The organism is Streptomyces sp. NPDC054842, assembly GCF_053611025.1.
Genome location: NZ_JBSGZN010000051.1, coordinates 1 through 56,149, shown reverse-complemented (window position 1 = coordinate 56,149; position 56,149 = coordinate 1). Strand labels below are relative to the sequence as shown.

Sequence of the window (56,149 nt, the reverse complement as noted above, 5' to 3'; positions counted from 1 at the left end):
GTCCCGCCGGGAGAAACCCGGCGGGACGGCGACGTTCCCGAAACCCTCCTAGGTGCGTCACCGCCTTGACAGGTGACGCTCGTTTTGGGCACTATGAAGTCACCGATCGAGCAGGTGACGCTAGAAGCGGCTGCCGAGAGGTTCACCGACGTACGGGCTTCCGCCCGCGTCCCCGTCTTTCGTAGAGGATTTGTCATGCCGAACTACACCGCCCACGTGAAGGTCACCGGCGAAGGCCGTAACGGCGGGCGCGCCCGGTCCGACGACGGTCTGCTGGAGACCGACCTGGCACTGCCCAAGGAACTGGGCGGGGCCGGTACGGCGACCAACCCCGAGCAGCTGTTCGCGGCCGGCTGGGCGGCCTGCTTCCTGGGCGCGGTCCGGGTCGCGGCGGCCGAGCGCAAGATCCGTCTGGCCAGCACCGAGATCGACACCGACATGACGCTGAACCACGGCGACGACGGCTTCTCCCTGGCCGCCGTCCTCAACCTCCAGGTCGGCGGCGTGAGCCAGGAGCAGGCCACCGAACTCGCCGAGGCCGCCCACCAGATCTGCCCGTACTCCAAGGCGATTCGCGGCAACATACCGGTGACCATCAACGCCGTCGCCGTCTGACCCCGCCGGACCGGCGCGACCGGCCCCTCCCCCGCCCCGCAGGCCCCGTACACGCACCCCGCGTGTACGGGGCCCCTGCGCGTGTCCGACGCCCGGGGACGCCGGAACTCACCGGTCCACGGCGGCTCTTGCCCCGAGCGGACACAGGGCGGACCGCTTGGTCCTCCGGCCCTGTCGACAGCGGAAGGCCGCCCCACCGGGTGCGGTGGGGCGGCCTTTGCCGCTCAGACTTCTTTGCCGCTTTGCCGGCTCTGTCGCCGTGCGTGGTCCCTCAACGGTCTCAGTTCTCGCATTCCGCGGGCCGGTCTCCGCCCTCGCTCGCAGGCCCGGCCTTGCCCCCGTACTCAAGTCGGTCCTTGCCGCGGGACTGGAGGCGGTCCTTGTCCTGGGACCGGGTCCGGCGCTTGTCCTGGGCCGGATCGTCCGAGAGCCACCGGGGGTGCAGACGAGCGGCCCAGGCGCGGTCGACGTATCCGGTCCGCATCCCCTCCAGAGCCCCGGGATCCGCCCTGGCCTTCCGCCTGTGGGCGAGGACCACGAAGGTGATCGCCCAGGCGACGACGTCGTGGACGAAGATCGCGCTGGTGCGGGAGATGAACGGCAGGAAGCCCATGAACCACATCAGCAGCCCGGTGAGCAGCATGACCAGGACGGCACCGGCGATCCAGCCCGCGTAGAGCTTCTGCCCCGCGTTGAACTTGCCGGCCGGCCGTGAGTCGGGCGACTTCAGCCGGTGGCGGACGGCGCGCAGCCACTGCCTGTCGTACTCGGCGAAGCGGTTGAGCCGGCGCAGGTCCGCCCGCATCTCGGCCGAGAAGAGGCCCAGCAGCACCGGGACGGGGATCAGGAGCCCCGACCACTTGTGCACGGTGGACACCAGGTAGCGTCTGCCGACGAGTTGGGCGACGGGCCCGATGTAGAGGCAGGCGGCCGTCACCAGGCAGAGGAGCACCAGCCAGCCGGTCGAACGGTGCACCAGGCGCTCGGCGCGGGTGAAGCGCCGGACCCTCCCCGAGCGGTCAGGCCGCGGCCCGGTCCCTGTCGGCCCCGTCGAGCCAACCGTCGACGTCATAGCCGCGTTCCTCCCAATAACCGGGTTCCACCGTGCTGGTGACCGTGATGCCGGACAGCCACTTGGCCGACTTGTAGAAGTACATCGGCGCGACGAAGAGGCGGACCGGCCCGCCATGGGCGTGCGTGATGGGCTTGTCCTGCATGTCGAGAGCGACCAACACGTCGGCTCTGCGCGCCTGTTCGAGGGTGAGGCTCTCGGTGTAGGCCCCGTCGAAGCACGTGAAGTGGACGGCCGTGCCCTTGGACCGCACTCCCGCGGCGTCCAGGAGGTCCGACAACTTCACGCCGCTGAACGGCGTGTCGTCCACGCGCCACCCGTCGGTGCACACCACGTCGGCGACGACCCGGGTCTGCGGCATCGCGCGCAGCTCGGCGAGCGTGTAGGACGTCGGCCGGTCCACCAGGCCGTCGATGGTCAGTTCGTAGTTCGTCGCGTCCTTGTGCGGGACCGACGTGACGACGCTGAAGTACCGAAAACCACCCGGGTTGGGCAGCAGGCCGGTGATGCCGGTCGGGTCGACCTGGGAGGAGGACGCGAGGAACCGCTCCCAGCCGTTCTGCAGGTAGGGGGCACCGACGAGGCCGGCGGCCCCCGCGGCGAACATGCCCAGCATGGCCCGGCGCGCCATCGGCGCCCCGTCGGCCGGACGTTTCGACTTCCCAGTCATGACCACCAGTCCTTCGCCTCGCGGCGACAGCGGCGCATACGTGGCCACCGTGCGGCCGTGGGTGTGCGCGGGTTCGTACGACGGGGGTGCCGGGTGGTGCCCGATCCGGCTGCCCGGTCAGCCCGCGGCGACCGGACCTGCGCCGCTCGCGGCCGACTTCGACAGCCGACTCGTCGACAGCGAGCCGTCACCCCCTGAAGCGGTGTACGCATGCTGCCACGCCAATTCGTCACCAGTCAATGTGGTGACGAAGTGTCCGCCGTCACCCGAGCTGGACAATTCGAGACCGTGTCCGCGGGCGATTGCCGGCATCACATCACGGTGAATCGGCGCATGGACGGCCGGTCGGCGAGTCGCCCATAACGCCGCCATGACTCACCGTTTCGACAGGTGAGCGACGAACAAGCAAGCCGTCTTGGGGCGGACTGCACCCGGGCGAGCGAGGAGGAATGACACCTCCAGGGGACTGCGAGCTCGGAGCATTCCGCTACGCGCCGCAGCCCCCCGTGTACACATACGGGCCGGGATGGCCCTCGGCCAGATCAGGAGAAGACGACGTCGTCGATGTCGATGGTGACGAGCTCGATGTCCCGGATCGGGGCACCGTCCTCACCGATCGGGTGGACGCGCCGCTTGGTCGGGACCATGATCCCGCCGAACTCCTTGTACTCCGAGGTGTAGTGCGCGGCCGGCCCGGCGTTGAGGACCTCGGCCGTGTAGTCGTGCCGGCGCAGCAGCCCGGCCTCGTCGAAGTAGAAGACCTGCTCCTTGGAGTGCGTGGCGATGCTGTCGGGGAAGGTCACCTTCAGCCGCCGCAGCGTGGCACCGTCCTCGGTCACGGGCGCCAGTTCCTCTGTCGTGAACTCGGGCGAGGCGAACGTGAACGGGCTGGTCAGGTAGGTCCACATCGCGTAGCCGGCGAAGTAGGCGAGGTGCAGGTCGTCCCAGGGGGTCTCCAGGGTGTGACCGTCGAAGGACGCACGCGGGTCGAGCCGCGCGGCCCGCACCTCACCGCGGTCGTTCTCCACGGCCACGCGCCGGGCGGTGAAGGACGTGCGCAGGTCGGGCGCGGTGAAAGGGCTGTGGCTGGCGTACTGCTCGTGGGGATCGAGGCCGACCCGCACGGTGGCCGAGTCGAGAATGCCGCTCTTCCCCTTCAGCTCCCACAGGCCGCCGCCGGTACGGATGGCGGCCGTGACCGTGCGGTACCGCTCGTACCGGTCCAGGCCGCCGTGGGCGTCGATGACAGTGGTGGTGAGGTCGGTCATGGGGTCCTCATTCGCGATGGAGTGTCCGTTCCGGACGAATGACCCGACCATAACGACCGGTCGTCTTAAAAGCAACGGACGCACACCTGTCGAGGGGGTGACTCGGCCCACGCCGGGCGAGCGAGATGGAGCCAACCCGCTTACACAGCCCATATCGGTGGCCGCGACGGCTTGAGCGGGCAGCGAGACGACCACGGCCGCCCCCTGGCCGCGCGGGCGCAAGTGGTACCCTAAGACGATCGACCATCTTGCTAGGAGACGTCATCGTGGCTCGGGCCAGTTTGCGGGAAAACATCATCGAGGCAGCCGTCGACCGCTTCCATTCGCACGGGTACGCGGCCACCGGCGTGAAGGACATCACCGACGCGGCCGGTGCTCCCAAGGGGTCCTTCTACAACCATTTCGAGAGCAAGGAAGCCCTGGCCGTCGTGGCGCTGGAGCGCTACGGCGCGAGTCGCCGGCTGGACATGCTGGCCGACGGCTCGGTGGCCCCGCTCGCCCGGGTGCGCCGGCACTTCGAGTTCCTCCGCGACGAGAACCTCGACGCCGGTTTCGCCCGCGGCTGCATGGTCGGTGACATGGCGGTCGAGGTGGCCGACCACAGCGAGGCCGTGCGGGCCAGCGTGCTGGAGAGCTTCAGCTACTGGCGCGAGGCGCTGGCGGGGGCCATCCTCGACGCCCAGGAGGCGGGCGAGGTGTCCAAGGCGCAGGACGCCGCCACTCTGGCCGCCTTCGTGCTCAACGCATGGGAAGGCACCCTGATCGCCACCAGGACCGACCGCTCGGCGAAGCCGTTCGAGTCCTTCTTCACGATCGTCTTCGGCGCCGTCCTGCGCTGACGGACGGACCGCGCGTCCCGAACGGAAGCGGCATCCCCCGAGGGACGGATGCCGCTTCCGTTCGGGACGTTTCGCTTTCCGCTCCCCCGCCGAGCCGCCCGGGACGCATGCACGCCGGACGTTCCCCGCCGCGCCGCGGGGCTACGGCCCGGGGCGGGACGACGTCGCACATCCCCGGCGGACCCATGCCTCGCCCGTCGGGAACACTGCGGCGCAGGCCACCCGGTCCGCGTGTGAAGTGGCCGCGTCGGCAGCTCACTTGGCGTCTGCGGAGCGCCCTTCTTCGGCCGCGCACGTGTCCGGGGCGACCCGGGCACCGCGCTCGTGGACGTGGGGGGCCGGCGAGCGGTCGATGTTCAGGCTGAGCAGTTCGGGGCGGCTGTAGTGGCCACTCGCGTCCATCAGGCGCTTGCGGCGGTCGATGAGGGCGAGGTCGAGGTCGGCAATGACCTCGCCCTCGCCGGAGGTCAAGGGCTCACCGACGAGCTTGCCCTCGGGGTCGACGATGGCGGTGAAGAATCCGCCCGAGACCGCCTGGACGGGACCGCCGGTGTCCTTGGCGATCTGCGCCTGCTGGTCGGCGTCGAGCCACGCGGTGGCGTTGACGACGAAGGCGGCCGATTCCAGGGCGTGCTGGCGGATGTTGACCTCGATCTGCTCGGCGAAGAGTTCACCGCCGAAGGCGCCGGGGTACATCGCCGCGTGGATCTGCTCGCCGTCGGCGATGAGGGCGTGGCGGGCCAGCGGCTGGTAGTGCTCCCAGCAGGCGAGCTGGCCGATGCGGCCCACGGAGCTGTCGACCGCGCGCAGCCCCGATCCGTCTCCCTGACCCCAGACCATGCGCTCGTGGTAGGTCGGCGTGATCTTGCGGCGGCGCTGGATGAGGGTGCCGTCGGCGTCGAAGAGGAGCTGGGTGTTGTAAATGGTGCCGCCGTCGCGCTCGTTGACGCCGATGGCGACGACCATGCCGGCCTCGCGGGCCGCGTCGCCGATCGCGTCGGTGTCGGCGGAGGGCACGGTCACCGACTCCTCCAGCAGGCGCAGGTGCTCCGTGGCCTGCGCGTACGGGGGCTGCACGAAGGAGAAGTAGGGGTAGTAGGGGACGACGGTCTCCGGAAAGACCGCGAACTCAACCCCTTGGCGCCCCAGTTCGCGGATCTTGCCGACCACCTTCTCGATCGTCCCGGCGCGGCTGTAGAGCACCGGACTGATCTGTACCGCGGCTGCCTTCACAACAGTCATGGCAAAGCTCCTCATCAATTGTGCGGTCCTGGATGACGTCGGGTTGCGTCTGCCGCTCGAGCGGGGACACGACCGACCTGCGGCTCGATCGGCCGCGGGGTGAGGGGTGCGCTCTCTGTCGGGCCGCTCAATTACTGTCGGCCGACCGCCGTCACCGACAGGGCCTCATCGGCCCGCACCACCAATAGGAGCATATGCTCCTATCTTCCGGATGGCAAGGACTCACCCCCCACCTCCTCGCACGTACGGTGGATGCGGACCTGTGCGCTCACCGCGCCGGGCCCCGCACGCTTCGGGGTACGGCGCCGGTCCGCCGCGGAACCGACCCCGGCCGGATCCATAACCGACCCCCGGGTCGCCGCCCGCTCTAGAGCCAGCCTCGGCGGGCGGCCTGCCAGGCCAGTTGCATACGGGTCACGGCGCCCGCCAGGGCCATCATGTGCTGGATGCGGCGCTGGACGGTACGCCGGCTCAGTCCCATCTGGCTGGCGATCGCCTTGTCGGTGATGCCCGCGACCAGGAAGGCGAGGAGTCTGCGGTCGGTCTCACGCAGGACGTCGGCGCTCTCGGCGTGATCGGTGCCGGTCGCGCCGTCGATGGCGCCGGACGCGCTGATGTCCAGGGGGACGGCGTCCTCCCAGTACCGCTCGAAGAGGGCGATCAGCGCCTCCAGGAGACTGCTGCCCCTCAGCAGTGCGGCCGTCGGCTCACCGGGGCTGCCGAAAGGCCCCCCGGGCACCAGCGGGCAGATGGCCATCTCCCGGTCGGCTATGGCAAGCCGCAGCGGGAGATGGGGTACGGAGCGGGCCAGCTCGCCGGCCTGCACGCCCGCGACAACGTTATCGACGGCGCCGGGATCATCGAAGAAGGCCCGCTCGTAGACGACCCGGTAGCGGACGCCGCGCGCCAGCGCCTCGTACTCCGCGTGGTTGCTCCCCGACGACATGGCCACGTACTGGGCCTTGCAGAACCACAGCAGCTCATGGCGGGCGTTGCCCTGCAGGTGGCGCAGGTGCTGGCGCATCGCCTCGGCGCCGGTGATGACTTCGATGAGGTGCCCGGGGTCCTGGTGCCGGCGGCTGCTGCGGTAACTGCCCAGGAGCTCGGTGACGGCGGTCCGGGCCTCGTCCAGCGCCTCGGCCCGGCGCTGCAGCCGCGGGAGCAGCGTGACGTCGGGAGGGGACGCCACGAAACGAAAGGGGGCGCTGTCACTGGTGCTGGCGAGCCCTTTGCCCACGAGCGCGGCGAGAACGGACTCGGCTTCGGCGAGGGCGAAGCGGGAGTGTGACGCGATCTCCTCGACCGAGGCGGTCGACGTGGCGACCAGGAGCCGGTAGACGGTCTCCTCGGCGGGTGTGAGGCCAGCCGCTTCGAGCATGGCCGAGTCCTCCTGGGATCGGGGGCGCGCAGAGGTGGCCGCGCACCGTGGAGGTGGAGGTGGTGGAGAGCTGGACGCGGGAGCGGACGCCGAACGAGGAGAGACCCGGCTGTGGTCAGGTCCCGATGTTGTTCAGGGCGGCCGCGAGCTTCTTCAGGTCGAGCCCGGTCAGGTGGTCGAGGAAGTGGCGGCGCACAGAGGCCAGGTTGCTCGGCCACGCCTCTTCGAGCCGGGCGAAGCCCTCGTCGGTGAGGATGGCGTTGTAGCCGCGGGCGTCCTCCGCGGAGCGGACGCGCTGGATGAGCCCCTGGGCCTCCAGCCGGCTCGCCAGGCGGGTGATCCCGCTGAGCGACATGTCGATCGCACCGGCGAGGTCGCTCATGCGCAGCTGCCTGTTCGGAGCCTCGGAGAGATTCATCATCGCCAGGTACTCGACGAGGGAGATCCGCTGCTCGCGGATCATGTCGGCGTCGATGGCACGCGGCAGCGTGTAGATGACGCGGCTGAGGGACCGTACGACGGCCTCTTCGTCCGGCGTGAGGGGCTTCAACGGCTCTGACTGCGGTGCGACGCGTGACATGGACCCACTTTACTTGCTCGACGAAGGAAATTGGTGACCGGTCATCCGGCGTACCGCCGACGGGCTCCCGCCGGCACCTCTGCACCCGTCACAGGACGGACGGGGGTTCCCGGCCGGAGCGTGTGGAGGTGTGGCGCTCAGCCCGCGAGACTAGAGGGGCGGGGAAAGAAGCTCGTGTACACGCCACCACCGGTCTCGGGACGGGCATCGGGCCGCACGGCCACTCCGCGGCACGCTACAATAAATTGCTTCGCGTAGCAATATGCCATGATGAGTGCGCCCGCTGCCCTGCCGGCCAGGTGCCGGTCGAACCCGCGCGGCGCGACGCTGCGCAGCTGAGACCGTCCGTCCGGCGCGGGGCCCTGAGCCGCCCCGGCCAGAGACGCGGCGCGCTGCCCACGTAGGAGGAGGACCGCCCGTGACACGGAACTCGGCACGCACGGAAGAGGTGCGCCCGCTCGACCCGGACGAAGAGGCCGTCGTGCGGTCCCTGCCCCACCTCATCTACGCCCTGCCCAACGCCATCGACGGCGAGATGGCCCGTGAGCAGCGGCTGTCTGCCACCGAGTACCTGACGCTGATGCACCTGTCCGAGGCACCCGATCGGCGGCTGAGGATGGGTGAACTCGCGGAGGGGTGCGCCATGTCGTGCAGTGGCATGACCCGCATCGTGCGCCGGCTGATGAGCCAGGACCTCATCGGCCGGGTGCAGTGCGACCTGGACGCGCGCAGCTGGAAGGCTGAGCTGACCGACGCCGGTCTGGCGCGGCTGGAGGAGGCGTGGCCGACGAACCTGGCCGCCGTGCGCCGCCACTTCCTCGACCACCTCAAGGACTTTGACCTGAAGGAACTCGCCGCCGCCTTGCAGAAGGTGGCCACATAAGGGCTTGACGCCTGGCCAAGCCCGTCCGCACGGCCGCCCGTTCAGTCAGTTGCCAGACCTGAAGCGGCGGGTTCGCTCGCCCTGATGCGTGACCGCCCCAACGGGGCGACAGCGCGGCCGCAGCGGCAGGGCGACCCGAACCGGCAGTCGCGCCCTCACGGGCGCACGGTCGCCGTCGCCTTCCGCCCGCTCAGCCGCTTGCGGGCACGGTAGGCCGCGGCCTTCATCCGGTTGCCGCACGGGTCCATGGCGCACCACTCCCGCAGCGCTCCCCGCGACCGGTCGACGTAGACCTGCGAGCACTCCGGGTTGCCGCACTCCTTGAGCAGCGACGCCTCCGGTCCGCCGAGCACCGAGACCGCGTTCTGCGCCACGGCGGCGAACGCCTGCTGGAGTGACGCCTCGACCTGACGGCCGGACCGCGTGAGCTGCGGAACCGGCATGGGCCGACGGGCGTAGTCGTTCACGAGCGCCAGGGCGTCCGGGGCGTAGGCGTCGCGGGCCATCCTGTCGAGGATCAGCCGGTGGACCGCCTCCCTGAGCTGCAGCGCCTCACGAAGGTCGGAGAACTCGCAGGGGATCTCGTACTCGGTGATGCCGCTCTCGCGGAACCAGACACCGAGGCTTTCGGCCGAGTTCAGGTCTTCACGAGGTACGGAGCGGTGCCTGTAGCGCAGTGTTCCCGCGAAATCGAGCGCCGGGGCACCTCCAGGGAATGCGTGCATCATGTCACCATGCTGGGCGGTGACGCTTCGAGATGCAAGAAGTGCACTTCAGGGAGCCGTCGAGCCAAGATGCTCGTCGATTCACTGTCCCGTGCACGCCTGGACGGTGACGCACGAATCGCCGAGGCCCCGTGACCTCACGAGGGAACACATGCGTACGCACCCCATGAGCAGGTGACAGTCAACGCAATCCGCGCCGCCGACGGGCCCGGTCGGCACCGGCGTTCCGGATATCGCCGACGCCGGTGTCGCCATGTCGACAGCGGCGTCCCCGGCCCAGCGGCGTCGAACCTCTCCCCGCTGCTGCGCGCGTGCGGGGCCCGCCGGGCGGTACCGGCCCGGCGGGCGGCCGCTCCCTCAGCCGGCCTGCCGCACGAGCGCGGCGGCGTCGGGCGCCCCGGGGCCCCCCCCCCCCGCGGCCCCGGCGGGCCCGGCCCCCACCCGCCCCCCCCCCAGAGGCCGCGCCGGCCCCGGCGGGGGGGGGGGGCCGGCCGCCTGGCGGGCGAATGCCGGGGCATCCCGCTTGGCGCCCCGAGCCAGCCCGGGGGCGCCTGGCGGGCGAGTGGTGGCATCCCGGGGGGTTGCCGGGGCGGGCTCCTGGGCGGCGTTGGCGGGACGCCCGGCGGCGAGGGCGGGCCGAGCCTGGCTGGGGGCGCCGGGCGCCCCGTCGACAAATGCCGGGGCGCCCCTCAAGCAGGGGCCGGGGCGCCCGCCGTACGACGGGCGCCCCGGTGGGTCACATCAGCGGGGTGAGGAAGCGGCGGAGTGTCTCCTCGTAGCCGGCCGGGTCGGCGTTCCACATGGCGCCGTGCGGGGCGTGCCGGACGGTGTGCAGGGTGACGAGGTCGGGGCGGAGCGCCGCGAGGCGGCGCGAGGGGCCCCACGGCGCGATCACGTCGTCGGGGCCGTGCACCAGCAGGGTCGGGACCGTGAGCCGGGCCGGGTCCACGACCTCACGGATGCGGTCGCCGTGCGGGCTGGTGCGTCCCTGGGCGGCGCGCACCGCGAGGGGCAGCAGCGCGGCGGGCGTGCGGCGGGCCGAGGCCAGGGCGCGCAGCGTCGTCTCCCAGCTGAGCACCGGCGAGTCCAGGACGAGCCCGGAGATGCGGTCGCGCAGCGCGGAGTGCGCGGCGGCGTGCAGCGCCATGGTGGCGCCGGTCGACCAGCCGTGGAGGACGACCTTCTCGGCCCCGTAGCGCACCGCGTAGCGGATGGCGGCGTCCAGGTCTCGCCACTCGGTCTCGCCGAGGTGGTTCAGCCCGTCCTGCGAGCGGGGTGCGCCGAGGTCGCCCCGGTAGGCGAGGTCGAGCACCGGCAGGTGCTGGCGCTGGAGGAACGGCATGACGTTCATCGGGTGCTCGCGGGTGGTGCCCAGGCCGTGCACGGTGATCACCCAGGTCTCGCGGGCGCCGGGCAGGAACCACGCCGGGAGGGCGCCGAGCTCGCCGGGCACGTCCACGTCGGCGTGCTCCAGGCCGAGGGCGCCGGCCGGGTCGCCCACGTACACGTTCGGGGTCAGCCAGACCTTGTCGCCGGGTTCCATGGTGCCGTGGGTGACGCGTTCCAGGCGGCGTACGACCGTGTCCGCGGGGTGCGGGGCACCGTCCAGGACCGGGCCGACGACCGCGTGGGAGCCGTCGCCGCCGAGTCCGTAGGTACCCGGGCGCAGCGAGGCCAGGGCCCGGGTGAGGGCGATCTGGCCGGCGGCCGTGGAGTGCACGGTGAGGCGGGGTTCGGTGGGGAGGGGACGGCCCGGTGGCGCCTTCAGCGCGGCATCGCTGGCGTACCGGCCGGCGGCTACGGAGGCCGCGCCTGCGGCGAGGGCAACGGTGACGGCGGCGGCCGTCGCTTTGACAGTGCGCACCGGTCCAGTCTCCCGGGGGAGCCCTCTGTCGGCCAGCGGGCGGGTCCTCGCGTTTTCCCGGGCGCGGGCCGCGGGCCGGACTGGTGCGGGTGATCGCCCGGGCGCGCGGCCTCCGCTCCCGGCGTCCGCTCCTCGTTGCCGTGCCGTCGCCGTGAGGCCACCGCAAGGCCACCATGCGGCCGCCCCAGGCCGCCGGGGGCCACTTCAGGGCCGCTCTGGGCGCCCTCCCGCTCCGGGCCCCCGGGCTGCCCCAGGCCCGCCGTGAGGTCGCCGTGGGCCACCGCGAGGCCGCCCGGCACCGCCGTGAGTGGCCACGGGGCCACCGCGAAGCCGTCGCGGAGGCCGCCTTGGGCCGTCGCGAGGTGGCCATGGAGTCACCGCGAGGCCGTCGCGAGGACACGCTGGGCTCCTGTGAGGCCCCCGGGAGACCCCTACGAAACTCGTGGAGGTCTCCCGGGACCGCCGCGAGGCAGCCACGGGGGTCACCGCGAGGCCGTCGCGAGGTCACGCCGGGCTCCCGTAAGGCCCCGGGAGACCCCACGAGACCAACATGAGGCCGCCGTCAGGGGCCTTCCCGTCCCGTCGGGGCGGGCGTCAGCCCTGACGCGGGTCCCGGTCCTCCTCGCGCGGGCGGCCGTAGCGGGCCAGTCGCCGGGTCGCCTCCTCCAACTGGGCGGAGGTCAGCAGGGACGGGGTCAGGCCGGGGACGGAGGACGCGGTGAGCCAGACGCGGCACATCCACTCCAGCTGGGCCGTGCGGTCGTAGGCCTGGTCGAGGGTGGCGCCATGGGCGACGGTGCCGTGGTTCCGCAGGAGGCAGGCCGAGCGGCCGGAGAGGGCCCGGAGCATGTTCTCCGCCAGTTCCTCGGTGCCGTACGTCGCGTACGGGGCGACGCGGACCGGTCCGCCGAGCGCGCCGGACATGTAGTGGATCAGCGGCAGCTCGCTGACGAGCGTCGAGACGGCCGTGGCGTGGACGGCGTGGGTGTGCACGACGGCGCGCGCGTCGGTGGCGCGGTAGACGGCGAGATGCATCGGCAGTTCGCTCGTCGGCGGCAGCGCACCGCGCACCCGGCGGCCGTCGAGGGTGACGGCGACGAGGTCCGCGGGTGTCAGCCGGTCGTACGGCACGCCCGAGGGCGTGACCAGGACGGTGTCCCCGACGCGCACCGAGACGTTGCCCGACGTCCCGACGACCAGCCCGTCGGCCACGGTGCGGCGGGCCGTCGCCACCAGTTCGCTCCACGCCTCCGCGAGCCGCTCTCCGGGGTCCTCCGCGACGTGCTCCCCGGGGTCCTCCGCAGACCGCCTCCCCGCCTGTGTTCCGAGCCGCTCCCCCGGGCCCTCACCCGGCCGCTCCCCCGGGTCCTCGTCGGGCCGCTTCCCCCGGCCCTCGCCCGGCCGCTCCCCCAGGCCCTGCCCGGTCCCGTCTCCTCCGCCGCCCGGAGTCCCGTCCCGGCCCGGCCGGTCGTCCCCGGGGTCCCGCCGCTGTTCAGCCATGACGCGATCCTGCCAGGACCGGGCGTCCGCCTGCGGCTGCCGACGGCAGGGGTGTCCGTGCCGAACGCGTGCACCCGGACGGACGGTTGACCGGCGCCATCACCTGTCGTGACGGGGTGGACACGGATGGTCAGAGGGGCGTCGATTTTCCAGTAGCCTCTGGGGGTTTTGTCGTGGCGTGTCGCAGTCCCGTGGGGGAAAACATGGCCCGTGTGCACCACCCGTCCCGTCGCCGGGTCCGCGCCGTCGCGGCCGCCGTGGCCGTGCTCGTGGCCGGTGGGGCCGCGCTGGCCGGGGCGCCGGTGGCGGCGGCGGGCAAGCCGCGGGGGCACGACGTCTCCTCGCACCAGAAGAACGTCGACTGGCCGGCCGCGAAGGCCCGGGGTGCCCGGTTCGTCTACGTGAAGGCGACCGAGTCGACCGGCTACCGGAACCCGTACTTCGGCCGCCAGTACGACGGCTCGCGCGCGGCGGGCCTCCTGCGCGGCGCGTACCACTTCGCCCTCCCGGACAGGTCCTCGGGCGGCGCGCAGGCAGCGTTCTTCGTGCGCAACGGAGGTGACTGGCGGCCGGACGGCTGGACGCTGCCGCCCGCGCTCGACATCGAGTACAACCCGTACGGGAGGAAGTGCTACGGCCTGGGCAGGGCCGCGATGGTGAAGTGGATCCGGGCGTTCAGCGACGGCGTCGAGCGGGCGACGGGCCGCCGGCCGGTGATCTACACGACCACGCACTGGTGGAACGACTGCACCGGGGCCAGCCCCGCCTTCGCCGCGGACCACGCGCTGTGGATCGCTCGCTACGACTCGGCTGACGCGGGGCCGCTGCCGGCGGGGTGGACGTACTGGACGTTCTGGCAGTACGACAACGGCGGACGCCTGCCGGGTGACCAGAATCTCTTCAACGGTTCCCCGAGCGGTCTGCGGACGTTCGCGAGGGGCTAGCGGAGCCCGGAATTCCGCCTCTGTCGGGGCCCGGCGCACGCCACTCGCACACAAGCGGAATGACCGCATGCCGATCGGGTCACCGCTCCGCCCGCCCCAGTTCATCTTCCGTTCACCCAGGTTGCCTACGTTCCACTTGCCACTGACGTCCAACAGAAGCCTGGGTAAATGGAACACATCACGCTTCTCCTCGGGATCGTGATCGTTACCGCTCTCGTGTTCGATTTCACGAACGGTTTCCACGACACTGCCAACGCGATGGCGACGACCATCTCGACCGGCGCTCTGAAGCCCAAGACGGCGGTGGCGATGTCCGCCGCGCTGAACCTCGTCGGCGCCTTCCTCTCCGTGGAGGTCGCCAAGACGATCTCCGGCGGCATCATCAACGAAGAAGGCATCCGCACGGAGGTCATATTCGCGGCGCTCGTCGGCGCCATCCTGTGGAATCTGCTGACCTGGCTCCTGGGTCTGCCCTCCAGCTCCTCCCACGCACTCTTCGGCGGCCTCATCGGCGCCGCGGTCATGTCGGCCGGCTGGTCGTCGGTGAACGGCTCGACCGTCGTCACCAAGGTGCTCATCCCCGCGGTCGCCGCGCCCGTCGTGGCCGGACTCGCCGCGATGCTCGCCACCCGCCTGACGTACAGGATCGGCCAGCGCGCCGACGAGAAGGCGACCGCCAAGGGCTACCGCGCCGGCCAGATCGCCTCCGCCGGCCTGGTCTCGCTCGCCCACGGCACGAACGACGCGCAGAAGACGATGGGCATCATCACCCTCGCCCTGGTCACCGGCGGCGTGCTCGCGCCGGGCTCCAACCCTCCCACCTGGGTCATCGTCTCGGCCGGTATGGCCATCGCCCTCGGCACCTACCTCGGCGGCTGGCGCATCATCCGCACCATGGGCAAGGGCCTCACCGACCTCGCGCCGCCGCAGGGCTTCGCCGCCCAGACCAGCGCCGCCACGGTCATCCTGGCCTCCTCGCACCTGGGCTTCTCGCTCTCCACCACCCAGTCCTGCTCCGGCGCGGTCATGGGCTCCGGCCTCGGCCGCAAGGGCGGCGTCGTCCGCTGGTCGACCGCGACCCGCATGTTCATCGCCTGGGGCCTGACCCTGCCCGCCGCCGGCCTCGTCGGCGCCGGCGCCGAGTTCCTCACCCAGCAGGGCACCTGGGGCATCATCGCGACGGGCACGCTGCTCGTGGCCGGTGCCGCGGTCATCTGGACCCTCTCGCGCCGCCAGCCGGTCACCATGGACAACGTCAACGGGACCGACACCGAGCCCGCGGGTGTCGTCACCACCGCGATCGCCGCGGTCACCCCGCCGCCGGCCGGCCCGGTGAGCCTGACGGCCACCATCCCGGCCCCGGACTCCGGCCCCACCACCGAGCCCACCCGCCCGGCCACGGTCTAAGGAACGAACAGCATGAACATCGACTGGGCAGCCCTCGGCTCCGTCTTCGGAGTCAGCCTCGTGGTCACCGTGGCCCTCGTCGGCCTCTTCACCCTCGGCATCGTCGGCCTCTCCAAGCGGGAGTCCGGCGGCGCGCAGGGCGGGTCCGCGGCCCTCGCGGTCACCACCGCGTACGCCTGCTTCGCCGCCTGCGCGGCGGCGGTGGCGTACGGGATCTACCTCATCGTCGCCTGACGGCGGACACAACCGGCGCAAGTCGGGTAAGACCGGCATCACTTCACGTGGGGTGCGGGACGGATCACCGTCCCGCACCCCACGTGCGTGTGGGCCTTCGCACACTCTCCCTCCGCAGGTCAACAGCAAGTTGACGGCTGTTCTGAGCCCGTGGTGGACTGCCGGAGCCAAGAGGCGTCAGGAGAGGAAGCCGGTGTGAATCCGGCGCGGTCCCGCCACTGTCACCGGGGAAGGAAGTCCCCCGGGAGCCAGGAACTCTCCCCGCCGGTCTCTTCGAACCAGGGCGTGGACACCCTGAGTGAGGACATATCGCCATGCGCGGCTGCCCGTTGCGGGTCCTGTTGAGTACGAGGGTTCTACTTCACCCCACGGCGGGCTGACGCCGTGCGTGCCGATCGCGTCTTCGCGTACGGCGCCACCGCCGGCCTCCTCGGCGACCTGCTCCTCGGCGATCCCCGCCGCGGGCACCCGGTCGCCGCTTTCGGGCGGGCCGCGGGCACCGTGGAACGGGTGCTGTGGCGTGACCACCGCGGGTGGGGCGCACTGCACACCGCCGTCTGCGTGGGCGGCGCCGCCGGGCTCGCCGCGCTGGCGGCCCGCGCCGTCCGCTCCTCCCCCGCCGCCTCCGTCGCGCTGACCGCCGCCGCCACCTGGGCCGTCGTCGGCGGCACCTCGCTCGGCCGCGAGGCCCGGGCCGTCGGCGGCGCGCTGGCCGCCGGGGACGTCGACGCCGCCCGTGAGCGGCTGCCCCACCTCTGCGGGCGGGACCCGCAGGCCCTGGACGCCGACGGGATCGCCCGGGCCGTGGTCGAGTCCGTCGCCGAGAACACCTCCGACGCCGTGGTGGGAGCCCTCGTCTGGGGCGCCGTCGCCGGAGTGCCCGGACTCCTCGCCTTCCGGGCCGTCAACACCCTGGACGCCATGGTCGGGCACAAGTCGGCCCGCCACCGCCGCTACGGCTGGGCCTCCGCGCGCCTCGACGACGTCGCCGGCTGGCCCGGGGCGCGGCTCACCGCCGTGCTCGCGGCCGTCGCGGGCGGCGACCCGCGCGGCGCGGTCCGCGCCTGGCGCGCCGACGCCGTCCGCCACCCGAGCCCCAACGCCGGTCCCGTGGAGGCCTCGTTCGCGGGGGCGCTGGGCGTGCGGCTCGGCGGGACCCTCTCCTACGGCGGCAGGGTCGAGCACCGGCCCGTGCTGAACGGGGGCGGCCGGGCCGTCGGGGTGCGCGACATCGAACGGGCCGTACGCCTCTCGCGCCGGGTGAGCTGGCTGGCGCTGGGCGTCTGCGCCGCGGGACGACTGCTGTCGAAGGGAGCGAGCCGATGAGCGGCGGGCTGCTGGTCGCGGGAACCACCTCCGACGCGGGCAAGAGCGTCGTGACCGCCGGGATCTGCCGGTGGCTGGTGCGCCAGGGCGTGAAGGTGGCGCCCTTCAAGGCGCAGAACATGTCCCTCAACTCCTTCGTCACGCGCGAGGGCGCGGAGATCGGGCGGGCGCAGGCCATGCAGGCGCAGGCCGCCCGCGTCGAGCCGACCGCGCTGATGAACCCCGTGCTGCTCAAGCCGGGCAGCGACCGCAGCAGCCAGGTCGTGCTGATGGGCAGGCCGGTCGGCGAGATGAGCGCGCGCGGCTACCACGGGGGCCGCCAGGAGGCGTTGCTCGGCACCGTGCTGGAGTGCCTGGCCGAGTTGCGGGGCACGTATGACGCGGTGATCTGTGAGGGGGCCGGCAGTCCTGCCGAGATCAATCTGCGGCGCACCGACATCGTGAACATGGGCATCGCCCGCAACGCGCGGCTGCCCGTCCTGGTGGTCGGGGACATCGACCGCGGCGGCGTCTTCGCGTCCTTCTTCGGCACGGTGGCGCTGCTCAGCCGCGAGGACCAGGAACTCGTCGCCGGGTTCCTGGTCAACAAGTTCCGCGGGGACGTCTCGCTGCTGGAGCCGGGCCTGGAGATGCTGCACGGGCTCACCGGCCGGCCCTCGTACGGCGTCCTGCCGTTCCGGCACGGCCTCGGCATCGACGAGGAGGACGGACTGAGGGTGTCCCTGCGCGGGACCGTCCGGGAGTCCGTCGTGGCGCCGCCGGCCGGCGAGGACGTGCTGCGGGTCGCCGTCTGCGCGGTCCCCCTGATGTCCAACTTCACGGACGTCGACGCCCTGGCCGCCGAACCGGGCGTCGTCGTGCGGTTCGTGGACCGGGCGGAGGAGCTGGCCGACGCGGACCTCGTCGTCGTACCGGGCACCCGGGGGACGGTGAACGCCCTGCGGTGGCTCCGGGAGCGCGGTCTCGCGGACGCGATCGCGAGGAGGGCCGCCGAAAGGCGGCCCGTCCTCGGCATCTGCGGCGGCTTCCAGGCCCTGGGCGAGCGGATCGAGGACGACGTCGAGTCGCGGGCGGGCCGGGTCGACGGGCTCGGACTGCTGCCCGTGCGGGTGCGGTTCGCGCGGGAGAAGACGCTCACGCGGCCCGTCGGCGAGGCGCTCGGCGAGCGCGTCGAGGGCTACGAGATCCACCACGGGGTCGCCGAGGTCACCGGCGGCGAACCCTTCCTGGACGGCTGCCGGGTCGGCGCCGTCTGGGGCACGCACTGGCACGGCTCGCTGGAGTCGGACGGGTTCCGGCGGGCGTTCCTGCGGGAGGTGGCGGCCGCCGCGGGCCGCCGGTTCGTGCCGGCCGCCGGCACGTCGTTCGCCACCCTGCGCGAGGAGCAGCTGGACCTGCTCGGCGATCTGATCGAGGAACACGCGGACACGGACGCGCTGTGGCGGCTCATCGAGTCGGGCGCTCCGACAGGACTGCCTTTCATCCCACCGGGAGCACCCGCATGAGCACAGTGTTGTTGTTGTCGACCGCCGACACGGATCTGCTGGCGGCCCGGGCCTCCGGCGCCGGGTACCGGATCGGCAACCCGAACCGGGTCGACGTCGCCGAGGAGCTGCCCGCTCTGGTGACGGGCGCGGACGTCGCCGTCGTACGGCTGCTGGGCGGCAAGCGGGCCTGGGAGGACGGGCTCGCCGCGCTGCGGGCCTCCGGGATCCCGACCGTGCTGCTCGGCGGGGAGTCCGTGCCGGACGCCGAGCTGATGGCGGAGTCGTCCGTGCCGGCCGGTGTCGTCGCGGAGGCGCTGCGCTACCTCGTCGAGGGCGGCCCGGAGAACCTGACGGAGCTGGCGCGCTTCCTGTCGGACACCGTGCTGCTCACGGGTGAGGGCTTCGAGGAGCCGAAGAAGACCGCCGAGTTCGGGGTGCACGGCGGGCGGGACCCGGCCGAGGGCCGCCCGACCGTCGGCGTGCTCTTCTACCGGGCCCACGAGCTGTCCGGCAACACCGCCTTCGTCGACACCCTGTGCGACGCGATCGAGGCACGCGGCGCCAACGCCCTTCCGGTGTTCTGCGGTTCGCTGCGCGGTGCCGACGCCGGGCTGTACGAGATCCTCGGGCAGGCCGACGCGCTGGTCGCCACCGTGCTCGCGGCGGGTGGCACGCACGCCTCCGAGGCCTCGGCCGGGGGCGACGAGGAGGCCTGGGACATCGGGGCGCTCGCCGACCTCGACATCCCCGTCCTGCAAGGGCTGTGCCTCACCTCCTCGCGCGCCGCGTGGGACGCCTCCGACGCCGCCCTGTCCCCGATGGACGCGGCGATGCAGGTCGCGATCCCGGAGTTCGACGGACGGCTCATCACCGTGCCGTTCTCCTTCAAGGAGCAGGGCCCGGACGACGTGCCGGTGTACGTCGCCGACCCCGAGCGGGCGGCGCGTGTGGCCGGGATCGCCGTGCGCCACGCGCGGTTGAAGCACAAGCCGAACGCGGAGAAGAGGCTCGCACTGGTCTTCACCGCCTATCCGACCAAGCACTCCCGGGTCGGCAACGCGGTCGGCCTGGACACCCCCGCCTCCGCCGTCCGCGTCCTGGACGCGCTGCGGGACGCCGGGTACGCGCTGACCGACTACCCGGACAACGGCGACGAGTTGATCCACCGGCTCATCGAGGCCGGCGGCCACGACGTCGAGTGGCTCACCGAGGAGCAGCTCGCGTCGGCGCCCGCGCGCGTGCCGCTCGCCGACTACCGGGCGTGGTTCGACACCCTCGATCCCGCGCTGCGCGAGGGGATGCTGGAGGCGTGGGGCGAGCCGCCCGGCTCCCTGTACGTCGACGGTGACGACATCGTGCTGGCGTGCCTGGAGTTCGGGAACGTCGTCGTGATGATCCAGCCGCCGCGCGGCTTCGGCGAGAACCCGATCGCGATCTACCACGACCCCGACATGCCGCCGTCGCACCACTACCTGGCGGCCTACCGGTGGCTGGAGAACTCCTTCGGCGCGGACGCCGTGGTGCACATGGGCAAGCACGGCACCATGGAGTGGCTGCCCGGCAAGGGCCTCGGGCTCAGCGGCGGCTGCGCGCCCGACGCCGTGCTCGGCGAACTCCCCCTGATCTACCCGTTCATCGTCAACGACCCCGGTGAGGGCACGCAGGCCAAGCGGCGCGGGCACGCCACGGTGGTCGACCACCTGGTGCCGCCGATGGCCCGCGCGGACACCTACGGCGACCTCGCCAAGCTGGAGCAGCTCCTCGACGAGTACGCGCTGGTGTCCGACCTCGACCCGGCGAAGGCGCCCGCGGTGCGCGCGCAGATCTGGACGCTGGTCAAGGCGGCCGAGCTGCACCACGACCTGCACGTCGACGAGCAGCCGGACGACGAGACGTTCGACGAGTTCGTCATGCACATCGACGGCTACCTGTGCGAGATCAAGGACGTGCAGATCCGCGACGGACTGCACATCCTGGGCGGCGGGCCGGAGGCCGAGCCGCGCGTCAACCTCGTGCTGGCCGTGCTGCGCGCCTCCCAGGTGTGGGGCGGACGGGCCAACGCCCTGCCGGGGCTGCGGGCCTCGCTGGCGGCCCATTTCGGCCTGTCCGAGAAGGAGTTGCTGGCCGAGCCGGGCGCTCCGGTGAAGGTGCCGGCGGAACTCACCGACCTGGTCGGGGGCCCGGCGCGGACCGGCGCCGACGCGGTGGACCTGCTGGAGCAGCTGTGCCGCCGGATCGCGCTGGGCATGGAGGAGCGCGGCTGGGAGACCGCCGCGAGCGCCCCCCTGGTGCGGGAGGTCCTGAACGCCGAACTCCCGGACGCGGTCGCGGTGGTGGAGTTCGCCTGCCGTGAGGTCGTCCCGCGGCTCGCGCGGACGACGGACGAGATCGGGCACATCCTCAAGGCGCTGCGCGGCGGTTACGTCCCGGCGGGCCCGTCGGGTTCGCCGACCCGCGGTCTGGTCAACGTCCTGCCGACCGGCCGCAACTTCTACTCCGTCGACCCCAAGGCGATCCCGTCCCGGCTCTCGTGGGAGGTCGGTCAGGCGCTCGCCGACTCGCTCGTGGCCCGCTACCTCCAGGACACCGGCGCGTACCCGACGTCCGTCGGGCTGACCGTGTGGGGCACGTCCGCGATGCGCACCCAGGGCGACGACATCGCGGAGATCCTCGCGCTGCTCGGCTGCCGGCCGGTCTGGGACGACGCGTCGCGCCGGGTGACCGGCTTCGAGATCGTGCCCCTCGCCGAGCTGGGCCGGCCGCGCATCGACGTCACCGTGCGGATCTCCGGCTTCTTCCGGGACGCGTTCCCGCACGTGGTGGGGCTGCTCGACGACGCGGTGCGCGCGGTGGCCGAGCTGGACGAGCCCGCGGACGCCAACTACGTGCGCAGGCACGTCGACGAGGACACCGCCGAGCACGGTGACCGGCGGCGCGCCACGGCCCGTATCTTCGGCTCGAAGCCGGGGGCGTACGGCGCCGGGCTGCTGCCGCTGATCGACGCCCGCAACTGGCGCTCGGACGCCGACCTCGCCGAGGTGTACGCGGTGTGGGGCGGCTACGCCTACGGGCGCGGGCTGGACGGGCGGGCGGCGCGCGGCGACATGGAGACCGCGTTCAAGCGGATCGCCGTGGCCGCGAAGAACGTCGACACCCGCGAGCACGACCTCGTCGACGCCGACGACTACTTCCAGTACCACGGCGGCATGGTGGCCATGGTGCGCCATCTGACCGGCGCCAGCCCGGAGGCGTACGTCGGCGACTCCGCCACCCCGGACCAGGTGAAGACCCGCACCCTCGGCGAGGAGACGCACCGCGTGTTCCGCGCCCGGGTGGTCAACCCGCGCTGGATGGCGGCGATGCGGCGGCACGGGTACAAGGGCGCGTTCGAGATGGCGGCGACCGTCGACTACCTCTTCGGGTACGACGCGACGGCCGGTGTGGTCGACGACTGGATGTACGAGAAGCTCAGCGCGGAGTACGTCTTCGACGCGGAGAACCGGGACTTCATGAAGAAGTCCAACCCGTGGGCCCTGCGCGGGATCACGGAGCGGCTGCTGGAGGCGGCCGAGCGCGGCCTGTGGGCCGAACCGGACGCGGAGACGCTGGAGCGGCTTCGCGCCACCTACCTGGAGCTCGAAGGCGATCTGGAGGGCGACGACCAGTGAGTACCCCGTTCCCGTTCACGGCCGTCGTCGGCCAGGACGACCTGCGGCTCGCGCTGCTGCTGAACGCCGTCTCGCCCGCGGTGGGCGGCGTGCTGGTGCGCGGCGAGAAGGGCACCGCCAAGTCGACCGCGGTACGCGCCCTCTCGGCCCTGATGCCGGAGGTGGACGTCGTGGCGGGCTGCCGCTTCTCGTGCGCGCCCGGCTCCCCCGACCCGGGCTGCCCGGACGGGCCGCACGAGAAGGGTCCCGGGGTGTCCCGGCCGGCCCGCATGGTGGAGCTGCCCGTCGGCGCCTCCGAGGACCGCCTCGTGGGCGCGCTGGACATCGAACGCGCCCTGTCCGAGGGCGTGAAGGCCTTCGAACCGGGCCTGCTGGCGGACGCGCACCGCGGCATCCTGTACGTCGACGAGGTCAACCTCCTGCACGACCACCTGGTCGACCTGCTTCTGGACGCGGCGGCGATGGGTGCCTCGTACGTGGAGCGCGAGGGCGTCTCGGTGCGGCACGCCGCCCGGTTCCTGCTCGTCGGCACCATGAACCCCGAAGAGGGCGAGCTGCGGCCGCAGTTGCTCGACCGGTTCGGGCTGACGGTCGAGGTCGCGGCCTCGCGTGAGCCGGACCAGCGGGTGGAGGTCGTGCGCAGGCGGCTCGCCTACGACGACGACCCGGAGGGCTTCGCCGCGCGCTGGGCCGGCGAGGAGTCGGCGGTGCGGGCCCGGATCGTGGCCGCCCGTGACCTGCTGCCCTCGGTGCGGCTCGGCGACGGGGCGCTGCGGCAGATCGCGGCGACCTGCGCCGCCTTCGAGGTCGACGGGATGCGCGCCGACATCGTGATGGCGCGGACGGCGACCGCGCTGGCCGCGTGGGCGGGCCGGACGGAGGTGCTGGCGGAGGACGTGCGGCAGGCGGCGCTGCTGGCGCTGCCGCACCGGCGCCGGCGCAACCCGTTCGACGCCCCAGGTCTCGACGAGGACAAGCTCGACGAGACGCTGGAGGAGTTCGGCGGCGACGGCACGGACGGCGACGACGACCCGGACCCGGACGGTCCCGGCGGCGGGCGGCCGCCCCAGGACGGGCCTCAGGACGGACCGCAGGACGGGCCGCAGGACGGGCCGCACGAGGCGCAGGACGGGCCCGCGGCGTCGCCGGACGGGGCCGACGGGCCGGAGCCGGGCGGTGACGAGGCCGCGCGTCCTGAGGCGGGCGAGAGCGGGCGGCCCGGGTCGTCCGGCGCCGGGGAGCAGCAGCCCGTACGGGCCGCGGAGCCGTTCCGCACGAAGGTGCTGAGCGTGCCGGGGCTGGGCGAGGGCGCCGCCGGGCGGCGCTCGCGGGCGCGCACCGAGCACGGCCGCACCACCGGCTCGCGGCGGCCCCGCGGCACCCTCACCAAGCTGCACCTGGCGGCCACCGTGCAGGCGGCGGCCCCGCACCAGAAGGCGCGCGGCCGCTCGGGGCGCGGTCTCGTCGTACGGCGGGACGATCTGCGCCAGGCCACCCGCGAGGGGCGCGAGGGCAACCTCGTCCTGTTCGTGGTGGACGCCTCCGGGTCGATGGCGGCCCGGCAGCGGATGAGCGCGGTGAAGGGCGCGGTGCTGTCGCTGCTGCTCGACGCCTACCAGCGGCGCGACAAGGTGGGGCTGGTGACGTTCCGCGGTTCGGCCGCGGACGTGGCGCTGCCGCCCACCTCGTCGGTGGACGCGGCGGCGGCCCGGCTGGAGTCGCTGCCGACGGGCGGCCGGACGCCGCTGGCGGCCGGTCTGCTGAAGGCGCACGACGTGCTGCGGGTGGAGCGGCTGCGGGACGCGGCGCGCCGTCCGCTGGTCGTGGTGGTGACGGACGGCCGGGCGACCGGCGGTCCCGAACCGGTGGCGCTCGCGGGGCGGGCGGCCCGGCTGTTCGCGGCCGGCTCGGTCGCCTCCGTGGTCGTGGACTGCGAGACGGGGCCGGTGCGGCTCGGGCTCGCGGGGCAGCTCGCGCGTGAACTGGAGGGCAACGCGGTCACGTTGGACGAGCTGCGGGCCGACTCGATCGCCGGGCTCGTCCGGGACGTGCAGGGAAGCAACAGGAGGGCCGCGTAATGCCGCAGGGACAGCCGAGCACCGTGCCGGACGACGGGCTGACGACACGTCAGCGGCGCAACCGGCCGCTGGTCGTGGTAAACACCGGGATCGGCAAGGGCAAGTCCACGGCCGCCTTCGGGCTGGCGCTGCGCGCCTGGAACCAGGGCTGGCCGATCGGGGTGTTCCAGTTCGTCAAGTCGGCGAAGTGGAAGGTCGGCGAGGAGAACGCGCTGCGGGTGCTGGGCGCCAGCGGCGAGGGCGGCACCGTCGACTGGCACAAGATGGGCGAGGGCTGGTCCTGGGTCCAGCGCGACGCGCAGCTGGACAACGAGGAGAAGGCCCGCGAGGGCTGGGAGCAGGTCAAGCGGGACCTGGCCGCCGAGACCTACCGGCTGTACGTCCTCGACGAGTTCGCCTACCCGATGCACTGGGGCTGGATCGACACCGACGAGGTCGTGTCCGTGCTGCGGGACCGGCCGGGCACGCAGCACGTGGTGATCACCGGGCGCAACGCCCCCGAGAAGCTGGTGGAGTTCGCCGACCTCGTGACCGACATGTCCAAGGTCAAGCATCCGATGGACGCGGGCCAGAAGGGCCAGAGGGGCATCGAGTGGTGACGAGCGTCCCCCGGCTGGTCGTCGCCGCGCCCGCGTCGGGCAGCGGCAAGACCACCGTGGCCACGGGGCTGATGGCGGCCTTCGCCGGGCGGGGGCTCGCCGTGTCCCCGCACAAGGTGGGACCGGACTACATCGACCCCGGGTACCACGCGCTCGCCACCGGGCGCGTGGGACGCAACCTCGACGCCTACCTGTGCGGCCCCGAGCTGGTCGCGCCGCTGTTCGCGCACGGCGCCCGCGGCTGCGACCTCGCCGTCGTGGAGGGCGTGATGGGGCTGTACGACGGTGCGGCGGGCCAGGGCGAGCTGGCGTCCACCGCGCACGTCGCGAAGCTGCTGCGGGCGCCCGTCGTCCTGGTCGTCGACGCGTCGTCGCAGTCGCGGTCGGTGGCCGCGCTGGTGCACGGGTTCGCCTCCTGGGACCCCGAGGTGCGGGTGGCCGGGGTGATCCTCAACAAGGTGGGCTCCGACCGGCACGAGACGCTTCTCCGCGAGGCCCTCGACGCGTCCGGGGTGCCGGTGCTGGGGGTGCTGCGACGGGCGCCGCAGGTGGACACGCCGTCCCGGCACCTGGGACTCGTGCCCGTCGCCGAGCGGCGGGACGGAGCGGTGGAGGCGGTCGCCGCGATGGCCGCGCAGGTGCGCCTGGGCTGCGACCTGGACGCGCTGTTCGCGCTGGCGCGCAGTGCGCCCGCGCTGCCGGGGGCGGCCTGGGACGCGGCCGAGGCCGTGGGTTCCTCGTCCCCCGTTTTTCCCGTCCCGACCGCGGACGCCGCCGGGCCCGTACCCCCGCCCTCGCCCGGCCCGTCTCGTCCTGCGACGCCGGACGGACCCGGGGCGAGAAGAACCGTCGCCGTCGCCGGCGGTCCCGCCTTCACCTTCTCCTACGCCGAGCACGCCGAGCTGCTGGCCGCCGCCGGTGCCGACGTCGTGACGTTCGACCCGCTGCGGGACGAGCGACTCCCGGAAGGGACCGGCGGGTTGGTGATCGGCGGCGGGTTCCCCGAGGTCTACGCGCCGGAGCTGTCGGCCAACGAGCCGCTGCGCAAAGCCGTCTCGGAGCTGGCGCTCGCCGGGGCCCCGGTCGCCGCCGAGTGCGCCGGACTGCTGTACCTGTGCCGTGAGCTGGACGGGCAGCCCATGTGCGGGGTGCTGGACGCCACCGCCCGGATGAGCGAGCGGCTCACCCTGGGCTACCGGGACGCCGTCGCGGTGTCCGACAGCGCGCTCGCCGCCGCGGGGACGCGGATGCGCGGGCACGAGTTCCACCGCACGGTCGTCGAGCCCGGCTGCGGGGCGGCGCCCGCCTGGGGCGTGCACGCCCCGGGACGCCGGACCGAAGGTTTCGTACAACAAGGTGTGCACGCGAGTTATCTGCACACCCACTGGGCGTCCGCGCCCGGTGTCGCCCGCCGGTTCGTGGAGAGGTGCCTGACGTCATGAGCAGCAAGCTGATCGGGGTCGGGGTCGGACCCGGCGACCCGGAACTGGTGACCGTCAAGGGCGTCAACGCGCTGCGGACGGCGGAGGTCGTCGTGGTGCCCGTGCTCGACACGGGCGAGCGGGGGCGCGCCGAGGCGACCGTCCTGCACTACGTGCCCGAGGAGAAGGTCGTCCGGGTCGTGTTCGCGCTCAACGAGCGGACGGACCGGGAGCGCCGCGAGGCCGCCTGGGACGCGGCGGGCGAACGGGTGGCGGGGCTGCTCGAACGGCACGGCACCGTCGCCTTCGCCACCATCGGCGACCCGAACGTGTACTCGACGTTCACCTACCTCGCCCACACCATCGCCGAAGCCCTGCCGGGCACGTTGATCGAGACGGTGCCCGGCATCACCGCCATGCAGGATCTCGCCGCCCGCTCGGGCGCCGTCCTCACCGAGGGGACGGAGCCGCTGACCCTGGTCCCGGTGACCGCGGGCGCCGCCGTCCTCAAGGACGCGCTGCACGGGCCGGGCACGGTCGTGGCGTACAAGTTCGGACGGCAGGCGCACGAGGTCGCGGCGGCGCTGCGCGAGACCGGGCGCCTGGACGACGCCGTGTGGGGGTCGGCCCTCGGGCTGCCCGAGGAGTCCATCCGGCCGGCCGCCGACCTCGACGGCGGGGCGCTGCCCTACCTCTCCACGCTGATCGCGCCCGCGCCGCGCGACGGCGGCCGGGGCGGGAAACTGTGAACCGGGACCGGCGTCCGCGGGGCCGCCGGGCGCCCTCAGTCCGCGATGCCCACCACCAGCCAGATGAAGGCCGCGCCCGCGACCGTGCACAGCAGCGTCGAGCGGGCCGGGTGCTCGTGGTGCGCCTCGGGCAGGATCTCGGCGGCCGCCAGGTAGAGCAGTACGCCGCCGAAGAGGCCGAGGTAGCAGCCGAGGGCCTGTTCCGGGATGGTCAGGAAGAGCGTCGAGGCGGCTCCGGCCACCGGTGCCACCGCGTCCGCGAAGAGCATGAGGAGCGCCTTGCGGCGGGCGTTCCCGTACAGGCTCGTGATCGTGTACGTGTTGAAGCCGTCCGCGAAGTCGTGGGCGATGACGGCCAGTGCCACGGCGAGCCCCATCCCGCCGCCCACCTGGAAGGCGGCGCCGATCGCGACGCCGTCCATGGCGCTGTGCACGACCATCGCGGCCGCCGCGGTCAGGCCCACCTCGGGCGCCCGCGGGTCGCGTTCCTCGCCGCCGTGCGCGGCCCGGCGGGTGGCGAGCAGCCGTTCCCCCAGATGGGCCAGCAGGAACCCGGCGACGAACAGCAGCAGCGCGGCCGGTACGCCGAACACCTCGCCGCCCGCCGCCTCCAGTGCCTCGGGCAGCAGGTCGAGGCCGACCACGCCCAGCATCAGGCCGCCGGCCAGGCCCAGCACCAGATGACGACGGTCGGTCACCCGCTGTGCCGTCCAGCCGCCGGCCAGCGTCATCAGGAACGCGCCGAGCGCGACGAAGACCGCCATAGGCCCTTGCTATCCGATCAACCCCCGTTCACGCACGTCCGGCGGCACTCCGCCGCCTGACGCGCGCCCCGCACGACCCGCAGTACCCGTATCCGTAGGAGAGGACCGATTCCCATGGCCGATGCCCCCACCGGCAAGGTGACCTTCGTCGGTGCCGGCCCCGGCGCCGCCGACCTGTTGACGTTCCGTGCCGCGCGCGCCATCGCGGACGCGGACATCGTGATCTGGGCGGCCAGCCTGGTGCAGGCGGAGGTCCTCGACCACGCGCGCGAGGGCGCCGAGATCCTGGACTCGGCGACGATGTCCCTGGAGGACGTCGTCGCCGTGTACGAGCGGGCCGCCCGGGAGGGCCTGAAGGTGGCCCGGATCCACTCCGGCGACCCCGCGCTGTGGGGCGGCACGCAGGAGCAGGTCGACCGGTGCGCCGGACTGGGCGTCGAGACGGAGATCGTGCCCGGCGTCTCCTCCTTCTCCGCGGTCGCCGCCCTCGCCCAGCGGGAGCTGACGATCCCCGAGGTCGCGCAGTCCGTGATCCTCACCCGGCTCGGCGGCGGCAAGACGCCGATGCCGCCCGGCGAGGAGGTGCGGGAGTTCGCGCGGCACGGTACGACGATGGCGCTGTTCCTGTCGGCCGCGCGCAGCGGGCAGCTCGTCCGGGAACTGCTGGAGGGCGGCTACCCGACGTCCACGCCGGTCGTGGTCGCGTACCAGGCGACCTGGCCGGAGGAGCTGATCGTGAAGTGCACGATCGGCACGCTGGAGGAGACCGTCAAGGAGCACAAGCTCTGGAAGCACACGCTCTTCCTGGTGGGACCGGCGCTCGGCGCGAGCGGCACCCGCTCGCACCTGTACCACCCCGGGCACTTCCACGGCTTCCGCAAGGCGGACCCGGAGGCCCGCCGGGCGCTGCGCGCGCGAGGTGCCACGACGTGATCACCGTCGTCGGTACGGGTACCGGGGCGCCCCTGGCCGTCGCGGCCGAGGCGGCGATCGCCGGGGCCGGGCTCGTCGTGGGCGGCGCCCGGCACCTGGCCGCCGTGCGGGTGCCCGGCGCGGCGGAGCGGATCGTGCTCGGGCCGCTCGCGCCGGCGCTGGACGCCGTCGAACGGCACCTGGACAAGCACGGGGACGCGCAGCCGGTCGTCGTGCTCGCCTCCGGGGACCCGGGGTTCTTCGGGATCGTGCGGGCGCTGGCCGAGCGGTTCGGGCCGGAGAACCTGGACGTCTCGCCCGGTGTCTCCTCCGTCGCGACCGCTTTCGCGCGGCTCGGTCTGACCTGGGACGACGCGGTCGTGGTGAGCGCCCACGGGCGTGACCTGCGGACCGCGGTGAACGTGTGCCGCGCGCACCCCAAGGTGGCGGTGCTGACCGGGCCCGGCGCCGGTCCGGCCGAGCTGGGGGCCGCGCTGGCCTACCGCTCGGGCGACCGTGTCCTCGTCGTGGCGGGCAGCCTCGGCGACCCCGGGGCCGAGCGGGTGGAACGGGTGACGCCCGCCGATGCCGCGACCCGCGACTGGGGCACCGCGGTCAGCGTCGTGCTGTGCCTGGACGAGTCGCGTGCCGTGGCCCCCGTCCGCACGGTGGCGGGGCCGCCGGCCGGGCCGGCCCGGTGGGCGCTGGCCGAGACCGACTTCGCGCACCGCGACTCCATGATCACCAAGTTCGAGGTGCGGGCCCTGGCGCTGGCCCGGCTCGGCCCGCGGCGGGGCGACCTGGTCTGGGACGTGGGTTCCGGGTCGGGGTCCGTCGCCGTCGAGTGCGCGCGGTTCGGTGCCGCCGTCACCGCCATAGAGAAGACGCGGGACGGGGTGGACCGCATCCGCGCCAACGCGGCGGCGCACGGGGTGGACGTGCAGGTCGTGCACGGTGCCGCGCCGACCGTACTGTCCGACCTGGACGACCCGGACGCCGTCTTCGTGGGCGGCGGGGGCCGGGAGCTGCCCGCGATCGTCACGGCGTGCGCGCGGCGGGCGCGGCGGGCGGTCGTGGTCGCCATGGCCGCGCTCGACCGGGTACCGGCGGTCCGGGACGCGCTGACCTCCGCCGGGTTCGACTGCGAGGGCGTCCTGCTCCAGTCGTCCCGGCTCGCGCCGCTGCCGGGGGACGTCACCCGGCTCGCCGCGACCAATCCCGTTTTCCTGCTGTGGGGCGTCCGGCCTCCGGCCAGTACCGAAGGAGTCCCTCAGTGATCGGCCTGATTTCCGCGACGGCGGCGGGGGCGGCTGCCCGTGACCGGCTGGCCGCGGCCTGGCCCGGCCGTACCCGGGTGTACGACGGGTCGGACGGCTCCGTCGGGGACGCCGTGCGGCGGGCCTTCGCCGAGTGCGACCGGCTGGTGTGCTTCCTGGCCACGGGCGCGGTGGTGCGGATCGTCGCGCCGCTGCTGGGCGACAAGGCGTCCGACCCGGGGATCGTGTGCGTCGACGAGGCCGGCCGGTTCGCCGTGTCGCTGGTGGGCGGGCACGGCGGCGGCGCCAACGAACTCGCCCGCGAGGTGGGCGGGTTGCTCGGCGCCGAGCCGGTGGTGACCACCGCGACGGACGCCGTCGGCCTGCCCGGTCTCGACACCCTGGGCTTCCCCGTGGAAGGGGACGTCGCGGCGGTGTCGCGGGCGCTGCTCGACGGGGAGCCCGTGGTGCTGGAGGCCGAACTGGCCTGGCCGCTGCCGCCGTTGCCGGTGGGCACGCGGGGCGCGTACACCGTCCGGGTCACCGACCGGGCCGTCGGGCACACCGAGCGCGAGGCGGTCCTGCGGCCGCCGTCCCTCGTCGTCGGCGTCGGCGCCTCCAAGGGCGCTCCGGTGGACGAGGTGCTCACGCTGGTCGAGGACGCGCTGCGGGACGCCGGGCTGTCCGCGAGGTCCGTCGCCGCGCTGGCCACCGTCGACGCGAAGGCCGGCGAGCCGGGCATCGTGGGGGCGGCCGAGCGGCTCGGGGTGCCCGTGGTGACGTACGGCGCCGAGGAGCTGGCCGCGGTCGAGGTGCCGAACCCCTCCGACGCGCCGCTGGCCGCCGTCGGCACGCCGTCCGTGGCGGAGGCCGCCGCGCTGGCCGGCGGGGGTGAACTCCTGGTGCCCAAGCGGAAGTCGGTGCGGGCGGACGGGCGGCCCGCGATGGCGACCTGCGCCGTCGTCCGGCGGGTGGCCCGCGGCCGGCTCGCGGTGGTCGGCCTCGGCCCGGGGGCGCGGGACCTGCTCACCCCGCGGGCGAAGGACGAACTGCGGCGCGCGGCCGTGCTCGTCGGCCTCGACCAGTACGTCGACCAGATCCGGGACCTGCTGCGGCCCGGCACCCGGGTCCTGGAGTCCGGGCTCGGCGCCGAGGAGGAGCGCGCGCGCACCGCGGTGGCGGAGGCCCGCCGCGGACAGGCCGTCGCGCTGATCGGCAGCGGGGACGCGGGCGTGTACGCCATGGCCTCGCCGGCGCTGGCCGAGGCGTCCGACGACATCGACGTGGTCGGGGTGCCCGGGGTCACCGCCGCGCTCGCGGCCGGGGCGATCCTGGGCGCGCCGCTCGGGCACGACCACGTGTCGATCAGCCTGTCGGATCTGCACACGCCGTGGGAGGTCATCGAGCGGCGGGTGCGCGCCGCCGCGGAGGCCGACATCGTCGTGACGTTCTACAACCCGCGCAGCCGGGGCCGTGACTGGCAGCTGCCCAAGGCCCTCGCGATCCTCGCGGAGCACCGGGAGCCGTCGACGCCGGTGGGTGTCGTACGGAACGCGTCGCGTCCGGACCAGAGCAGTCTGCTGACCACGCTCGCGGGACTCGACCCGGCCGTGGTGGACATGATGACCGTGGTGACCGTGGGCAACACGGCGACCCGTGAGATCGCCGGGCGCATGGTGACACCGCGCGGCTACCGCTGGCAGGAGGAGCCCAAGTGAGCGAGAGCAGGACGGTGCCGCCCGCGAGCCGGGTCGTGCACCCCATCGAGCAGGAGTCGTTCCGGCGGCTGCGGTCCCGTCTGGACACCTCGGGCTTCCCGCCGCTGACGCGGGCGGTCGTGGAGCGGGTCATCCACTCCGCCGCCGACCTCGACTACGCCGACGACCTCGTCATGGACGAGTCCGTACTGGAGAGGGCGCACGCGGCGCTGCACGCCGGGGCGCCCGTCGTGGTGGACGTGGAGATGGTCGCGGCGGGGATCACCCGGCGCGACACCGTGTGCCGGCTCAAGGACGCCAAGTCCGGTCCGGGGCTGACCCGTTCGGCGCACGCGATACGCCTCGCGCTGGAGGACGTCGGTCCCGGCGCGATCTGGGTCGTCGGCTGCGCGCCGACCGCTCTGGAGGAACTGCTCACGCTGGACGCCGATCCCGCGCTCGTCATCGGCCTGCCCGTCGGTTTCGTCGGGGCGGCCGAGTCCAAGGCCGCGTTGCGCGAGAGCGGGCTGCCCGCCGTCAGCAACGTGTCCGAGAAGGGCGGTTCCGCGGTCGCCGCGGCCGCGCTGAACGCCCTGCTGTACCACCCCGTGCCGCCGGCCGCCGAGGCCGCCCGGACCGCCGGGGCCTTCCCGTCCGCCAAGGAGACATCGTGACCACCCCTGCCCCCGCCCTGCTCATCGCCGGACACGGCACCCGGGACGAGGCCGGGGCCGAGGCCTTCCGCGCCTTCGTGCGGGAGCTGGGCCGCCGCCACCCCGAACTGCCCGTCGCCGGCGGCTTCATCGAGCTGTCGCCGCCCCCGCTGACCGAGGCGGTCGGCGAGCTCGTGCAGCAGGGCGTACGCCGGTTCGCCGCCGTCCCGCTGATGCTGGTGTCCGCCGGGCACGCCAAGGGCGACATCCCGGCCGCGCTGAACCGCGAGAAGGAGCGGCACCCCGGGATCTCGTACACGTACGGGCGTCCGCTGGGCCCGCATCCCTCGCTGCTGGCCGTGCTGGAGCGGCGGCTCGACGAGGCGCTGGGCGGCGGGCCGGAGCGGGCGCCCGGTGACCGGGCCGACGTGACCGTGCTGCTCGTCGGGCGCGGGTCGACCGATCCGGACGCCAACGCCGAGGTGCACAAGGCGGCCCGGCTGCTGTGGGAGGGCCGCGGCTACGCCGGGGTGGAGACCGCGTTCGTGTCGCTGGCGGCGCCCGACGTGCCGTCCGGACTGGACCGCTGCGCGAAGCTCGGGGCGCGGCGGATCGTGGTGCTGCCCTACTTCCTGTTCACCGGCATCCTGCCGGACCGGGTGCGGCAGCAGACGGAGGGCTGGGCCGCCGCGCACCCCGAGGTGGAGGTCCGTTCCGCCGACGTCATCGGCCCCGAGCCGGAGCTGCTCGACCTGGTCATGGAGCGCTACCGGGAGGCGGTGCGGGGCGACGTGCGGATGAACTGCGACTCGTGCGTGTACCGCATCGCGCTGCCGGGCTTCGAGGACAAGGTCGGCATGGCGCAGCAGCCGCACTTCCACCCGGACGACGACGGTCACCACCACGGGCATCACGGAGACCACGCGCACTCGCACTCCCATGCCCACTGAGGGCGCGCCCGGGGCCGGTACGGCCCGCTCCGAGGGGACGGCGCACGATCTGCGGCACCACGGTGACGCCGAGGTCCGGGACGACGGTTCGGCGCTCACCGACCTCGCGGTGAACGTCCGCGCCGACACCCCGCCGGCGTGGCTGCGGGAGCGGATCGCCGCGTCGCTGGCGGGGCTCGCCGCCTACCCGGACGGACGGGCCGCGCGGGCCGCTGTGGCCGCGCGGCACGGGCTGCCGGTGGAGCACGTGCTGCTGACGGCCGGTGCGGCGGAGGCGTTCGTGCTGCTCGCCCGCGCCCTGAAGGTGCGTCACCCCGTCGTGGTGCACCCGCAGTTCACCGAGCCGGAGGCGGCGCTGCGGGACGCCGGGCACACCGTCGAGCGGGTCCTGCTGCGCGAGCGGGACGGTTTCCGGCTCGACGCTGGGGCCGTGCCGGACAGCGCGGACCTCGTCGTGATCGGCAACCCGACGAATCCGACGTCGGTCCTGCATCCGGCGGACCGGATCGCCGCGCTGGCGCGCCCCGGGCGGACGCTGGTGGTCGACGAGGCGTTCATGGACGCCGTGCCCGGCGAGCGAGAGGCCCTCGCCGGGCGGACGGACGTGCCCGGGCTCGTGGTGCTGCGCAGCCTCACCAAGACCTGGGGGCTGGCGGGGCTGCGCATCGGGTACGTGCTGGCCGGTCCCGAGACGGTCGCGGAGCTGGAGCGGGCCCAGCCCCTGTGGCCGGTCTCCACGCCCGCGCTCGCCGCGGCGGAGGCGTGCGTGTCCCCCCAGGCACTCGCGGAGGCCGGTCACGCGGCGCACCGCATCGCCGCGGACCGGGCCCATCTGGTCGCGGGACTGCGGGAGTTCGGGCCGGACGGGCTGCACGTGGTGGAACCCGCTGAGGGTTCCTTCGTGCTCGTCCGGCTGCCCCGGGCGGGCGCCGTGCGCCGGCATCTGCGCGATCTGGGCTTCGCCGTGCGCCGCGGCGACACCTTCCCGGGACTGGGAGAGGAGTGGCTGCGGCTCGCAGTGCGGGACCGGGCGACGGTGAATCGTTTCCTTCAGGCTCTGGACCGGGCGGTGACGCTCGCCGGGGACTGAGGCGCGGGGGCCCGCTCCCCGCACCCGGGGGCGTCAGCCGCGGCCGCGCCGGGACAGGTAGACCCCTCCCCCGCCGGCCGCCAGCAGCGCCACCGCGCCGCCCGCCAGGTACGGGGTCACCGAACTGCCGCCGGTCTCGGCGAGGTTGGCCTCGGCCGGGGCGCCCTGGGGCTTCACCTCGGACACGGGGTCGGCGCCCGGCGCGGGCCTCGCCGGTGCCGCGGGCGACTCGCAGGTGGCGCCGGCCAGCGTGAGCGTGCCCTCGACCTCGGCGACGTTCAGCTTCAACGGGTTGATGGACACCTTGAGTTCGAGCGCGGAGGCGGCGGCCGTACGGGACGTGGTCTGCGTCCGGGAGAGGTCGAGGCGGACCTCCCCGACCCCGGGCACCTGGACCACGGACGGGCCGCCCGTGGAGAGGGTGACCTTCTTGCCGAGGACGGTCACCGCGCCGAGCAGGTTCGCGGTGGCGACCGGCTTCCTGCCCGCCTCGCAGGTCGCCCTGCTGGTGACCTGTTCCACCTCGATGAGGGAGAGCAGCGGCAGCCCCGGGACGTGGAGCTTGGCGTGCGCGAGGCTGGTGCGGCCCTCGGCCTTGCGTGCGGAGACCGTCGCCCCGGCGGTGGCGACGTCCGCGCGCAGCACGCTGAACGGGCGTCCGCCGGCGACGCCGTCCAACTGCGCGGTGAGCGCGGTCTTCTGTGCGCTCTGCGGTGCCCTGACCTCGTTCAGGGAGACCGCGAGCGGGAGGTTCACGGATTTGTTGAGCAGGGAGACGTCGAGCGCGGTGCGCAGGACGACGGCGCTCGCGCGACCGTGGTCGGTGGTCGCGTGGGCGGAGCCGGCGCCGGCCAGGGCCGCGGGACCGGCGGCCAGGGCGGTGGCCGCCGCGGTGGCGGCGAGGCGGCGTGCGGGCATGCGGAAGTGGTTGCCGTTCACGGTGGTTGGGACCCCCAGTGGAGAACAGACTTGGGACCCGGCAAGAATTACGCACGGAGAGTGAACAGTCAGCCACCTGAGGTCACTTCACTCCAACGTGGGATTACCGTGCGTTTTTTCGAATCCTGCGGCACGGGTGTTCGCCCCCGTCCCCCTCTGCACTCTCCCGGGCACGCGCGCCGGTCGACGCCCCGGCGCGGTGGCGGGGGTGCCCAACGAGCCGGCCGGCGCGCACGTCACGCTGCGTCAACCGGCGCCCGGCGGGAAGGTCAGCCGACGATCCGCCCGTCGAGGACGACCCGGCGCGGCGCGGCGAGCACCCGGACGTCCGCCCGGGGGTCCTCGTCGTAGACCACGAGGTCCGCGGGTGCCCCCTCGTCGAGCCCCGGCCGCCCCAGCCAGCGCCTGGCCCCCCACGCGGTCGCGGACAGCGCCTCCAGCGGCGGGATACCGGCCGTGACCAGCTCGGCCACCTCGCTCGCGACGAGGCCGTGGGCGAGCGAGCCGCCCGCGTCGGTGCCGACGAAGACGGGGATGCCCGCGTCATGGGCGGCGCGCACGGTGTCGTGGCGCCGCGCGTGCAGCCGTCGCATGTGGGCGGACCAGTCGGGGTACTTGGCCTCGCCGCCCGCCGCGAGCTGCGGGAAGGTCGCGATGTTCACGAGCGTGGGGACGATGGCGACGCCCCGCTCGGCGAAGAGCGGGATGGTCTCCTCGGTGAGGCCGGTCGCGTGCTCGATGCAGTCGATGCCCGCCTCGACCAGGTCCCGCAGGGAGTCCTCGGCGAAGCAGTGGGCGGTGACCCGGGCGCCGAGCCGGTGGGCCTCGGCGATCGCCGCCTCCACCGCCTCGCGCGGCCAGCAGGCGCTCAGGTCGCCGGTCCCGCGGTCGATCCAGTCGCCCACCAGCTTGACCCAGCCGTCGCCGCGCCGGGCCTCCCGGGCGACGTACGCGACGAGGTCGCCGGGCTCGATCTCGTGGGCGAAGCCGCGGATGTAGCGGCGGGTGCGGGCGATGTGCCGGCCCGCGCGGATGATCTTCGGGAGGTCCTCGCGGTCGTCGATCCAGCGGGTGTCGGAGGGCGAGCCGGCGTCGCGGATCAGGAGGGTGCCCGCCTCGCGGTCGGTGAGCGCCTGCTTCTCCGCCACGTCCTGGGGGACCGGCCCGTGCGGGCCGAGTCCGACGTGGCAGTGCGCATCGACGAGGCCGGGCAGCGCCCAGCCCTGCACGGTGCGGATGTCGCGGGCGCCGGCGGGGCGCTCGTACGAGATCCTCCCGCCGACCGCCCAGAGTTCGTCCCGGACGTCGTCGGGCCCGACGAGCACCCGCCCCTTCACGTGCAGCACCGTGCGATCGCTCATGCGCAGCACCCTAGTTCCTGGTCCGGGCCCCCCGGCTAGAGGCCCTTCTCGACCGCCCCGTCCGCCTCGGCGGTGCCTTCCTCGACGTCCGCCATGGCGGGGTCGAGGAGCCGGGACAGGAAGTGCCGGGTGCGCTCGTGGGCCGGGTCGCCGATGACCTGTGCGGGGGCGCCCTCCTCGACGACCACGCCGCCGTCCATGAAGACGACCCGGTCGGCGACCTCGCGCGCGAAGCTCATCTCGTGGGTGACGACCATCATGGTCATGCCCTCGTTCGCGAGCATCCGCATCACGGCGAGGACGTCGCCGACGAGTTCCGGGTCGAGGGCCGAGGTCGGCTCGTCGAAGAGCATCACCTCGGGGCCCATGGCCAGCGCCCGGGCGATCGCCACGCGCTGCTGCTGGCCGCCGGAGAGCGAGGCCGGATAGGCGTCGGCCTTCTCGGACAGCCCGACCCGCCGCAGGTTCTCCTCGGCCACCCGCGCGGCCTGCGCCTTGTCGCGGCCGAGGACCCGGCGCTGCGGCAGCGCCAGGTTCTCGGTCACCGTCAGGTGCGGGAAGAGGTTGAACTGCTGGAAGACCATGCCGATCCGGCGGCGGACCGCGTCGATGTCGACGTCGGGGTGCGTGACCTCCGTGCCGCCGACGAAGACCTGCCCCTTCGTGGGCTCCTCCAGGAGGTTCACGCAGCGCAGCAGGGTCGACTTGCCGGAGCCGGACGGGCCGATCACGCAGACGACCTCGCCGGAGCCGATCTCCAGGTCGATGCCGCGCAGCACCTCGTTGTCGCCGAAGGACTTGTGCAGCCCTTTGACCTGGATCTCGGGAGTCTTGGACGTGCTCACTTGGTGGCCTCCCCGGCCTTGGCCTCCAGGCGCCGCACGACGAAGCCGAGCGGCACGGTCACGAGCAGGTAGCACAGGCCCGCGACCAGGATCGGCGTGGAGTTGGCGGTCTGGCTCGCCAGGTCCCGGCCGAACTTGGTGAGTTCGCGCTCCTCCAGCGTGACCCCGAGGAACAGCACCAGCGAGGAGTCCTTGAAGAGCAGGACCAGCTCGTTGGTGAGCGGCGGGATCACGATGCGGAACGCCTGCGGGATGATGATCGAGACCATCGCCCGGGCGTGCGAGAAGCCGAGTGAACGGGCCGCCTCCATCTGCCCCTTGGGCACCGCCTGGATGCCGGCGCGGATCGTCTCCGCCATGTAGGCGGCGGAGACCAGGCCGAGCGCGAGCGCCACCTTGCCGTAGGTGCCGCCCGGGATCTCCGTGCCCGGGAAGGCGAGCGGTACGGCGACGCCGACGAAGACGAAGATCAGCAGGGCGGGCAGGCCGCGGAAGACCTCGATGTAGATGCCCGCGAGCCAGCGGTAGGGGCCCACCGGGGACAGCCGCATCAGGGCGATGACCATGCCGAGCACGAGGCCGAAGACGAAGCCGGACATCGTGTACAGCACGGTGTTCTTCAGCGCCAGCGTGATGACGTCCGGGAACATCTGCCGGACGAGGTCCCACTGGGCGAACTGGTTCTTCAGCCGTCCCCAGTCCGCCGTGAGCGCGAAGGCGATCACGGCGGCGACGAACACGACGTACTGCACACCGCGCGAGATCGCGCGCTTCTGGCGCCGGGTCAGGCCGGACCTGCGGGGCTGGACGGTTGTGTCGGCCTCACTCATGAGGCGGACGGGGAGGCGGTCGCCGCGGACTCGTCGTACGGGCCGATCCACTTCTCGTACAGCTTCTTGTAGGTGCCGTCGGCCTTGGCGTCCTTGATGGCCTTGTTGATCGCGGCGACCAGCTTGGTGTTGCCCTTCTTCACCGTGAAGCCGTACTGCTCACCGGTGTTGAGGTTGTCGACCACCTTGAAGGCGTCGGCGTTGGCCTTGTCCTTGAGCCAGCCCTGGACGACCGGGTAGTCGATGACGACGGCCTGGACCTGGCCGGAACGCAGGCCGTTGATGACCGCGTCGGAGGACTCGAAGGAGACCGGGTCGAAGCCCTGCTTCTTCGCGTAGTCCTCGCCGGTGGTCTGCGCCTGGGCGCCGAGCTTCTTGCCCTTGGCCTTCACGTCCGCGAGGGAGTTCACGCCGCTCTTCTTGTCGACGAGGACGGCCTGCGTGGCGTCGAAGTAGGGGTCGGAGAAGTCGACGTTCTTCTTGCGCTCCTCGGTGATCGTCATACCGGCCGCGGCGAGGTCGCACTGCTCGGAGTTGAGGAACGCGCCGGTCTTGAAGTTCTCGAACGGCGTGTCGAGGATGTCCTGCTTCACGCCGAGGTCCTTGGCGACCAGGTCGATCAGCGAGACGTCGAAGCCCTGCACCTTGCCGTCGACCTCCGACTGGAAGGGCGGGTACGGCAGGTGGGTGCAGGTGGTGAGCTGACCGCCCTTGACCAGGGTGACCCCGCCGGCGGTGGTCTTGTCGCCCCCGTCGTCGTCCGAGGAGCAGCCGGCCACGAGCAGCAGCCCGGCCGTCGCGGTGGTGGCGGCCAGAATGCGGGTCCGGCGTCCGAGGACCGAGTTCACGAGGACCTCCTGTGAGGGAACTGAGGCTTCCGATTATAAGGAAAGGTTTGGGTTGCTCAAATCAATCCGATGGTCGCCGGGCCGTCCGGCCTCGGATCCCGGCCCCCGGACGGCGCCCGGCGCGGCCGGCCGGACCGCGGCACCTCGCCGGGGACCCCGCCTGGCCGCCGGTTAGGCTCGTACCGCGTATCCACGTACTGGAATCCGCGTACTGGAACCCGTGAGCGAAGAGAGCGCCGCCGTGACCCACCCCTTCCTGGACCTGGCCCCCTTGACCGCGGCGCGTTTCGCGTCGATCGAGGACCGCGTGGCGCGGCTGCTCTCCACCGGGCAGGACGTCGTGATCATGCAGGGTGAGGCGCTGCTCCCGCTGGAGGGCGCCATCCGCGCCGCAGCGGGGCCGGGGACGACGGCGCTCAACATCGTCACGGGGCCGTACGGGCAGACCTTCGGCGACTGGCTGCGGGACTGCGGGGCGACCGTGGTCGACCTCGCCGTGCCGTTCCACGCCGCGGTGACGGCCGAGCAGGTCCGTGCCGCGTTCGCCGAGCACCCGGAGATCGACTTCGTCTCGCTCGTGCACGCCGAGGCGGCCACCGGCAACACGAACCCGGTCCGGGCCGTCGGCGAGGTGGTGCGCGAGCACGGCGCGCTGTTCTACCTGGACGCCGTCGCCTCGATCGGTGCCGAGCCGGTCCTGCCGGACGCGTGGGGCGTGGACCTGTGCGTCATCGGGGCGCAGAAGGCGATGGGCGGTCCCGCGGGCGTGTCGGCGGTGTCCGTGAGCGCGCGGGCGTGGGCGCGGATGGCCGCGAACCCCGCGGCGCCCCGCCGGTCGTACCTGTCGCTCCTCGACTGGAAGGAGCGGTGGATCGACGGCGGCCGCACGGCGCTGCTGCACGCGCCCGCGCAGCTGGAGATGCTGGCCCTGGAGGCGTGCGTCGAGCGCATCGAGGCGGAGGGGCCGGCCGCGGTGATGGCCCGCCACGCCTCGGCCGCGGCGGCCACCCGGGCGGGCGCGCTCGCGCTCGGCGGCGGTATCGAGCCGTACGTGCGCGAGGTGTCCGACGCCGCTCCGGTGGCGACGACGCTGCGCGCCCCGTCGGGCGTCGACGCGTCCGCCCTGGTCGCGCGCGCCCTGGCCGCCGACCCCGCGCTCCCGCTGGCCGCGGGCGGCGGCGCGCTGGCCAAGGAGATGATCCGGGTGAACCACTACGGGCCGGACGCCACGCGCGGTGCCGTGCGGGCCTGCCTGGCCGCGCTGGGCTCCGCCCTGGGCGAGCTGGGCACGACGGCGGTGGACCTGGAGGCCGCGGGCCGTGCCGTGGCGGACGCCTGGAAGTGAGCCCCCTCCCGCACCGGGACTCCCCGCTTGGGCGAGTCCCCGGCCCGTGACCCGCCGCGGCCGTCCGGCCGCCGTCCCCGCCCCGTCCGCTTCCCGCGGGCGGGGCGTTCCCCCTCGCGCCCACTCCGCGCACCCGGGCATCCCGTGCGAAGGGCCCCCGGACATCCCGCGGGAGCAACACCCGGACATTCCGCGCGAGTGACGTGTCCCATAAAGGGCCGAAGCGCTGCGCACGTGAAGCGGCTCACTTTTCACACGCACCGAGAAAGTCCGCTTCCGCGAGAATTCAACGCGCTTTTCCCCACTCATTCCCGCGACATTATCCGGCGTAGCTTCCCGTCCTCTTCTGCCCGCTTTCCCCGAGGCTAAACACGGAGATTCTGCGAACACCGGCGATGCATTTCGGGCGGGTTCCAGGGGGGTCACACGGCTGTGACACACTCCACATCGCGCCCGATTCCTCCCGCCATATCCGGGCAATATCCCTCATACCCCAGCGCCCGGCCCGAAGAACTCACGCCCGCGTGATAACACACGGGTGGCTGGTGCGTAACCCCGGCCGACGATGCAATTTCAACTTTCGCTGGGTAAATTCAACCGGCATGACCGCCGCACCAGCAGACCTGCAAGCGGAATTCCTGGGAATGCCCGAGGGCCTCCGGATCGACCGTCCGGGGGTGGCCGACGGGGCCGCGCTCTGGCGCATCGCCAAGGACTCCGGAAACCTCGACCTGAACTCCTCGTACAGCTACCTCCTGTGGTGCCGTGACTTCGCCGGCACCTCGGCGGTGGCCCGCGACGCGGAGGGCGAGCCCGTCGGTTTCGTCACCGGCTACATCCGCCCCGAGCAGCCGGGGACGCTGCTCGTGTGGCAGGTGGCCGTGGACAGCGCCTGTCGCGGACGCGGACTCGCCGCCGCCCTGCTCGACGGACTGACCGCGCGGGTGGCGCGGGAGCGCGGGCTCGCCTTCGTCGAGACCACCGTCTCACCGGGCAACACCGCCTCGGAGCGCCTGTTCGCCTCGTACGCCGCCCGCCACGGCGCGGCCCTGGAGCGGGAGGTGCTGTTCGACACCGGACAGTTCCCGGACGGGCCGCACGACCCCGAGGTGCTGCACCGCATCGGACCGCTGTCCTTCTGATCCGCCCCGCCCTCTCCGGCATCCCCCCACGACTTCATCTCCCAGGAGGAGATTCGCTGTGACCATCACCCAGCCCGACCTGAGCGTCTTCGAGACCCTGGAGTCGGAGGTGCGCAGCTACTGCCGCGGCTGGCCCACCGTCTTCGACCGCGCGCAGGGCAGCCGCATGTACGACGAGGACGGCCACGAGTACCTCGACTTCTTCGCGGGCGCCGGGTCGCTCAACTACGGCCACAACAACCCGGTGCTCAAACGGGCCCTCATCGACTACCTGGAGCGCGACGGCGTCACCCACGGTCTCGACATGTCGACGACCGCCAAGCGCCGCTTCCTGGAGTCCTTCCAGAACCTGGTCCTGCGCCCGCGCGACCTGCCCTACAAGGTCATGTTCCCGGGCCCGACGGGCACGAACGCGGTGGAGGCCGCGCTGAAGCTGGCCCGCAAGGTGAAGGGCCGCGAGGCCATCGTGTCGTTCACGAACGCCTTCCACGGCATGTCGCTGGGCTCGCTCGCCGTCACCGGCAACGCCTTCAAGCGGGCCGGCGCCGGCATCCCGCTCGTGCACGGCACCCCGATGCCGTTCGACAACTACTTCGACGGCCAGGTCCCGGACTTCCTCTGGTTCGAGCGGCTGCTGGAGGACCAGGGCTCCGGTCTCAACAAGCCCGCCGCCGTGATCGTCGAGACCGTGCAGGGCGAGGGCGGCATCAACGTGGCCCGCGCCGAGTGGCTGCGCGCGCTCGCCGAGCTGTGCGAGCGCCAGGACATGCTGCTGATCGTCGACGACATCCAGATGGGCTGCGGCCGGACCGGCGCCTTCTTCTCCTTCGAGGAGGCGGGCGTCACCCCCGACATCGTCACCGTGTCCAAGTCCATCAGCGGCTACGGGCTCCCCATGTCGCTGTGCCTGTTCAAGCCCGAGCTGGACATCTGGGAGCCGGGCGAGCACAACGGCACCTTCCGCGGCAACAACCCGGCGTTCGTGACCGCCGCCGCGGCCCTGGAGGCGTACTGGGCCGACGGCTCCGCGATGGAGAAGCAGACCCGGGCCCGCGGGGAGCAGGTCGAGCAGGGGCTGATCTCCATCACCGAGGAGAACCTCGCCGACATCAAGGAGTACCGGGGCCGCGGTCTCGTGTGGGGCCTGGAGTTCAAGGAGAAGGAGCGTGCCGGACGGATCGCGCAGCGCGCCTTCGAACTCGGCCTGCTCATCGAGACCTCGGGCCCGGAGAGCGAGGTCGTCAAGCTGCTTCCGGCGCTGACGATCACGCCCGACGAGCTGGACGAGGGGCTGCGCACCCTCGCCCGCGCCGTCCGCGAGACGGTCGCCTGACCGCGTACGCACCACAGAAAGGCAGCACCCCACCGTGATCGTCCGATCGTTCAAGGACATCGAGGGAACCGACCGTCATGTGAAGGCCAAGACCGGCACCTGGGAGAGCAAGCGCATCGTGCTCGCCAAGGAGAAGGTCGGGTTCTCCCTCCACGAGACGACTCTGTACGCGGGTACCGAGACGTCGATGTGGTACGCGAACCACATCGAGGCCGTCCTCTGCGTGGAGGGCGAGGCCGAGCTGACCAACGACGAGACCGGCGAGAAGCACTGGATCACGCCGGGCACCATGTACCTGCTCGACGGCCACGAGCGCCACACCATGCGCCCCAAGACCGACTTCCGGTGCGTCTGCGTCTTCAATCCGCCCGTCACCGGACGGGAGGACCACGACGAGAACGGCGTCTACCCGCTGCTGACCGAGGAGGTCTGAGCACCATGACCATCACCCCCGAGAGGACCACCGACCTCTATCCGAGCCGCGGCGCCACCGAGGTCTCCGTACCCCGCAAGGACCCGGTGATCTGGGGCGCCCCGGGCGACCCGGGCCCCATCGAGGCGTCCGACCTCCAGGCGTACGAGCGCGACGGCTTCCTCGCCGTCGAGGAGCTCATCACCCCCGACGAGGTCGCCGTCTACCGCGCCGAACTGGAGCGGCTCGTCACCGACCCGGCCGTCCGCGCCGACGAGCGCTCGATCGTCGAGCCGGCGTCGCAGGAGATCCGCTCGGTCTTCGAGGTGCACCGGATCAGCGAGGTCTTCGCGCGGCTGGTGAGTGACGAGCGTGTGGTGGGCCGGGCCCGGCAGATCCTCGGCTCGGACGTGTACGTCCACCAGTCGCGGATCAACGTCAAGCCGGGGTTCGGGGCCAGCGGGTTCTACTGGCACTCGGACTTCGAGACCTGGCACGCCGAGGACGGTCTGCCGAACATGCGGACGGTGTCCGTGTCGATCGCGCTGACGGAGAACCTCGACACCAACGGCGGTCTCATGATCATGCCGGGGTCGCACAGGACGTTCCTCGGGTGCGCGGGGGCCACGCCGAAGGACAACTACAAGAAGTCGCTCCAGATGCAGGACGCCGGCACGCCCTCGGACGAGGCGCTCACCGCGTTCGCCGAGCGGCACGGCATCAAGCTGTTCACCGGCCCAGCGGGGTCGGCCACGTGGTTCGACTGCAACTGCATGCACGGTTCGGGTGACAACATCACGCCGTTCCCGCGCAGCAACGTCTTCATCGTGTTCAACAGCGTGGAGAACGCCGCGGTGGAGCCGTTCGCGGCGCCCGTGCGGCGGCCCGAGTTCATCGGCGCGCGGGACTTCACCCCGGTGAGGTGACCGGCGGCCCCTGCGACGCCGCGGGTCCGGCACTCCATGTGGGTGCCGGGCCCGCGGCGTCGCACGTGGCTCCCGGATGAGGACCGGTCCCGGCGGGCGAGGAACCCCGGGCGTCACGGCCAGGCCAGTGACGCCGCCCTGTCCAGCACGCCGCGCACGGCGGTCGCGTCGCCCGTCGCGCCGCGCGGCACCTCCTCGGGGGTGCGCCGGCCGCCGACGAGCAGGCAGAGGTCCACCGGGGTCAGGACGAGTTCGGCGCGCACCGGCTCGTCCTCCGAGCCCAGCACCCACTCGGCGTCCCCGCCGCGCCCGGTCACCGCGAGCAGCACCGGGGGCGCCCCGGGGCCCAGCGCCGTGCCGAGGATGCGGACGGCGAGGCGGACGAGCTGCCACAGGTGCGGCTCGGGCGGCGGCGGCACGACGCGGCCCAGCGCCCGGCCGATGTCGGCGCCGTGGATCCACGTCTCGAAGGCGCGGACCAGGAAGTGGTCGGCGACGGGGAGCCGGACGCCCATCAGCGTCGTGCACTGCGCGGCCGGCTCGAACTCCCGCGCCTCACGGGTGGCGAGCAGGTCCGCGGCCTGCGCGGTCCATGCGGCGACGGTCTGCCGCGGGGTGCGCGCCCGCTCGTGGGCGATCACGCCGGCGGTCCGCGCGGCCCACTCCTGGCGCCACCCGGCGCCCTCCGCGGTACCGGCCGGCGACGGCGGCACCCGGGCGGCCAGCCCCAGCCGCAGCGCCAGTGGCTCGTCCGCGGCGATCAGGTGGGCGACGGTGTCGTGCACGTCCCAGCCGTGCACGACGGGCGTCCGCCACGAAGCGGCGGTGTCCGCCTCGTCCAGCGGTCGGCGCAGTGCGGCGACCGCCGCCGAGTAGGGCGCCGCGTGCGCGGCGACCGGCGCCGCGGCGGGACGCGGGCGCGAGTCCCCGGCCCGGTGACCGTCGGCCGTGTGCGGCCCGCCGCCCGGACCCCGCGGGCCGTCTCCCGCATCGATCGGCCCGCCCGGCGGCCGCGGCCTCCGTCGCCGGAGCCGCTCGGCCTCGGCGGCGCAGGACTCGCACCCGGCCAGGTGCGGCGGCACCGTCCTGTCGTCGGAGGGTGGCAGCGCCCCGGTGGCCCAGTCCGCCAGCAGCTCTCGTACCCGCTCGTGTTCGGTGCTCATCCGGCGCCGTCCTTCCGGGCCGTGGTCGGCACGGCGGCCGGGGCCCGCCCGCGGCCCCGTCACCCCGCTCCTTCCAGCGTACGCACGCCCGGCCGGCCGGTCCCGTCGCACGGGCGGCCGGTCCCGTCGCACGGGCGGCCCGCCGGAACGGGGACCGGAGGGCTCCGCGGGCGAACGGGCGAGAGCGGGCGAGTGGGCCCGGCAACCCGGCCGCCCTGAACCGTGCGCGGCCGGGTCCCGGCCGCGCCCCCCGGCTCAGCCGGACAGGACGTCCAGCAGGCGGTCGACGTCCGCGGGGGTGTTGTAGAGGTGGAAGGCCGCCCTCAGGTTGCCCGCGCGGTCGGACACCTCGACCCCGGCCCTGCTCAACTCGGCCTGCCGGTTGCCCAGTTGCGGGACGGAGACGATGGGTGAGCCGGGGGCGGGGACGGGCCGGTGCCCGAGCCGGCCGAGCCCCTCGCGGAACCGGTCGGCCAGCGCGAGGTCGTGGGCCCGTACGGTGTCCACGCCCAGTTCCTCGATGAGCGCCAGCGAGTGACGGGCCCCGGTGTACGAGAACAGGCTGGGGCTCTCGTCGAACCGCCGTGCCGAGTGGGCGAGTTCCTCGACGGGGCCGTAGCAGCTGTCCCAGGGGCGCTCGCCGGCGACCCAGCCCGCGAAGACGGGGGTGAGGCCGCCCAGGTCCTCGGGGACGACCAGGAAGGCCACGCCCCGGGGGCAGACGAGCCACTTGAAGGCGACGGAGGAGACGAAGTCGTACGCGTCCGCCTCGATTGGCAGCCAGCCGGCGGCCTGGGACACGTCGACGTACGTCCGTGCCCCGTGCGTCCGGGCGGCGTCCCGGATCGCCGCCAGGTCGGCGACCCGGCCGTCGGCGGACTGGGCGGCGCTGACGGCGACCAGTGCCGTACCGGGCCGGACGGACTCGGCGATCCGCTCCAGCGGCACGGTGCGCACCTTGAGGTCGCCGCGGACGTGGAAGGGGTTCACGACGGAGGTGAAGTCGGCCTCGGCGGTGAGGACTTCGGCGCCCGCCGGCAGCGAGGCGGCGATCAGGCCGGTGTAGACGGCGACGGAGGCGCCGGCCGCGACCCGGCGGTCGGACACGCCGGCCAGCCGGGCGAAGGCGGACCGGGCGGCCTCCACGTCCGCGAACATGTCCTGGGGCTGCCCCGCCGCCACGGACTCGACGCCGGCCCGCATGGCGTCCACCGCGCGAACCGGCAGCAGCCCGGTGCTCGCGGTGTTGAGGTAGGTGTTCTTCGGGGCGAACTCGGCTCGTACGAGGCTCTCGAAGGTCTCCATGGGACCACTCTGCGGCCCCCCGAAGCCCTCGTCCATCGCGTATTTTTGCGGGGTTTCGCCAAGCGATGCTTATGGATCTGGCCCGACCTGCGGTTTTCCGCCGGCCGGGCCTTGGTGTGCGTCCTACTTCTGGGGGACGGCGCAGCCGTCGGGGCCGCACACCTCCGCGGCGCCGCCCGGCTCCTGGAGCAGGGTCAGCGGGGACCGGTCGCCCCATGCCTGGGTCAGGGCCTGGGTGAAGACCTCGGCGGGCTGGGCGCCGGAGACGCCGTAGGTGCGGTCGAGGACGAAGAAGGGGACACCGGTCGCGCCCAGCTCGGCGGCCTCGCGCTCGTCGGCGCGGACCTCGTCGGCGTAGGCGGCCGGGTCGGCGAGGACCGCGCGGGCGGAGTCCGCGTCGATCCCGGCGGCGACGGCCAGCTCCACGAGCCGCTCGTCGTCGTCGAAGACCGACCGCTCCTCCGCGAAGTTGGCGCGGTACAGCAGGCCGATCAGCTCGTCCTGGCGGACCCGCTCCTTGGCGAGGTGCAGCAGGCGGTGCATGTCGAAGGTGCTGCCGTGGTCGCGGCCCTCGGTGCGGTACTCCAGGCCCTCGGCGGCGGCGTTCGCGCCCAGGTTGTCCTCGGCGGCCTGCGCCTGCGCCTCGCTCATGCCGTACTTGGCGGCCAGCATCGGCAGGACGGCTCCGGTGTCGCCCTTGGCGCGCGTCGGGTCGAGCTCGAAGGAGCGGTGCACCACCTCCACCTGGGCCCGGTGCGGGAAGGCGGCGAGCGCCTTCTCGAAGCGGGCCTTGCCCACGTAGCACCACGGGCAGGCGATGTCGCTCCAGATCTCGACGCGCATTCTTCGGCTTCTTCCAGGTCGTACGGGTACGGAGACGCCCTCCGCCGGGTACGTGAACGTTCAACCGGCTCGGGTCATTCCCCGGGGACCCCGAAGCGCAGGAACAGGTGGTCGTCGTCCTCGGCGGGCGGGTTCGCGGGGTCCGGGACCCAGCCCCTGTCCGCGTAGAAGGACTGGGCGCGCTCGTTGCCGACGTGCACGTCCAGCGTCGCGGTCCGTTTCCGGTCGGCCTGCCACTGCTCGACGCAGGCGGCGTGCAGGGCCGTGCCGATGCCGGTCCGCCAGTGCCCGGGGTCCACGTGGAACTGGAAGAGCTTCACGGTGTCGGCGGGTGCGCCCTCGGGCGTCCGGAAGGAGGCCAGCGCGGCGATCCGGCCCCGCTCGACCAGGCAGAGGACGTGGCCGTCCGGGCGGTCGATCGCCTGCCGCCAGACGGCGGGCCAGTCGGTGCCGTCGTCGGGGATGCCGTCGGGGTAGTAGGTCGCGCGGGCCCTGGCGTGCAGGGCGGCGACGGCCGGGGCCTCGGCGGGCAGTGCGGTCCTGATCACCCGGTTCACCCGGGCCGCGCGGTCTCCGATCATGCAACGGAGGACGTGGGCGGCACGGCCCCGGTTCCGCGGCGGTCGAACTGGGTGCGGTACGCGCTGGGGGCGAGGCCCGCGACCGCCCGACGGCGCTTCCCCGCCCCGGCGTCCGTCCGCGGACGGACGCCGCCGGGGCCGGGACCGTCAGCTGCCGTCCCGCAGGTCCTTCGGCCAGTCGGGGCGGAACTCGACGCCGTCGTACGTCACCACGCAGCCCTCGCCCATCGGGGACTGCGTCATGAAGCCGACGAGGGCCGCTCCGGACGCCTCCTCGTCGCCGAGCGTGAACAGCCGGACGAAGGTCCAGCGGACGCCGTCGCGGGAGGCGTGGAAGGCGAAGGCGCGGCCCGTGCGGCTGACCCGGAGCCAGACGGAACTGCCGTCGACGGTGAAGGAGTTGGCGTCGTCGGAGTGCCCCCGGGTGACCACCGTGCAGACGGTGGGCACGTCCGGGGAGTACTCCAGGCAGAGCTTCGCCCAGGCCCGCTCCCCCACGTGGACGTAGAGCACACCGGCGTCGAAGGAGCCGGCGAAGCCCACGGTGACCCGGGCTATCAGCTGGAAGTCGCCCTCGGGCGAGCCCAGCAGCCGGGGGGCGTCGGAGGCGGGGTCCAGAGCCTCACCGGTGGGCGGCACGAAGCGGTCCTGCCGCGCGCCCGCCCAGCCGGTGAGCACTCCGTCCTCGTACGACCAGTGGCCGTCCGGCCCGTAGGTACGCAGCGGGAAGGGGAGTTCGGGAATCTCGACGTCCATCCGCCGAGTGTCCCAGGCCGGTGCGCTCAGCGCTCCAGCCGCCCGTCGTAACGGCGGGGCAGCCCCAGCGGGTTGTCGTCGCGCAGCTCCGGCGGCAGCAGGGCCTCCGGCGCGTTCTGGTACGCCACCGGGCGCAGCCAGCGCTCGATCGCCGTACCGCCCACCGAGGTCGAGGTGGAGGTGGTCGCCGGGTAGGGGCCCCCGTGGTGCTGGGCCGGGGCGACGGCGACGCCGGTCGGCCAGCCGTTGACCAGGACGCGGCCCGCGAGCGGGGTGAGTTCGGCGAGGACCTCGGCGCCGCGCCCCTCCCCGGCCGCCTCCTCGGTGGACAGGTGCACGGTGGCGGTGAGGTTGCCGGGAAGCCGGGAGAGCACCGCGCCGGCCTCCGCGTCGTCCTCGTAGCGGGCGACGACGGTGAGCGGGCCGAAGCACTCCTCCAGGAGCAGGTCGTGGTCGCCCTCGGCGGCGAGCTTCCGCGCGGGCACGGTCAGGAAGCCGGGGCTCACCGTGTGCTCGCCGCCCGCGCCGGGGGTGACCGGGGACTCCACGCCGGGCAGCCCGGTGCGCTCGGTGACGCCGGCCAGGAAGTTGTCCCGCATGCGGTGGTCGAGCAGGACACCCGCCTCGGTGTCGCTGACGGCGTCGGTCAGGGACTTCAGCAGCCGGTCCCCGGCGTCGCCCGCGGGGGCCAGCACCAGGCCGGGCTTCACGCAGAACTGGCCGACGCCCAGCGTCATGGAGCCCGCGAGCCCGGCGCCGATGGCCTCGGCGCGCTCGGCGGCGGCGGCCTCGGTGACGACGACCGGGTTGAGCGAGCCGAGTTCGCCGTGGAAGGGGATCGGTACGGGGCGGGCGGCCGCCGCGTCGAACAGGGCGCGTCCGCCGCGGACCGAGCCGGTGAATCCGGCCGCCGAGACGAGCGGGTGCTTCACCAGCTCGACGCCGGCCTCGAAGCCGTGGACCAGGCCGACGACGCCGGCGGGGATGTCGTGCCGGGCGGCGGCCCTGCGCAGGGTCGAGGCGACCAGCTCGGACAGTCCGGGGTGGTCGGGGTGGGCCTTGACGACGACCGGGCAGCCCGCGCCGAGCGCGCTGGCGGTGTCGCCGCCCGCGACCGAGAACGCGAACGGGAAGTTCGAGGCCGAGTAGACGGCGACGACGCCCAGCGGCACCTTGTAGCGGCGCAGGTCCGGGATCGGTGGGGTCGCGGTGTCGTCGGGGTGGTTGATCACGACGTCGAGGAAGGCGCCCTCGTCGACGATGTCCGCGAAGGCCCGCAGCTGGTAGCAGGTGCGGGCGAGTTCGCCGGTGAGCCTGACCGGGCCGAGGGCGGTCTCCGCGTCGGCCGCCTCGACCAGCCGGTCCTTGGCCTCTTCGAGCAGGTCCGCCGCCGTGCGCAGGAAGGCGGCGCGCACGGTGCGGTCGGCGAGGGCCCCTCTGGCGGCGTGCGCGGCGCGGACGGCCTCGTCCACTTCCTGGGCTGTGGCCTCCACCGCAACCTGCTCGCGCTGCTTCCCGGTACGGGGGTCGACACTCCAGACTGGTGCTGCTGCCACCGCGGGTTCCTCCAGATGTGATGCCGCAGTTCCTGTGTCACTCACCAGGGGCGTTCGATATGCTGAACGCTGTCTCTGATGGTGAATATGCTGTCGGAGACTATTTCCCGTCCAACGAAGGGGTCAAGGGCGATGTCGGCAGTCGAGACAGGCGGCGGGGCGCAGGTCAAGTCCGCGGTGCGGACCGTGGAATTGCTCGAGTACTTCGCCGGCCGGCCCGGAATGCACTCCTTGGCCTCCGTGCAGGAGGCCGTCGGGTACCCCAAGTCCAGCCTGTACATGCTGCTGCGCACGCTGGTCGAGCTCGGCTGGGTGGAGACGGACGCGACGGGCACGCGGTACGGCATCGGCGTCCGCGCGCTGCTCGTCGGCACGTCCTACATCGACGGCGACGAGGTGGTGGCCGCCGCCCGGCCCACCCTGGACCGCCTGTCCGACGACACGACGGAGACGATCCACCTCGCCCGGCTCGACGGCACGAACGTCGTCTACCTCGCCACCCGCCAGTCCCAGCACTACCTGCGCCCCTTCACCAGGGTGGGACGGCGGCTGCCCGCGCACTCCACCTCCCTGGGCAAGGCGCTGCTCGCCACCCACACCGACGAGCAGGTCCGCAAGCTGCTCCCCGAGACGCTGCCCGCGCTGACCGAGCACACGATCACCGACCGGGAGAAGCTCATCGAGGAGCTGCACCAGGTGCGGGAGCAGGGCTTCGCGGTGGACCGCGAGGAGAACACGCTGGGGCTGCGCTGCTTCGGCGTGGCGATCCCGTACCGGACGCCCGCCCGGGACGCCATCAGCTGCTCGGTGCCGGTGGCGCGCCTGACGCCCGCCCACGAGCAGATGGTCAAGGACGCCCTGTTCGACGCGCGCGACCGGCTCACCCTCGCGACGAGGAGGCTCTGACGTGGAGGTGGCCCTGCGCCCCGTGCACGACAGCGACCTGCCGGTCTTCTTCCGGCTGTCGAACGACCCCGAGTCGCACCGGATGGCCGCGTTCACGGTCCGGGACCCGGCCGACCGGGAGCGCTTCGACGCCCACTGGCGCCGCGTGCGGGCCTCCTCCGCCGTGGTGCGCACGGTCCTGGCGGACGGTGACGTGGTCGGCAGCGCCGCGGTGTACGGCGAGCCGGGCGAGCTTGAGGTGACGTACTGGATCGACCGCGCGTACTGGGGCCGCGGTATCGCGACGGCGGCCCTGCGGGCCCTGATCGCCGCCGTCCCCGAGCGCCCGCTGCACGCCCGCGCCGCCGCGGACAACGCGGCGTCCGTCCGGGTCCTGGAGAAGTGCGGCTTCCGGGAGACGGAGCGCACCCACGGCTACGCCGAGGCCCGCGCCGAGGAGATCGACGAGGTCGTCCTCGTCCTGCGCGACTGACCGCGGGGTCTGGGCGCCTCTCCCCCGTGCGGCGGAGGCGGATCGTCGCCGCGCAGGACGTGGACCACGCTCCCGCGACGGCACGGTGGAGGCATGACGCAGCCCTCCCTCTCCGCGACGATCCCCGCCGGCGCACCGTCCCCGGGCGGGCGCCCCGGACGGGCGCGCCGCGTTCTGCGGGCCGTCGCCGTCGTCTCCTGCCTGCCGTACCTGTCCCTCAAGTCCGCCTGGATCGCGGGCAGTCACCTCGGCATTCCCGCGGGCAGCCCGCTGCTGGAGCACCGCGCGCAGCTGGCCGTGGCGAACGGTGTCACGGTCGTGATGGACGGCGCCGTCGTCGTCCTCGTGCTGCTGCTGACCCGGCCCTGGGGGCTGCGCGTGCCCGCGTGGCTGCTCGTCGTGCCGACGTGGACGGCGACCGGGCTGCTCGCGCCCGTGATGGCCGGGTATCCGCTGCAACTCCTCGTCGGGGCGCTCGGCGGGTCCGTGAACCGGGCGGCGGAGACCGGGCGGGAGCCGTTCCTCGACGCGTGGGTCTTCGCGGTGGTCTACACGGGCTTCATCGTGCAGGGGCTCACGCTGGGCGCGCTGTTCGTCCTGTACGCGCGGGACCGGTGGGGGCGGCTGTGGCGGGGCCGGGTGGGCGAGCTGCCCGCGAGCGGCGTGGGGTCGGCGCAGCGGGCAACCGCCGTCGCCGCGGCCGTCCTCGCGCTCGTGCCGGCCGGCTCGCACCTGGTGTGGGCCTGCGGCGGCACGGCGGGACTGAGCGCCGGTCGCGCCGCCCGGCGGACCGCCGACTTCCCCGTCCTGGAGGCCCTGGACGCCGCCTTCCTGCTGTTCTCCGTCGCGGGCGCGGTCCTGCTCGCCTTCCGGTGGGGGCCCGCGCTGCCGGTGCGGGTGCCGCTGGCGCTCGCCTGGGTCGGTTCCGGGGCCACCGCCTGCTGGGGCGGCTGGCTCTCACTGGCGAGCCTGGGCGGCCCGGACGACCTGGCGGGACGCCCCACGGAGCTGATGAACCTCACCTACGCTGGGCAGATGACCGTCGGCCTGCTCGTGATCACCGTCGCCGCGCACTTCCTCGCGGAGCGGTCCACCCGGGCGAAGCGACCGGCGTGAGCGCCCTCGCCCGGTTCCTGTTCGGACGGCGGGCGCGGCTGCGGTGGATCCACCTGATCCTCGGCGGCGCCCTCGCGATGCCGTACGTCCTCGTGGGCGAGGTCGTGGTCGGGCCGCTGGCGGACTCGCGGTACGTCTTCGGCTCCTTTCCCCTGCAACTCGCCTCCTTCGCGGCCGGGTTGCCGCTCGCCGCGGTCACCGCCCTCTTCCCGCTCACCCGGCCGCTGTCGGTGGCGGCGGCGCGGGCGCTGTGCGGTGTCGAGGGCGACCGGCTCGCCGACGGTCCCGCGCGGACCGGGGCGGCCCGGCGCCGTACCGCGGGCTGGTTCACCCTGCATCTGGGCCTCGGCGGGATCGTCGCCGGAATGTCCCTCGCCGTACCGCCGTTCGCGGCCGTGCTGATCGCGCTGCCCGCCGTGTCCTGGCTGCGGGACTCCCGGCTCGGACTGCCCGAAGTCCTGCACGAACCCTGGGCGTTGGCCCTCTCACCGGTCGCCGGGGCCGCGTCGCTGATCGCCCTCGCGGCCTGCGCGGCCGGGGCCGGAAGGCTGCTCGCCGGCCGGGCGCCCGTACTGCTCGGGCCGGGCCCCGAGGACCGGCTCGCGGCGGCCGAACGGCGGGCCGCGGACCTCGCGGTGCGCAACCGGCTCGCCCGCGAGCTGCACGACTCCGTCGGCCACGCGCTCAGCGCCGTCACCCTCCAGGCGAGCGCGGCCCGGCGGGTCCTGGACACCGATCCCGCGTTCGTCCGCGAGGCCCTCGCCGCGATCGAGGACACCACACGCCGCACGGTCGGCGAACTGGACGCGGTGCTCGGGGTGTTGCGGGAGAGCGACACCGGGCAGGGCACCGGCGCGGAGGACCCTGCCACCGCCCCGGCCCCCACCCTCGCCGACCTCGACGGCCTGCTGCGCCGCACCCGTGCCGGTGGCCTCGGCGTCACGGCGGCGGTCGAGGTGGACCCCGTGGAGCTGCCGCCGCTGGTCTCCCGGGAGACGTACCGCATCGTGCAGGAGGCGCTGAGCAACGCGCTCCGGCACGCCGGGCCGCGGGCCCCCGTGCTCCTGCGCATCACGCGCGGCGCGAACACCCTGGAGATCACCGCCGAGAACCCGGTCACCGGCGCCCCCGCTCCCCGCCCCGGCGGCGGCCACGGTCTGCGCGGCGTCGCGGACCGGGCGCGGCTGCTGGGCGGCACGACCGAGGCCGGCCCCGTGGACGGGGTGTGGCGCCTGCGCGTACGACTGCCCGTGGAGGGAGCCGCATGACCGGCCCGACGATCCGGATCGTCCTCGCGGACGACGAGCGCATGGTGCGCACCGCGCTGCGCGTGATCCTCTCCGCGGAACCGGACCTGGAGGTCGTCGGGGAGGCGGCGACCGGCGCGGAGGCGGTGTCGGTGGTGCGCGAACTGCGGCCGGACGTCGTCCTGATGGACGTCCGCATGCCGGAGACCGACGGCATCCGCGCCACCGGGCAGATCCTCGCGACGCTTCCCGACCCGCCCCGCGTCGTGGTGGTGACCACCTTCGAGAACGACTCCTACGTGTACGAGGCCCTGCGCGTCGGCGCCTCGGGGTTCCTGCTGAAGCGGGCCGACGCGGACGCGCTCGTCCAGGCGGTGCGGCTGGTCGCGCGCAGCGACAGCCTGCTGTTCCCCTCGGCGGTGCGGGCGCTGGCCGCCGCACACGCCCGCGCCCACCCCGAGCCGCCCGTGTGGGTGGCGAGGCTCACCGACCGCGAGCGGGACGTGCTGCGGCTGATGGCCACCGGACTCACCAACGCGGAGATCGCCGCCCGGATCGGCGTGGGCCCCGCGACGGTGAAGTCCCATGTGGCCGCCGTCCTGGCGAAGACGGGCACCCGGGACCGCACCCAGGCGGTGATCGCCGCCTACGAGGCGGGCTTCGTCCGGGACTCCGCCTGAACGCCCCGTTCCATGAACGGCGGATGAGAAATGCGGACGGAAGGGAACGATTCGAGCCCGCTCGTTCGTCTTCCAGGGCGCGATGAACAAGACGATCAGGCATGCCGCCGTCTTCACGCTGCTGCTCGTGCTCGCCCTGCTGGTCAGGGCGACCTGGGTGCAGTTCTACGACGGGAAGGCACTCGCGGACGACAAGCACAACCGGCGGAACGCGATCGAGCAGTACGCGCACCCGCTCGGGGACATCATCGTGGCCGGCGACGCGATCACCGGCTCCGCGCGGACGAAGGGGGGTGACCTGGCGTACAAGCGCACGTACAAGGACGGCAGTCTGTACGCGGCGGTGACGGGCTACAGCTCGCAGGTGTACGGGGCGACGCAGCTGGAGGGCGTCTACCGCAGCCTGCTCGACGGCACGGACAACCAGCTGAAGAACCCGCTGGACACCCTGACGAACAAGCGCGCCGACCCCGGTGACGTCGTCACGACGATCGACCCGGCCGTGCAGAAGGCCGCCTACCGGGCGCTCGGCGACAAGAAGGGCGCCGCGGTCGCGATCGACCCGGGGACGGGGCGCATCCTGGCCGCCGTCTCCACCCCCTCGTACGACCCGGGGCTGCTCAGCACCGGGAACTCGGCCGCCTGGAAGAGGCTGACCAAGTCCTCGGACAAGCCGATGACGAACCGCGCGCTGCGCCAGCCGCTGCCGCCCGGCTCGACGTTCAAGCTGGTCGTCGCGGCGGCCGCCCTGGAGGACGGCCTGTACCCGGACGTGGACGCGAGGACGGACAGCCCCGACCCGTACACGCTGCCGGGCACGACGCGGGTGCTGGCCAACGAGAACGCCTCCGCGCCCTGCGAGAACGCGTCGATCCGGGTCGCCCTCCAGTACTCCTGCAACAACGTCTTCGCGCGGATGGCCGTGAGCCTCGGCCAGGACAAGGTCCGCGCGATGGCGGAGAAGTTCGGCTTCAACGACGAGACGCAGGACGTACCGGTACGGGCCTACCCGAGCGTGTACCCCTCGGGCATGGACCGGGCGCAGACGGCGCTGACGGGCATCGGCCAGTTCGACGTGACGGCGACGCCGCTGCAGATGGCCATGGTCTCGGCGGCCATCGCGAACGGCGGCGAGCTGGTCTCGCCGCACATGGTGGCGCAGACCAGCGACGCCGACGGCGACGTACTGAGGGACTACGACGACGACCCCGGCAGCGAGCGGATCGTCAGCGCGTCGACGGCCGAGCAGCTGCGGTCCGCGATGCGGACGGTCGTGGAGGACGGCACGGGCACGAACGCGCGGATCGCCGGCGCCACGGTGGGCGGCAAGACCGGTACGGCCCAGCACGGCGAGAACAACAGCAAGACCCCGTACGCGTGGTTCACGTCGTACGCGAAGTCGGACTCCACCGGCAAGGAGGTCGCCGTGGCGGTCCTGGTCGAGCAGTCCGACGCGGCCCGCTCGGAGGTCAGCGGCAACGGCCTGGCCGCCCCGGTCGCGAAGGCCGCGATGGAGGCCGCGCTCCGGGACTGAGCCCACGCCGGCACGGTTCGCGACGGCCGGCGGGCCGCCCGCGCCCCCCGGGGGGGGGCCCCCCGCGTACCCGTGGGTACTTTACGCCCCGGGTATGCTCGATAGGGTCGATGGGGGACTAAACCACGCACAAGGCCG

At 73.4% G+C, this 56,149-nt stretch carries 51 protein-coding genes and 1 riboswitch; of the genes, 30 read left to right on the top strand and 21 right to left on the bottom strand.

Going from position 1 to position 56,149, the window contains the following annotated elements; translation table 11 throughout:
* The first annotated feature begins 195 nt into the window (after positions 1-195).
* The gene (locus ACWGIS_RS30385) at positions 196-615 is read left to right on the top strand and encodes an organic hydroperoxide resistance protein (RefSeq protein WP_453365678.1); all 420 of its coding nucleotides are present in this window, start codon (positions 196-198) and stop codon (positions 613-615) included.
* Between the two features lie 280 nt (positions 616-895).
* On the opposite strand, the gene ACWGIS_RS30380 is transcribed toward ACWGIS_RS30385, so the two are convergent.
* From ACWGIS_RS30380 to ACWGIS_RS30370, 3 genes are all read right to left on the bottom strand, one after another.
* Complete coding sequence (locus tag ACWGIS_RS30380) at positions 896-1,687, bottom strand: cytochrome b/b6 domain-containing protein (RefSeq protein ID WP_453365677.1); 792 nt, start codon at positions 1,685-1,687, stop codon at positions 896-898.
* A complete protein-coding gene (locus ACWGIS_RS30375) occupies positions 1,635-2,357 on the bottom strand; it encodes a molybdopterin-dependent oxidoreductase (RefSeq protein WP_453365676.1) in 723 nt (240 codons plus the stop codon). The genes ACWGIS_RS30380 and ACWGIS_RS30375 overlap by 53 nt, the downstream gene beginning before the upstream one ends.
* Positions 2,358-2,899: 542 nt before the next feature.
* Positions 2,900-3,625 (bottom strand): hypothetical protein, encoded by a 726-nt coding sequence (locus tag ACWGIS_RS30370; RefSeq protein WP_453365675.1) that lies wholly within the window; start codon positions 3,623-3,625, stop codon positions 2,900-2,902.
* Between the two features lie 266 nt (positions 3,626-3,891).
* Here ACWGIS_RS30370 and ACWGIS_RS30365 point away from each other — a divergent pair, with 266 nt between their 5' ends.
* Positions 3,892-4,464 (top strand): TetR family transcriptional regulator C-terminal domain-containing protein, encoded by a 573-nt coding sequence (locus tag ACWGIS_RS30365; RefSeq protein ID WP_453365674.1) that lies wholly within the window; start codon positions 3,892-3,894, stop codon positions 4,462-4,464.
* A gap of 255 nt (positions 4,465-4,719) precedes the next feature.
* Here the strand turns inward: ACWGIS_RS30365 and ACWGIS_RS30360 are convergent, their stop codons facing one another.
* The 3 genes from ACWGIS_RS30360 to ACWGIS_RS30350 all read right to left on the bottom strand — a co-directional run bounded on the left by ACWGIS_RS30360 (position 4,720) and on the right by ACWGIS_RS30350 (position 7,664).
* Positions 4,720-5,706, bottom strand: a complete 987-nt coding sequence (locus ACWGIS_RS30360; protein WP_453365673.1) for a nitrilase-related carbon-nitrogen hydrolase — start codon at positions 5,704-5,706, stop codon at positions 4,720-4,722.
* A 367-nt stretch (positions 5,707-6,073) separates the two neighbouring features.
* Positions 6,074-7,084, bottom strand: coding sequence for a helix-turn-helix transcriptional regulator (locus ACWGIS_RS30355; protein WP_453365672.1), 1,011 nt, complete (start codon positions 7,082-7,084; stop codon positions 6,074-6,076).
* Positions 7,085-7,199: 115 nt separating this feature from the next.
* Positions 7,200-7,664: a MarR family winged helix-turn-helix transcriptional regulator gene (locus ACWGIS_RS30350; protein ID WP_453365671.1), complete on the bottom strand. Its 465-nt coding sequence runs from the start codon at positions 7,662-7,664 to the stop codon at positions 7,200-7,202.
* Between the two features lie 418 nt (positions 7,665-8,082).
* Between ACWGIS_RS30350 and ACWGIS_RS30345 the strand changes: the two genes are divergently transcribed.
* Positions 8,083-8,547 (top strand): MarR family winged helix-turn-helix transcriptional regulator, encoded by a 465-nt coding sequence (locus ACWGIS_RS30345; protein WP_453365670.1) that lies wholly within the window; start codon positions 8,083-8,085, stop codon positions 8,545-8,547.
* Positions 8,548-8,702: 155 nt separating this feature from the next.
* Here the strand turns inward: ACWGIS_RS30345 and ACWGIS_RS30340 are convergent, their stop codons facing one another.
* The 3 genes from ACWGIS_RS30340 to ACWGIS_RS30330 form a co-directional block, all read right to left on the bottom strand.
* Complete coding sequence (locus ACWGIS_RS30340; protein ID WP_453365669.1) at positions 8,703-9,275, bottom strand: CGNR zinc finger domain-containing protein; 573 nt, start codon at positions 9,273-9,275, stop codon at positions 8,703-8,705.
* 733 nt (positions 9,276-10,008) lie between these two features.
* The gene (locus ACWGIS_RS30335) at positions 10,009-11,136 is read right to left on the bottom strand and encodes an alpha/beta hydrolase family protein (RefSeq protein WP_453365668.1); all 1,128 of its coding nucleotides are present in this window, start codon (positions 11,134-11,136) and stop codon (positions 10,009-10,011) included.
* A gap of 594 nt (positions 11,137-11,730) precedes the next feature.
* The gene (locus ACWGIS_RS30330) at positions 11,731-12,636 is read right to left on the bottom strand and encodes a class II aldolase/adducin family protein (protein WP_453365667.1); all 906 of its coding nucleotides are present in this window, start codon (positions 12,634-12,636) and stop codon (positions 11,731-11,733) included.
* Between the two features lie 203 nt (positions 12,637-12,839).
* Between ACWGIS_RS30330 and ACWGIS_RS30325 the strand changes: the two genes are divergently transcribed.
* The 10 genes from ACWGIS_RS30325 to cobI all read left to right on the top strand — a co-directional run bounded on the left by ACWGIS_RS30325 (position 12,840) and on the right by cobI (position 26,549).
* Complete coding sequence (locus ACWGIS_RS30325; protein WP_453365666.1) at positions 12,840-13,580, top strand: lysozyme; 741 nt, start codon at positions 12,840-12,842, stop codon at positions 13,578-13,580.
* 168 nt (positions 13,581-13,748) lie between these two features.
* Positions 13,749-14,987, top strand: coding sequence for an anion permease (locus tag ACWGIS_RS30320; RefSeq protein WP_453365665.1), 1,239 nt, complete (start codon positions 13,749-13,751; stop codon positions 14,985-14,987).
* A gap of 12 nt (positions 14,988-14,999) precedes the next feature.
* Positions 15,000-15,221 carry a hypothetical protein gene (locus ACWGIS_RS30315; protein ID WP_453365664.1) on the top strand — a complete coding sequence of 74 codons (222 nt, stop codon included), beginning with the start codon at positions 15,000-15,002 and terminating at the stop codon, positions 15,219-15,221.
* A 137-nt stretch (positions 15,222-15,358) separates the two neighbouring features.
* A riboswitch (cobalamin riboswitch) is annotated at positions 15,359-15,499 on the top strand.
* A gap of 106 nt (positions 15,500-15,605) precedes the next feature.
* Positions 15,606-16,547 (top strand): cobalamin biosynthesis protein, encoded by a 942-nt coding sequence (locus tag ACWGIS_RS30310; RefSeq protein ID WP_453365663.1) that lies wholly within the window; start codon positions 15,606-15,608, stop codon positions 16,545-16,547.
* On the top strand, positions 16,544-18,052 hold the full coding sequence (locus ACWGIS_RS30305; protein ID WP_453365662.1) for a cobyric acid synthase: 1,509 nt from the start codon (positions 16,544-16,546) through the stop codon (positions 18,050-18,052). Before ACWGIS_RS30310 ends, ACWGIS_RS30305 begins: the two co-directional genes overlap by 4 nt.
* Positions 18,049-21,702, top strand: a complete 3,654-nt coding sequence (cobN, locus tag ACWGIS_RS30300; protein WP_453365661.1) for a cobaltochelatase subunit CobN — start codon at positions 18,049-18,051, stop codon at positions 21,700-21,702. The genes ACWGIS_RS30305 and cobN overlap by 4 nt, the downstream gene beginning before the upstream one ends.
* A complete protein-coding gene (locus tag ACWGIS_RS30295) occupies positions 21,699-23,780 on the top strand; it encodes a putative cobaltochelatase (protein ID WP_453365660.1) in 2,082 nt (693 codons plus the stop codon). The genes cobN and ACWGIS_RS30295 overlap by 4 nt, the downstream gene beginning before the upstream one ends.
* The gene (gene cobO, locus ACWGIS_RS30290; RefSeq protein ID WP_453365659.1) at positions 23,780-24,379 is read left to right on the top strand and encodes a cob(I)yrinic acid a,c-diamide adenosyltransferase; all 600 of its coding nucleotides are present in this window, start codon (positions 23,780-23,782) and stop codon (positions 24,377-24,379) included. The genes ACWGIS_RS30295 and cobO overlap by 1 nt, the downstream gene beginning before the upstream one ends.
* Positions 24,373-25,821, top strand: coding sequence for a cobyrinate a,c-diamide synthase (locus ACWGIS_RS30285; protein WP_453365658.1), 1,449 nt, complete (start codon positions 24,373-24,375; stop codon positions 25,819-25,821). The genes cobO and ACWGIS_RS30285 overlap by 7 nt, the downstream gene beginning before the upstream one ends.
* Positions 25,818-26,549, top strand: coding sequence for a precorrin-2 C(20)-methyltransferase (cobI, locus tag ACWGIS_RS30280; protein ID WP_453365657.1), 732 nt, complete (start codon positions 25,818-25,820; stop codon positions 26,547-26,549). Before ACWGIS_RS30285 ends, cobI begins: the two co-directional genes overlap by 4 nt.
* Positions 26,550-26,584: 35 nt before the next feature.
* Here cobI and ACWGIS_RS30275 read toward each other — a convergent pair whose 3' ends face one another.
* Complete coding sequence (locus ACWGIS_RS30275; RefSeq protein WP_453365656.1) at positions 26,585-27,313, bottom strand: ZIP family metal transporter; 729 nt, start codon at positions 27,311-27,313, stop codon at positions 26,585-26,587.
* A 114-nt stretch (positions 27,314-27,427) separates the two neighbouring features.
* Here ACWGIS_RS30275 and cobM point away from each other — a divergent pair, with 114 nt between their 5' ends.
* From cobM to cobC, 6 genes are read left to right on the top strand one after another with little or no spacing between them, the layout of a single operon-like run.
* A complete protein-coding gene (cobM, locus tag ACWGIS_RS30270; protein WP_453365655.1) occupies positions 27,428-28,246 on the top strand; it encodes a precorrin-4 C(11)-methyltransferase in 819 nt (272 codons plus the stop codon).
* Positions 28,243-29,502 carry a precorrin-6y C5,15-methyltransferase (decarboxylating) subunit CbiE gene (cbiE, locus tag ACWGIS_RS30265; protein ID WP_453365654.1) on the top strand — a complete coding sequence of 420 codons (1,260 nt, stop codon included), beginning with the start codon at positions 28,243-28,245 and terminating at the stop codon, positions 29,500-29,502. Before cobM ends, cbiE begins: the two co-directional genes overlap by 4 nt.
* Complete coding sequence (gene cobJ, locus ACWGIS_RS30260) at positions 29,499-31,199, top strand: precorrin-3B C(17)-methyltransferase (protein ID WP_453365653.1); 1,701 nt, start codon at positions 29,499-29,501, stop codon at positions 31,197-31,199. Before cbiE ends, cobJ begins: the two co-directional genes overlap by 4 nt.
* Positions 31,196-31,852, top strand: coding sequence for a precorrin-8X methylmutase (locus ACWGIS_RS30255; RefSeq protein WP_453365652.1), 657 nt, complete (start codon positions 31,196-31,198; stop codon positions 31,850-31,852). The genes cobJ and ACWGIS_RS30255 overlap by 4 nt, the downstream gene beginning before the upstream one ends.
* Positions 31,849-32,781, top strand: a complete 933-nt coding sequence (locus ACWGIS_RS30250) for a sirohydrochlorin chelatase (RefSeq protein ID WP_453365651.1) — start codon at positions 31,849-31,851, stop codon at positions 32,779-32,781. The genes ACWGIS_RS30255 and ACWGIS_RS30250 overlap by 4 nt, the downstream gene beginning before the upstream one ends.
* Positions 32,771-33,871, top strand: a complete 1,101-nt coding sequence (gene cobC / locus ACWGIS_RS30245) for an Rv2231c family pyridoxal phosphate-dependent protein CobC (RefSeq protein ID WP_453365650.1) — start codon at positions 32,771-32,773, stop codon at positions 33,869-33,871. The genes ACWGIS_RS30250 and cobC overlap by 11 nt, the downstream gene beginning before the upstream one ends.
* Positions 33,872-33,904: 33 nt before the next feature.
* On the opposite strand, the gene ACWGIS_RS30240 is transcribed toward cobC, so the two are convergent.
* The 5 genes from ACWGIS_RS30240 to ACWGIS_RS30220 all read right to left on the bottom strand — a co-directional run bounded on the left by ACWGIS_RS30240 (position 33,905) and on the right by ACWGIS_RS30220 (position 38,694).
* Complete coding sequence (locus ACWGIS_RS30240) at positions 33,905-34,810, bottom strand: SCO1860 family LAETG-anchored protein (RefSeq protein WP_453365649.1); 906 nt, start codon at positions 34,808-34,810, stop codon at positions 33,905-33,907.
* Between the two features lie 269 nt (positions 34,811-35,079).
* Entirely contained in the window at positions 35,080-36,171 is a 1,092-nt protein-coding gene (locus ACWGIS_RS30235; RefSeq protein ID WP_453365648.1) for an amidohydrolase family protein, read from the bottom strand.
* 35 nt (positions 36,172-36,206) lie between these two features.
* A complete protein-coding gene (locus ACWGIS_RS30230; RefSeq protein WP_453365647.1) occupies positions 36,207-37,016 on the bottom strand; it encodes an amino acid ABC transporter ATP-binding protein in 810 nt (269 codons plus the stop codon).
* Positions 37,013-37,846, bottom strand: coding sequence for an amino acid ABC transporter permease (locus tag ACWGIS_RS30225; RefSeq protein WP_355789984.1), 834 nt, complete (start codon positions 37,844-37,846; stop codon positions 37,013-37,015). The genes ACWGIS_RS30230 and ACWGIS_RS30225 overlap by 4 nt, the downstream gene beginning before the upstream one ends.
* The gene (locus tag ACWGIS_RS30220; protein ID WP_453365646.1) at positions 37,843-38,694 is read right to left on the bottom strand and encodes a transporter substrate-binding domain-containing protein; all 852 of its coding nucleotides are present in this window, start codon (positions 38,692-38,694) and stop codon (positions 37,843-37,845) included. The genes ACWGIS_RS30225 and ACWGIS_RS30220 overlap by 4 nt, the downstream gene beginning before the upstream one ends.
* Positions 38,695-38,935: 241 nt before the next feature.
* On the opposite strand from ACWGIS_RS30220, the gene ACWGIS_RS30215 reads away from it, so the two are divergent.
* The 5 genes from ACWGIS_RS30215 to thpD all read left to right on the top strand — a co-directional run bounded on the left by ACWGIS_RS30215 (position 38,936) and on the right by thpD (position 43,852).
* Positions 38,936-40,039, top strand: a complete 1,104-nt coding sequence (locus tag ACWGIS_RS30215) for a pyridoxal-phosphate-dependent aminotransferase family protein (protein WP_453365679.1) — start codon at positions 38,936-38,938, stop codon at positions 40,037-40,039.
* Positions 40,040-40,641: 602 nt separating this feature from the next.
* Positions 40,642-41,181 carry a diaminobutyrate acetyltransferase gene (gene ectA, locus ACWGIS_RS30210; RefSeq protein WP_453365645.1) on the top strand — a complete coding sequence of 180 codons (540 nt, stop codon included), beginning with the start codon at positions 40,642-40,644 and terminating at the stop codon, positions 41,179-41,181.
* A gap of 58 nt (positions 41,182-41,239) precedes the next feature.
* Positions 41,240-42,514 (top strand): diaminobutyrate--2-oxoglutarate transaminase, encoded by a 1,275-nt coding sequence (gene ectB, locus ACWGIS_RS30205; RefSeq protein WP_453365644.1) that lies wholly within the window; start codon positions 41,240-41,242, stop codon positions 42,512-42,514.
* A gap of 34 nt (positions 42,515-42,548) precedes the next feature.
* Positions 42,549-42,947: an ectoine synthase gene (locus tag ACWGIS_RS30200; RefSeq protein ID WP_121403768.1), complete on the top strand. Its 399-nt coding sequence runs from the start codon at positions 42,549-42,551 to the stop codon at positions 42,945-42,947.
* Positions 42,948-42,952: 5 nt separating this feature from the next.
* Positions 42,953-43,852, top strand: coding sequence for an ectoine hydroxylase (gene thpD / locus ACWGIS_RS30195; RefSeq protein ID WP_453365643.1), 900 nt, complete (start codon positions 42,953-42,955; stop codon positions 43,850-43,852).
* 113 nt (positions 43,853-43,965) lie between these two features.
* On the opposite strand, the gene ACWGIS_RS30190 is transcribed toward thpD, so the two are convergent.
* The 6 genes from ACWGIS_RS30190 to ACWGIS_RS30165 all read right to left on the bottom strand — a co-directional run bounded on the left by ACWGIS_RS30190 (position 43,966) and on the right by ACWGIS_RS30165 (position 50,056).
* Positions 43,966-45,015 (bottom strand): maleylpyruvate isomerase family mycothiol-dependent enzyme, encoded by a 1,050-nt coding sequence (locus ACWGIS_RS30190; RefSeq protein WP_453365642.1) that lies wholly within the window; start codon positions 45,013-45,015, stop codon positions 43,966-43,968.
* 255 nt (positions 45,016-45,270) lie between these two features.
* Positions 45,271-46,320: an aminotransferase class V-fold PLP-dependent enzyme gene (locus ACWGIS_RS30185; protein ID WP_453365641.1), complete on the bottom strand. Its 1,050-nt coding sequence runs from the start codon at positions 46,318-46,320 to the stop codon at positions 45,271-45,273.
* Between the two features lie 123 nt (positions 46,321-46,443).
* Entirely contained in the window at positions 46,444-47,163 is a 720-nt protein-coding gene (locus ACWGIS_RS30180; RefSeq protein WP_453365640.1) for a DsbA family oxidoreductase, read from the bottom strand.
* A 74-nt stretch (positions 47,164-47,237) separates the two neighbouring features.
* Positions 47,238-47,744 (bottom strand): N-acetyltransferase family protein, encoded by a 507-nt coding sequence (locus ACWGIS_RS30175; protein ID WP_453365639.1) that lies wholly within the window; start codon positions 47,742-47,744, stop codon positions 47,238-47,240.
* 147 nt (positions 47,745-47,891) lie between these two features.
* Positions 47,892-48,500: a DUF1349 domain-containing protein gene (locus tag ACWGIS_RS30170; protein ID WP_453365638.1), complete on the bottom strand. Its 609-nt coding sequence runs from the start codon at positions 48,498-48,500 to the stop codon at positions 47,892-47,894.
* Positions 48,501-48,526: 26 nt separating this feature from the next.
* Positions 48,527-50,056, bottom strand: coding sequence for an aldehyde dehydrogenase (NADP(+)) (locus tag ACWGIS_RS30165; protein WP_453365637.1), 1,530 nt, complete (start codon positions 50,054-50,056; stop codon positions 48,527-48,529).
* A 132-nt stretch (positions 50,057-50,188) separates the two neighbouring features.
* Between ACWGIS_RS30165 and ACWGIS_RS30160 the strand changes: the two genes are divergently transcribed.
* From ACWGIS_RS30160 to ACWGIS_RS30135, 6 genes are all read left to right on the top strand, one after another.
* On the top strand, positions 50,189-50,962 hold the full coding sequence (locus tag ACWGIS_RS30160) for an IclR family transcriptional regulator (protein ID WP_453365636.1): 774 nt from the start codon (positions 50,189-50,191) through the stop codon (positions 50,960-50,962).
* A gap of 1 nt (position 50,963) precedes the next feature.
* Positions 50,964-51,434: a GNAT family N-acetyltransferase gene (locus ACWGIS_RS30155; RefSeq protein ID WP_453365635.1), complete on the top strand. Its 471-nt coding sequence runs from the start codon at positions 50,964-50,966 to the stop codon at positions 51,432-51,434.
* 93 nt (positions 51,435-51,527) lie between these two features.
* Positions 51,528-52,550 carry a hypothetical protein gene (locus ACWGIS_RS30150; protein ID WP_453365634.1) on the top strand — a complete coding sequence of 341 codons (1,023 nt, stop codon included), beginning with the start codon at positions 51,528-51,530 and terminating at the stop codon, positions 52,548-52,550.
* The gene (locus tag ACWGIS_RS30145; RefSeq protein ID WP_453365633.1) at positions 52,547-53,818 is read left to right on the top strand and encodes a sensor histidine kinase; all 1,272 of its coding nucleotides are present in this window, start codon (positions 52,547-52,549) and stop codon (positions 53,816-53,818) included. Before ACWGIS_RS30150 ends, ACWGIS_RS30145 begins: the two co-directional genes overlap by 4 nt.
* Positions 53,815-54,477 carry a response regulator gene (locus ACWGIS_RS30140; RefSeq protein ID WP_453365632.1) on the top strand — a complete coding sequence of 221 codons (663 nt, stop codon included), beginning with the start codon at positions 53,815-53,817 and terminating at the stop codon, positions 54,475-54,477. Before ACWGIS_RS30145 ends, ACWGIS_RS30140 begins: the two co-directional genes overlap by 4 nt.
* Before the next feature lie 82 nt (positions 54,478-54,559).
* Positions 54,560-56,011, top strand: coding sequence for a peptidoglycan D,D-transpeptidase FtsI family protein (locus tag ACWGIS_RS30135; protein ID WP_453365631.1), 1,452 nt, complete (start codon positions 54,560-54,562; stop codon positions 56,009-56,011).
* Positions 56,012-56,149 lie beyond the last annotated feature (138 nt).

What these genes read in the sequence shown, in the direction of transcription:
- cobI (WP_453365657.1), top strand. Translation starts at nt 25,818, where the DNA reads ATGAGCAGCAAGCTGATCGGGGTCGGGGTCGGACCCGGCGACCCGGAA.
- ACWGIS_RS30340 (WP_453365669.1), bottom strand. Translation starts at nt 9,275, where the DNA reads ATGATGCACGCATTCCCTGGAGGTGCCCCGGCGCTCGATTTCGCGGGA.
- ACWGIS_RS30375 (WP_453365676.1), bottom strand. Translation starts at nt 2,357, where the DNA reads ATGACTGGGAAGTCGAAACGTCCGGCCGACGGGGCGCCGATGGCGCGC.
- ACWGIS_RS30235 (WP_453365648.1), bottom strand. Translation starts at nt 36,171, where the DNA reads ATGAGCGATCGCACGGTGCTGCACGTGAAGGGGCGGGTGCTCGTCGGG.
- thpD (WP_453365643.1), top strand. Translation starts at nt 42,953, where the DNA reads ATGACCATCACCCCCGAGAGGACCACCGACCTCTATCCGAGCCGCGGC.
- ACWGIS_RS30190 (WP_453365642.1), bottom strand. Translation starts at nt 45,015, where the DNA reads ATGAGCACCGAACACGAGCGGGTACGAGAGCTGCTGGCGGACTGGGCC.
- ACWGIS_RS30325 (WP_453365666.1), top strand. Translation starts at nt 12,840, where the DNA reads ATGGCCCGTGTGCACCACCCGTCCCGTCGCCGGGTCCGCGCCGTCGCG.
- ACWGIS_RS30175 (WP_453365639.1), bottom strand. Translation starts at nt 47,744, where the DNA reads ATGATCGGAGACCGCGCGGCCCGGGTGAACCGGGTGATCAGGACCGCA.
- ACWGIS_RS30135 (WP_453365631.1), top strand. Translation starts at nt 54,560, where the DNA reads ATGAACAAGACGATCAGGCATGCCGCCGTCTTCACGCTGCTGCTCGTG.
- ACWGIS_RS30160 (WP_453365636.1), top strand. Translation starts at nt 50,189, where the DNA reads ATGTCGGCAGTCGAGACAGGCGGCGGGGCGCAGGTCAAGTCCGCGGTG.
- ACWGIS_RS30350 (WP_453365671.1), bottom strand. Translation starts at nt 7,664, where the DNA reads ATGTCACGCGTCGCACCGCAGTCAGAGCCGTTGAAGCCCCTCACGCCG.
- ACWGIS_RS30380 (WP_453365677.1), bottom strand. Translation starts at nt 1,687, where the DNA reads ATGACGTCGACGGTTGGCTCGACGGGGCCGACAGGGACCGGGCCGCGG.
- ACWGIS_RS30275 (WP_453365656.1), bottom strand. Translation starts at nt 27,313, where the DNA reads ATGGCGGTCTTCGTCGCGCTCGGCGCGTTCCTGATGACGCTGGCCGGC.
- ectA (WP_453365645.1), top strand. Translation starts at nt 40,642, where the DNA reads ATGACCGCCGCACCAGCAGACCTGCAAGCGGAATTCCTGGGAATGCCC.
- cobO (WP_453365659.1), top strand. Translation starts at nt 23,780, where the DNA reads ATGCCGCAGGGACAGCCGAGCACCGTGCCGGACGACGGGCTGACGACA.
- ACWGIS_RS30180 (WP_453365640.1), bottom strand. Translation starts at nt 47,163, where the DNA reads ATGCGCGTCGAGATCTGGAGCGACATCGCCTGCCCGTGGTGCTACGTG.
- ACWGIS_RS30140 (WP_453365632.1), top strand. Translation starts at nt 53,815, where the DNA reads ATGACCGGCCCGACGATCCGGATCGTCCTCGCGGACGACGAGCGCATG.
- ACWGIS_RS30385 (WP_453365678.1), top strand. Translation starts at nt 196, where the DNA reads ATGCCGAACTACACCGCCCACGTGAAGGTCACCGGCGAAGGCCGTAAC.
- ACWGIS_RS30150 (WP_453365634.1), top strand. Translation starts at nt 51,528, where the DNA reads ATGACGCAGCCCTCCCTCTCCGCGACGATCCCCGCCGGCGCACCGTCC.
- ACWGIS_RS30355 (WP_453365672.1), bottom strand. Translation starts at nt 7,084, where the DNA reads ATGCTCGAAGCGGCTGGCCTCACACCCGCCGAGGAGACCGTCTACCGG.
- ACWGIS_RS30360 (WP_453365673.1), bottom strand. Translation starts at nt 5,706, where the DNA reads ATGACTGTTGTGAAGGCAGCCGCGGTACAGATCAGTCCGGTGCTCTAC.
- ACWGIS_RS30320 (WP_453365665.1), top strand. Translation starts at nt 13,749, where the DNA reads ATGGAACACATCACGCTTCTCCTCGGGATCGTGATCGTTACCGCTCTC.
- ACWGIS_RS30370 (WP_453365675.1), bottom strand. Translation starts at nt 3,625, where the DNA reads ATGACCGACCTCACCACCACTGTCATCGACGCCCACGGCGGCCTGGAC.
- cobC (WP_453365650.1), top strand. Translation starts at nt 32,771, where the DNA reads ATGCCCACTGAGGGCGCGCCCGGGGCCGGTACGGCCCGCTCCGAGGGG.
- ACWGIS_RS30330 (WP_453365667.1), bottom strand. Translation starts at nt 12,636, where the DNA reads ATGGCTGAACAGCGGCGGGACCCCGGGGACGACCGGCCGGGCCGGGAC.
- cobM (WP_453365655.1), top strand. Translation starts at nt 27,428, where the DNA reads ATGGCCGATGCCCCCACCGGCAAGGTGACCTTCGTCGGTGCCGGCCCC.
- ACWGIS_RS30225 (WP_355789984.1), bottom strand. Translation starts at nt 37,846, where the DNA reads ATGAGTGAGGCCGACACAACCGTCCAGCCCCGCAGGTCCGGCCTGACC.
- ACWGIS_RS30185 (WP_453365641.1), bottom strand. Translation starts at nt 46,320, where the DNA reads ATGGAGACCTTCGAGAGCCTCGTACGAGCCGAGTTCGCCCCGAAGAAC.
- ACWGIS_RS30305 (WP_453365662.1), top strand. Translation starts at nt 16,544, where the DNA reads ATGAGCGGCGGGCTGCTGGTCGCGGGAACCACCTCCGACGCGGGCAAG.
- cobN (WP_453365661.1), top strand. Translation starts at nt 18,049, where the DNA reads ATGAGCACAGTGTTGTTGTTGTCGACCGCCGACACGGATCTGCTGGCG.
- ACWGIS_RS30315 (WP_453365664.1), top strand. Translation starts at nt 15,000, where the DNA reads ATGAACATCGACTGGGCAGCCCTCGGCTCCGTCTTCGGAGTCAGCCTC.
- ACWGIS_RS30170 (WP_453365638.1), bottom strand. Translation starts at nt 48,500, where the DNA reads ATGGACGTCGAGATTCCCGAACTCCCCTTCCCGCTGCGTACCTACGGG.